The sequence below is a fragment of the Natrialba taiwanensis DSM 12281 genome (assembly GCF_000337595.1).
Lineage (GTDB): Archaea > Halobacteriota > Halobacteria > Halobacteriales > Natrialbaceae > Natrialba > Natrialba taiwanensis.
The window spans coordinates 1-57,671 of the sequence record NZ_AOIL01000028.1 but is presented as its reverse complement, the minus strand read 5'-3'; the positions used below and the strand labels follow the sequence as shown (position 1 = coordinate 57,671).

The window sequence follows — 57,671 nt, the reverse complement described above, 5'->3', positions numbered from 1 at the left end:
ATGCGGGCCGCGACCCCGACGGAGATCACCGAAACCGTGACTGCCGCGATCGACAGCGACGGCCCGACGCTGGTCGAGATCCCTACCGACCCGTACGAACCGCAGGCGAGCGTCTGGCTGAACGACTGACGAGTGCAGACGTTGTGTCGAGTGGTGTGGCCACGGGTGCGTGTGCGTGTCCGGACAGTATCGCTGGCTTAGCAACCATTATGCCACGTGCAGTGCGTGTGAAACCTAGTATGAGTACTGCCCACTCGGGTCGACTCACCGGGAACGACAGGTCGATCACCGGGTTCGTGATGATCGCCCACGCCGTCGTTCACACCTACGAGCTCTCGATCCCGATTCTGATGGTGATCTGGCTTGCCGAGTTCAGTGTCAATACCGCCGTTCTCGGGGTCGCCGTCTCCGTCGGCTACGCGCTGTTCGGTCTCGGTGCGCTGCCGGCCGGCATCCTGGTCGACCGATTCGGCTCGCGCGAACTCGTGATGGGCTGTCTGGCGGGGATGGGTGGCTCGTTCTTGCTGTTGAGCGCCGCCCAGGGAGTCGCGATGATCGCGGCCGCGCTCTGTCTCTGGGGCATCGCGGCGAGCATTTACCACCCCGCCGGACTCTCGCTGATCTCGACCGGCGTCGAACAACGCGGCACCGGATTCGCCTATCACGGCATCGCCGGCAACTTCGGCATCGCGTTCGGGCCGCTGCTGACGGCGGTGTTGCTGTTGTTCTTCGACTGGGAACTCGTCACGGCCTTGCTCGTCGCGCCGGCCGCGATCGGCGTGCTCTACGCGCTGACGGCGAGTTTCGACGAGACGGCTGCGGTGCAGACGGAGCCGGACGGCGGCACCCGAGGGGACGACCGGCAGATGTCGCTCTCGCGGTTCGTCGCGGATAGCCGGGCGCTGTTTACGGTCGGCTTTACGGTCGCGATGGTCGTCGTCATGATGAACGGACTCTTCTATCGCGGCACGTTGACCTTCCTGCCCGACGTGTTGGGCGACTTCATGCCGAACATCATCGAGCAACTCCAGTTGTTCGATCCCAACAGCCCGATGGCAGAAGAGTTCGATCCGGCCTCGTACCTCTACGCCGGGCTGTTGATGGTGGGCATGGCCGGCCAGTACGTCGGCGGCAAGCTCACCGATCGCATCCAAACTGAGACCGGGATGACGGTCATCTTCGCCTCGATCGCCGTCGTCGCCGTGGTGTTCGTCCCGGTCGCACGGATGGGGTTCGTCCCCCTATTGCTGATCGGCTCCCTGCTCGGCTTCCTGCTGTTCTCGCTCCAGCCGATGTACCAGGCGACGATCGCGGAGTACAGTCCGCCGGGGGATCGCGGCCTCTCGTACGGATACACCTACCTCTGCGTCTTCGGCATCGGTGCCGCCGGCGCTGCGATCGCGGGCGCTCTCCTCTCGCTGATCTCCGTCTGGCAGACCTTCGCTCTCCTTGCAGTGTTTCCCACGACCGGCGCTCTCCTCTCCGTCGTCCTCTCGAAGACGGGCGACCGGCGAAACTGATCCGCGCCGAGGGGCCGTCCTGGACGGCTACGATTCGTGTTGACCGTGGTTCGAACGCTGGGTGGTGATCTAACTCCAAGATCAAAGCGAGTCGAATTGCGGGACAACAGTTAACCCGAACCACGTGGATACCACTGTCATGTTAGAAGGACCCACTGAGGAATCGACGACGGTTCCGACGACGATACCCCACTGGTACGACCCCGACAGCGACGTGTTAGCGATTACGGACGGCGACGGCACGACGGTCGTCGACGAGACGGGCACGACGTACCTCGACTTCGTCTCGCAACTCTACTGCGTCAACGCCGGCCACGGCAACCGGACGATCATCGACGGCATGACCGAACAACTCGAGCAGATCCAGTACGTCTCCGCCGCGAAGCGCTCGCCCGTCCGCGCCGCGCTCGGCGAGCGACTCGTCGACCTCGCGCCGGGCTCTCTTTCGCACGCGCTGTTCTCGGTCACCGGCAGCGAAGCCAACGAACTCGCCGTCCAACTCGCGCGCAACCACACCGGCGCATCGAAAATTCTGACCCGCTGGCGCTCCTATCACGGCTCGACCTACGGCGCGGGCAGCCTGACCGGCGACCCCGAAACCCGCAACCTCGTCGAAACCCACGCCGCCACGACCGGCGCGGCGAAGTTCCTCCCGCCGATGGCCCACCGGTCGCCGTTCGACGCCGAGACGCCGGCCGAACTCGCGGACGCGGCGGCCGACCACCTCGAGTTCGTCATCCGAAACGAGGGGCCAGACAGCATCGCGGCGATCATGATGGAACCCGTCGCGGGCTCGAGCGGCGCGTACACGGCACCGCCGGGCTACTTCGAGCGCGTGCGCGAACTCTGCGACGAGTACGAGATCCTCCTGATCGCCGACGAGGTCATCACCGGATTCGGCCGCTGCGGCGAGTGGTTCGGCGTCGAGACCGAGGGGATCGAACCCGACCTGCTCACCTTCGCCAAGGGCGTCACGAGTTCGTACGCGCCGCTGGCCGGCGTCCTGGCGCGGCCCGAACTCGTCGCGGATATCGAGCAGGAGGGCTTCGACCTCGGTCAGACCTTCGGCGGTCATCCGGTCGGCTGCGCGGCGGGGCTCGCCGCCATCGAGGCCTACGACAACGGACTCATCGAGAACGCCCGAGAGAACGCTCCGGCCCTCGAGACCGGGCTGGACGAACTCGCGTCTCGAACCGACGTCGTCGCTGACGTTCGAGGCCGCGGCTACCTCCGGGCGGTCGAGTTCGCCGATCCCGCGACCGGCGAGCCGTTTTACGATCCGCGCGTCGACGATACAGGCGGTGACGAGCGCGAAGGTGAATCCGAGAATCCGGTGCCGGCCGTCGCCGCGGCGCTCGAGGACCGGGGCGTCATCGTCGGTACCGGTCGTCCGGCCACGCAGCTCCTGCTTGCACCGCCGCTGTGTGCGACGGCGACGGAGATCGAGACGGCGCTCACCGAACTCGAAGCGGCGATCGACGAGGTGTTCTGAGACGAGGCCGTTCGTTTCGCTTTCCCACCGCGTTCGCCGCTTGTGACGGCTTTTTCCTGCTCGAGCCGAAACGAGCACGCATGACGGACACGCTGTTTCTCACCAGCGAGGAGATCGACGACCTTGCATCGCCAGCGGACTACGTCGACGCCGTCCGGGACGGGTACCGGCAGGTCGGCAACGGCGCGCCCGCGTTTCCGCGACAGAAGTTCTTCCGCGAGGACCCCGCGGGAATGTTCACCAGCTATGCGGCCCTCCTGCCCGACACCGGCGCGATGGGCGGCTACATGTACGGCGCTGGCTTCGGCTCCGGCGACGGCTGGTTCATGACGCCGCTGTTCGACGCCGAGAGCGGCGAGCCCCTCGCCCTCCTCGACGGCGCGAGCATGAACCCGTTCAAGACGGGAGCCGCCGGGGCCGTCGCCGTCGACGAACTCGCTCGAGACGACGCCGCGACGCTCGCCGTCATCGGCAGCGGCCCGCAGGCCCGCGGCCAGGTCCACGCCACCGCGACCGTCCGCGAGTTCAACGACGTTCGCGTCTACTCGCCGACCCGGGAGAGCCGGACGGCGTTCGCCGACGAGTTCGACGAGGCGCTCGACGCCGACGTCGCGGCCGTCGACTCGAGTGCGGCGGCGATCGACGGTGCGGACGTGGTCATCACGGCGACCAGCGCCAGCGACCCGGTCTTTGACGGCACCGACCTCGATCCCGGGACCCACGTCACGGCGATGGGCCAGTACCAGGAGGGCAAGCGTGAACTCGATACGACGACGATCGAACGGGCCACCTACGTGCCGGACCTCCGCGAGCGCGCCACCTACGATGCAGGCTCGTTCCTCGCCGCGCTCGAGGCGGGTGCCGTCACCGAGGACCACATCCATGCTGAACTCGGCGAGGTCGTCGCCGGAACCGCATCCGGTCGGACGGGAGACGACGAGATCACGGTTTTCGACAGTGGCGGGACGGGAATCGAAACCGTCGCCGCAGCGCACATGCTGTACGAACGCGCAAAAGAGGCGGGTGCGGGCTCGACGATCTCGTTCGCACCGGCGAGCGAAGCGCTGACGGGCAAGCGGCCGTAGACCGGCAGTCGACGCCGATCCGCATCGCTACCGGTTCGGCTGGCTTTAGTAACTGGTCGCCAAACGAGTTCGTATGATCGAGGCGACGCTCTGTTTCGTGCTTCGCGATCGCGGGGATGGGCGGCCCGACGACGCGGCTGGTGCGCCGAATGCCACCGACGAGGTCCTCCTGATCGAAAAACGCCGCGGCCTCGGCGAGGGCTGGTACAACGGCCCCGGCGGGAAACTCGAAGGCGACGAAACGCCGCGCGAGTGCGCCGTCCGCGAGACGCGAGAGGAAGTCGGACTCGAACTCGATCCCGCGGCCCTCGAGAAGGCGGGCGAACTCACGTTCCTGCTCGACGGCGCGGTTCACACGCGCTGTCACGTCTACCGGACCGGGACGTTCGCCGGCGAGCCACGCCCCTCCGACGAAGCCCGTCCCGAGTGGGTTCCGATCGACGAGGTACCCTACGACCAGATGTGGGAGGACGACCGGCTCTGGCTTCCGGGCGTACTCGAGGGGCGGACCGTCGCCGGCGAGTTCAGGTTCGCGGGCGGGCGGCCGCTTGACGAAGCCGAGTTCGTCGATCACGAACTCGAGTGGGACGCGTCGTTTCGTGCGGTAGAGAGCGACTGAACCGGCTTGAACGCGTTTCCGTCAACTGATCCGTTGGAATCTGTTTCTTCAGCTGTGCCGTCGTGCGGAATGGACACTTGCTACATGCGCTTATTGAACGTCGTCAATCCCTGATTGAGCTTGTTTGTCGTCATCTATCTCGTCAGAAAAGAACCGTCGATAGATCGTTTCTACAAGATCGAAAATCAACTCGATGGTTTTGATGAATACCAAGACGATTTCGTCCATATCTGTTACACTGTGTTCGTTGGAATAAGGGTTGCCCGGACGTGTCGCTGAGAAGTCCACCGCACCGCGTCGACGTGAGTCCAATAGAGTCGCTCTCGGAGAGACCGAGACGACCCCAAAGCACTTTGTGAGGACCGTTGTAGCCGCGGAGCGCTCTGTCGCAGTCGATCCGCTGACGAACGCTCGGCCGCAGTGACTGGCGTCGTCGGTTCCACCGCGGACTGTCTTCGACAGCAATCCGACCGGACGAGAAATCGTCCCGAACTCGAACTGGATGACGGTCGCCGCGACGGAGTCGGTTTTTGGCCGTGTCACGCACCGCTTCTCGCACCACACGACGCACCCGAACCGCTCACCACAGTGAGCGACCGGTCACCGAACCTCAGGGCTTCAACACGACCTTTCCCGAACTCTTGCGGTCCTCGATGTACTGGTGGGCTTCGGCTGCATCCTCGAGTGCGAAGTCCTCGCCGAGGATAACCTCGAGGTCGCCGCTCGTCAGGCCCTCCGTCAGATCTGGGACGGCCTTCATGATCCGCTCGGGGTCGTGGTAGGAGGCCTGTCCGAGGTGGAAGCCAGAAACGGTCTTGTTCTCGAAGAGGAGTCGGCGGTTCTCCGCGCTGGCGGGAACGCCGCTCGCGACGCCGTAGGTGACCATGCGCCCGAAGTGGGCCATCGCGTCGAGGCTGCGCTCGAAGACGTCGTCGCCGACGGATTCGAGGACGAGGTCGACGCCTTCGCCGTCGGTCTCCTCGTCAACGACCTCGCGGAAGTCCGTCTCCGTGTAGTTGATCGGGTGATCGCAGCCGAGCTCAGCGGCGAGATCGAGTTTTTCCTGCGTGCTCGCGGTGCCGAAGACCTCCGCGCCCGCGTTCGAGGCGAGCTGGACGGCGGCGGTGCCGACGCCGCCCGCTGCGGCCTGGATCAGTACTGTCTCGCCGGCTTCGAGGCCGCCCCACTCGAACAGACAGCTGTGGGCGGTGAGGAACTGGACGGGGAAGCCGGCGGCTTCCTCGAAGCTCATACCCTCCGGGATCGGAAAGAGCATCTGCGCGTTGGCCGTGGCGTACTCGGCGTAGCCGCCGGTGTCGAGCAGTCCGACGACGCGGTCGCCCTCGTTCAGATCGACACCCTCGCCGGTCGCGTCGACCGTCCCTGCGGCTTCCATGCCGGGAACGTAGGGGGTTTCCGGACCGCCGGGATACGCGCCGCGGCGCTGCATGATGTCCGCGAAGTTGATGCCCGCGGCCTCTATCTCGATCCGGACCTCCCCGGCGTCCGGTTCGGGCAGGTCGGCGTCGATTTGCTCGAGTTGGTCGCTGTCGCCGTATGTTGTTACTTCAATCGCTCGCATACTCGTACATTTGTAACACGACTGCATAAAGGGGCGAGAACCGGAAGGAACCAACCAACCGTTGTCGGCGGCAGTTCGTCCGTTGCCGGGCGACAAGCGCTACTCGTCTTCCCAGCCCTGATGAGACGGGTGACGATCCGTCCGGTCGTGATTGGAGCCGCACTCCCACACGCCGCCGGTGTCGCCGGACAGGCCGCGGCGCGTCTTCCACTCAAACTCACCGGAATCGTCGACGGTCACTTCCCAGATGTCGCCGTCCGTCCAGGTGCCCTCGATGCCACCGCCCCAGTTGGTAAGTTCGTCGGTGCTGCCGGTGAAGTAGACGGACTCGCCGTGATCGACGCCGACCGTCACTCGGAGCGTGAGTTCGCCCGACCCGCCACCGCCGCCGCTCTCGGGCGCGTACATGACCCAGCCTTGCGAGGGAACAGTAATTTCGACCCGCCCCTCGTCGTCCGTCGTCACCTCGCCCTGCCCGCCGGCGTGGTCGACGAGCGTCTCGTTCGGCCAGGACGTGTCGACCCACTCGGTTCGGTCGTCCCACTCGTCGTTGTTGATGCCGGCCAGCAGATTGAACTCGCGCTCGAAGACGTAGAGAGCGTCACCGACGTACCGATCGATCAGCGCGCCGGCCGCCAGATTTCGTTTGACCCAGATCAAGTCTTCCAGGTACGGATCATCGATTTGGGCGTCCCCTTCCGAAGAGAGAAATTGCTCAGATCGGAAGAGCGGTTCNTCCCTACACGACGGCTCTTCCGATCTGAGCAATATGCCGACGTTCGGGCCGGCGGTATCGTGGTTCTGGACGAACGTCACCGCGACGCTCGGATCCTCGTGAACGATACCGCGCGCGTTCTCCCGTGCGAGAGCGGTCATGTCGCCGCCCTCGAAGGCGTCCATGATGGCGTAGTAAAGCGGATAGTCGAAGACGCTCATTCCGGTGTCGGCGAACTCCATGACGGTGTTCTTGTCGCCGTCCCAGATTTCGCCGACGCGCCAGAGGCCGAGGTCGTCGGCCAGCGGGTTGATCTCGGATGCGAAGTACCACGGCCAGATGTGGCCTGCTGCATCGAGTCGGAGGCCGTCAGCGCCGAGGGCGGCCAGCCGTTCGAGGTGAGCGGCGTGCTCGTCCTGAACGTATCCGTGTTCGTGGTCGAACGACGGGAGCCCGAGCAGGTCGCACTCGTACTGGGCGCGTTCCTCGTCGTTTCCTGCTCCCTGCCAGTAACAGTCCTCGCCGAGCGTGCCGTAGTCGTGGAAGTGCTCGTCGCGGTCGAACTGCGGGAGGTCGACGGAGCCGTCCGGCCCATCCGCCGTCGCCATGTGGTTGAGGACGACGTCGAGAACGACCTCGATACCGTGGTCGTGGGCGGTGTCGATCAGCGACTCGAGTTCAGCCTCGGTGCCGTGGGGTGAGTCGAAGGTCTCGAGGTCCACCGGCTGGTATCCGAGCGGCGGATTCGGCTCGAGGTAGCCGTAATACGGGTGTGGATCGCCGTAGTAGCCTTCTTGGTCCGCTGTCGTCTGATCCTCCCAGTCGAGTTTGCTGACGGCCGGCTGGGGCAGCCAGACGACATCGATACCCACATCGGCGAGTCGCGGGATGTCGGCCTCGATTGTGGTCCACTCGGTGTGAAAGTACTGGTAGGCGACGCTGTTCTCGTCGACGTCGACGGGGTCCGCGTCGGCGCTTGCAACGTCGAAGCCGCCCGCGAGCCCGGTGGCTGCGGCTGCGATGAGCGCTCCGTTCGTCTGCAGGAACCGCCGTCGTTTGATACTGCTCGATCGGCCTTCGTCATCGTGTCCGTGGTGGCTGTTACCATCCATACACCAACCCGTCCAACGAGAGTAGTAATAATACATCATGATTTTAACAAACTTCTAGAACTCAGTCACTGTCAGTTCGGCGGATCGATACAGGCCATCCGATGTGCCCGCTGATCACGTGCTGAGAGCGCTCCGACGATAGTCGACCGACGGCGCTCGCCAAACACTGCGGATTTATTTCCCCGGTCGCAAAGGAACTCGTATGAGCAACGAAAGTCAGGAACTCGGGATCACCGAGTCGAAATCGCACAAACCCGGTGAGTGGTACGCCGAGGTCGTCCAGAAGGCGAACCTCGCGGACTACGCACCCATGGGCGGGTTCATCGTCACGAAACCCCGCGGCTACGCCCTCTGGGAAGCCATCCAGGACGCGCTCGACGGCTGGTTCAAAGAGACCGGCGTCGACAACGTCTACTTCCCGCTGTTCATCCCCGAGAGCTTCCTGGAGCGCGAGAAAGACATCGTCGAAGGCTTCGACCCCGAGGTCGCCTGGGTCACCCACGGCGGCCACGACGAACTCGAGGAACGGCTCGCGGTGCGACCGACGAGCGAGTCGATCATCGCGCCCTTTATGGCCGACTGGACGCGCAGCCACCGCGACCTGCCGCTACGGCTGAACCAGTGGTGTTCCGTCGTCCGCTGGGAGGCCACCGAGACGAAGCCGTTCTTCCGGACGAAGGAGTTCATGTGGCAGGAGGGCCACACCGCCCACGCGTCCGACGACGGAGCCTGGGACGAGGTCTGGACCCGTCTGGGACAGTACGAACGCGTCTACGAGGACGTGCTCGCGATCCCGGTCCTCCGCGGGAAAAAACCCGAACACGACAAGTTCCCCGGTGCCGACACCACGACGACGGTCGAGGCGCTGATGCCAGACGGAAAATCCGTTCAGGGCGGGACGAGTCACAACCTCGGGCAAAGTTTCGCCGAGGCGTTCGACATCACCTTCGTCGACGAAGACGAGAACGAACAGACCGCCTACACGACCTCGTGGGGCCTCTCCTGGCGCGCACTCGGTGCGCTCATCATGACCCACTCCGACGACCAGGGGCTCGTGCTCCCGCCGACCATCGCACCCACGCAGGTCGCCATCGTCCCCATCTGGCAGGAAGAGACCAAAGACGACGTCCTCGAGTACTCCGAGAACATCGCCGACGAACTCGAGGACGCCGGCTTCCGCGTCGAACTCGACGACCGCGACGGGCGCAATCCCGGCTTCAAGTTCAACGAACACGAACTCAACGGCGTCCCCCTCCGGCTCGAGATCGGCCCCTACGAGGTCGAAGACGAGGAGATCACGCTGGTTCACCGCCCGGACAACGAAGAAAGCGTCGCGGACCGCGACGGCATCGTCGAAACCGTCGACGAACACCTCGACGAAATCTTCGACAAACTGTACGACACCGCCGAGGAGAACCTCGAAAACAACATCCGCGAAGCCCACAGCCCCGAAGACATCCTCGGCACGCTCGGCAAACACGGCGGCTACGTCAAGACGCCGTGGTGCGGCGACGAGGCCTGTGAGGAAGCTATCAAGGAGAAAATCGCCGCCGAAATCGTCATGCAACCGCTCGAAGATGAGGGCGGAACGACGGCCGGCGAAGTCCCCGAACCGGACCACGACGAGTGCGGCGTCTGTGGCGAACCCGCCGACGAAATCGCCTACTTCGCAAAGTCCTACTGACCGATCGCCGATCGCGATTCCCTCGTCGCTCGCGGCCCTCTCGCTTGCATCCGTCGCGACACGAGTTCAGAATCGCTCTCCGAAGCTGCAGTTCGAGCCCTCGAACCCATCCTTCCACTGGTCGTCGACGTGTCGAATTTCGGAACCTAATGGTTTAACCCAAGAGTGCTTACCGGTGGCGTGTGAAATCGTGAGTGTGGTGTTCACTCTGGTGGGTGAGCACTACGTGCCTCTGACACTTTTCCCGGACCGAACGGTACAATCACTCCCTTGACGCCCAGGTTTTGTCCCGAATTCCAGAACACACGCCCAGCCGTGGACGAGCAGCGTCTCGATTTTGTGAACAATACACCTTATACTACATTATATGTGTTTATAATACACTTAGTCATTATGGATTAGCCTCTTATAGGCCGTCTCGGTATGCAGTGGTATGCCACAGCCACACAGCGAAGCATCCGCCGAGCGTTCGCAGGGACTTTCAGACCCTGCTGACGCACGGTCGAACTGCGGTGTCGGCGTCGTCATGGACCTCGATGGGGGATCGAGCCACGACGTCGTCGCCGACGGACTCGACCTTCTCGTCAATCTCGAACACCGCGGAACGACCGGCGCGGAACCCAACACCGGCGACGGTGCGGGGATCATGCTCCAAACACCACATGCGTTCTTCGACGGTGAACTCGACGTCGATCTACCTGCCCCGGGAGCCTACGCCGTCGGCTCGCTCTTCTTGCCGACCGACGACGACGCCCGCGCTGGACTCGTCTCTCTGCTCGAAGATACATTCGGAACCTACGAACTCGACGTACTCGCGTGGCGCGACGTGCCGACGAACAACGCCGACCTCGGCGCGACGGCGCTCGAATCCGAGCCCGACGTCTGGCAGGTCGTCGTCGCTCCCGCGGACGACGTGACCGGCGACGAGTTCAACCGACGGCTCTACGTGGCCCGTCGCGCGCTCGAAAACGCAGTTTCCGACTCGGATATCGACGGGAAAGAGCGGTTTTATGTCTGTTCGCTCGACTCGCAAACGCTCGTCTACAAGGGCCTGCTCAAGGGCGAGCAGGTCGCCACCTACTACCCCGATCTCACCGACGAGCGCCTCGAATCGACGTTCGTGATGGTTCACGAGCGGTTCTCGACGAACACGCTCGGGGCCTGGCACCTCGCTCACCCCTACCGGAACGTCATCCACAACGGCGAGTTCAACACGATCAAGGGGAACATCAACTGGATGCGCGCGCGGGAGACGGACATCGAGAGCGATGTCCTCGACGATTTAGAGGCCGTCAAGCCGATCATCGACGATCCCGACCAATCCGACACGGCAAGCGTCGACAATGCGCTCGAACTCCTGTTGCAGGACGGGCGCGACCTGGCACACGCCCTCCGAATGCTCGTCCCCGAGGCCTGGCGCGGGGACGACGCCATGGACGAGGACCGCAGGGACTGGTATGACTTCCATGCCTCGCTAGTCGAGCCCTGGGACGGCCCCGCGCTTGTCGCCGCGACCGACGGCGATCGCGTCGGCGCGGTCCTCGACCGCAACGGCCTCCGTCCCTGCCGGTACGACGTGACGACGGACAACCGCCTCGTCATGGCGAGCGAGGCCGGCGCGCTCGACACCGATCCCGAAGAAATCGAAGAACGCGGCCGCCTCAAGCCGGGCCAACTCTTCCTCGCCGATCCGGACGAGGGACGGGTCATCCCCGACGAAGAGGTCTTCGACGACCTCACCGACGACCGCTACGGCGAGTGGATCGATCAGGAGCAGGTTCACCTGCCCGAGATTCAGTCGACTGGCGACAACACGCCCCAACAGCCCGTCTCGAACCTGCGAGCCCAGCAGGCCGCCTTCGGCTACACCCACGACGAACTCGAGAACCTGCTCGAGCCGATGACCGCGAAAGGGAAAGACCCCGTCGGCTCGATGGGCGACGACACGCCGCTGTCCGTTCTCACCGAGTTCAACCGCCCGCTCTTTTCGTACTTCAAGCAACTGTTCGCCCAGGTCACCAACCCGCCGCTCGATTACATCCGCGAGGAACTGGTGACGAGCCTCGAGAGCCGCCTGGGCTTCCAGCGCAACCTCCTCGACGAATCGCCCGCCCACGCCCGCCAACTCGTCCTCGACTCGCCCGTGCTGACCGACGCCGAACTCGGGGCGATTCGGGACTGCTCGACGAACGGCATGACGGCCGCGACGATCGACATCACCTACGAACCGACGAGCGACGAGTTCGGCTCGGACCTCGAAGCGGCGGTCGAACGCGTTCGCGAGGACGCCGTCGCGGCGATCGAGGCGGGCCACGACGTGCTCGTCCTCTCGGATCGTAACGTCGACGCCGAGCGCGTCGCGATTCCAAGCCTGCTCGCGACGGGCGGCGTCCACCACCACCTCGTTCGAAACGGGCTTCGCAACCATGTCGGCCTCGTCGTCGAGTCCGGTGAACCCCGCACCGTCCACCAGCTCTCGACGCTCGTCGGCTACGGTGCCGGCGCGGTCAACCCGTACTTGGCCACCCAGACGATCGCCGATCTCACGGCCGGCCCGGACGGTGCAGACACCGAGGCTGCCATCGACGCCTACGTCGGCGCGCTCGAGAACGGCCTGCTGAAGGTCATGGCGAAGATGGGCATCTCGACCGTCGAGAGCTACCAGGGTGCCCAGATCTTCGAAGCCGTCGGCCTCGATTCCGACCTCGTCGACGAGTTCTTCGCGGGCACCGAGAACCGGACCGAGGGAATCGGTCTCGAAGCAATCGAAGCGGACCTCCGGGAGCGCCACGCGACCGCCTTCGGAGCGGACGACGAGACTGAACTCGACCGCCACGGCGAGTACGAACACCGCTCGGACGGCCTGACTCACCAGTGGAATCCGGAAACGGTCGGCACGCTCCAGCAGGCAGTTCGCTCGAACGACTACGAGCGGTATCAGGAGTTCGCCGAGCTGATCAACGATCAGAACCAGAACCTCCAGACGCTTCGGGGCCTGCTCGAGTTCGATTCCGACCGCGAGCCGATTCCGATCGAGGAAGTCGAACCGGTGACGGACATCGTCGAGCGGTTCTCGACGGCCGCGATGAGCCTCGGCTCGCTCTCGCCGGAAGCTCACGAGAACAACTCGATCGCGATGAACCGGATCGGGGGCAAGAGCAACACGGGCGAGGGCGGCGAGCCGCCGGAGCGGTTCGACACCGAGCGCGAGTGCAACGTCAAGCAGGTCGCCTCGGGCCGTTTCGGCGTCACCTCGACGTACCTCTCCTCGGCTGATGAACTCCAGATCAAGATGGCCCAGGGGTCAAAGCCCGGCGAGGGCGGCCACCTCCCCGGCGAGAAGGTAAACGAGATGATCGCCCACGTCCGCAAGTCGACGCCGGGCGTCGGCCTCATCTCCCCGCCGCCGCTGCACGACATCTACTCCATCGAGGACCTGAAACAGCTGATATTCGATCTGAAGGCGGCCAACGAGGAGGCGGACATCAACGTCAAACTCGTCTCCGAGGCCGGCATCGGCACGGTTGCCGCCGGCGTCGCGAAGGCAAACGCCGACGTGGTCCACATCTCGGGCCACTCCGGCGGCACGGGTGCCTCGCCGCGCACGTCGATCAAGAGCGCCGGCCTCCCGTGGGAACTCGGCCTCGCCGAGGCGAACCAGATGCTCTGTGCAACCGGCCTGCGCGACCGCATCCGCGTCTCCGCCGACGGCGGGATGAAGACCGGCCGCGACGTGGCCGTCGCCGCCCTGCTCGGTGCCGAGGAGTACGTCTTCGGTACCGCCTCGCTCGTCACCTCGGGCTGCGTGATGGCCCGGCAGTGCCACAAGAATACCTGTCCGGTCGGGGTCGCCACCCAACGCGAGGACCTGCGCAAGCGGTTCCCCGGCGAACCCGAACACGTCATCAACTACATGACGTTCATCGCCCAGGAGCTGCGCGAGATCATGGCCGAGCTCGGATTCGAGACCGTCGACGAGATGATCGGCCGGGCGGACACGCTCGCCCAGCGCGACAGTGTCGACCACCCGAAAGCCCGATCCGTCGACCTCTCGGCCGTGCTGGCCGAACCCGACGGCGACGTCCGCCGGAAGGTCCGCGAGCAGGATCACGAACTCGAGGACCAGCTCGACTACGAGTTCATCGATGCCGCCGCGGACGCGCTCGATGGCGGTGAACCGGTCACGCTCTCGGCGGACGTGACGAACGTCGACCGCGCGGTCGGGGCGATGCTCTCGAACCGAGTCACGAGCCGCTACGGCGAGGCCGGCCTGCCGGAGGATACGATCACGGTCGATCTCGAGGGGACCGCCGGCCAGAGCTTCGGTGCGTTCCTGGCGAGCGGGGTCTCACTGCACTTGAACGGCAGTGCAAACGACTACGTCGGCAAGGGCCTCTCCGGCGGCAAACTCACCGTTCGGACGCCCGACAGGGCGAGTTACGATCCGACCGAGAACATCGCGATCGGCAACGTTGCACTCTACGGCGCGACCGACGGGCAGTGTTACATCAACGGCGTCGCAGGCGAGCGCTTCGCCGTCCGCAACTCCGGTGCCAAGGCGGTCGTCGAGGGGGTCGGCGACCACGGCTGCGAGTACATGACCGGCGGCGTCGTCGCCGTCCTCGGCGAAACCGGAACGAACTTCGCGGCCGGCATGTCTGGCGGCGTCGCCTACGTCTACGACCCCGACGGCGAGTTCGCTGACAGGGCGAACACGGGGATGGCGACGCTCCACGAAGACCTCGACGAGGAAGACGAGGAGATGCTGCGCCGCCTCGTCGAGAACCACGTCGCCTACACGGGCTCCGACCGCGGCGCGAACCTGCTCGACGACTGGGAACGCGCCCTCGATGCGTTCGTGAAGGTCATGCCCGAGGCCTACCGCGAGGCCATCACCGAGCAGGGCTCGGACGATGTCCGCGGCGAACTGCCGGGAATGGCCGAGACCGAGGCCGACGCCGATGCAGAGTCGGCCGGGTTCGCTGCGAGTGACGACTGACTAGATTGCGACCGAACCCAGGTTTCGGGTTTCGGTTCCCGCCACGTCACGAGTGACTACGCCCGCTGTACGGGTCACTCCGCCCGCTCTTCGATGGGAGCGACGAAAATACGATCTGCAATCTCGGTTGGCAACTGCTGTGTGGTCCCATCGATATCGACGGTGTACAGCCCGATTGGGAGCGCTGCTGTTACCGTAAGCGTTACTGACGGACGAACGCCCACCTCGTCGAGGTACTCGAGTTCGTCGTCGGTCGCTCGAACGCGTTCGACGCGGACTCGCGTGCCGTCGGCTATCGAGGTGAGCGGCGGCCACGTCGCGGATGTCGGCGGCAGTGAGCCGTCCGGAATCGGATCACCGTGTGGATCGACCGTCGGCTTCCCAATAAATTTCCAGAGCTGTGTCGCGAGCCGATCGCTCAGATGGTGTTCGAGTCGGTCGGCCTCCTCGTGAACCTCGTGCCACTCGTAGCCCAGGCGCTCGACGAGAAACGTCTCGAGAAGCCGGTGATTTCTGACGATTCGCAGGGCGATCGTCTCGCCACGTTCGGTCAGCGTGACCGGGCGGTGTTTCTCCCGAGTGATCAGACCGCGATCGGAAAGCGTCTCGAACATACTCGAGACCGTCGGGGCAGTCACTGCGAGGGCGTCGGCGACGTCGGTGGTCCAGACTGGCTCGTCGGTCTCGGTTTGAAGCTTGTAGATGGCCGTCAGGTAGTCTTCCATAACCGGAGTGATCGGTGCGTCGGCTGCGTTCTCAGTCATCGTCGATCAGTCCGCTATCTGTTCCCGTTCGTCCGGAATCGGTCGAGCTTCCGCAGTCTCCTGCCGTGATTGCACCTTGCCGAGCAGTATTGTTCCGATGTAGATGGCGACGGCGACGAGCACGATTGTGCCGCCGGCAGTCGCCTCGTACTGATACGACAGCGTGATTCCGACGAGGACCGCGAGCTGTGCCAGCACAACCGACGCCAGCAGCGCCTCTTTGAAGCTGCGTGCTACCTGAGCTGCGCTAGCGACGGGAACGACGAGCATCGCAGCGACGAGGATCACGCCCATAATCTGCATCGCGCCGACGACGACCATCGCGGTGAGCATCGCCATGAGGCGGTTGTACCAGGGGACACTAAGCCCTGCAACCCGGGCAGCAGTCTCGTCGAAGGTCACGTACAGCAGTTGTTTGTACGTCAGCGTGACGATCAGCGACACGGCGACGAAGAGCACGACCAGAATAATCGCGTTCTCGCGTGACACTGTCGCCAAGTTTCCGAACAGATACTGATTGATTCCGACCGCCAATCCACCCGTGTTGAGGCTGATCAACACGGCTCCGAGTGCGAACCCCGTCGAGAGAACGATCGCCATCGAGACATCGTTGTAGGCATCCGTGACCTCCGAGATCAACTCGATCGCGAGTGCGGCAACCATTGCGACGACAACTGCCGTGATGTACGGAGAGATACCGGTTCCGAACGTCGCGTTGACGAAGAGACCGACTGCAACGCCCGCAAAGGCAGTGTGTGCCAGTGCATCGCCGATCAGTGCGAGCTGTCGATGCACCAGAAAGGTCCCGATCAGCGGAGCCATGACCGCGATGAGCGCACCGACCAGAAACGCGTGGTGCATGAACGTGTACTCGAGCATTTCGATGCCGAGTTCCTCACCGATTTCTCTAAGCTCGTTGCTCCAGGACTCGATCAGCCAATCGAGTGCGTTGTAGGGAACGCTCGTGACACCAACTGCGGCGTCTGACGTGCTCACGAGACGACCACCTCGTCGTCACGTCGAACGTTCGTCCCGAAAGCACGATCCAGTGCGTCGCTTTCGGCAAACGTGACGGGATCACCGTCGAAGTACAGTTCTCGGTTGAGACAGACCACACGGGACGTATGCTCGATAACGGCCCCGATATCGTGTTCGACCAACAGCACTGTCATCCCGTCATCGTTGAGGTCTCCAAGTAAGTCGAAAAACGCGTCAACGGATTCAGCGTCGACGCCGACTGTCGGTTCGTCAAGGACGAGGAGTTCCGCCTCGCCGGCGAGTGCACGAGCGATATACGCCCGCTGTCGCTGCCCGCCGGAGAGTTGGGTGATCTTTCGGTCAGCGAGGTGATGGATACCCACTGTTTCGAGGGCCTCGTGGGCGCGTTCACGGTCGTCGCTGGTGACGCGTCCGAATCCCGCGTGGGGAAACCGTCCCATCAGGACGACCTCCGCGACGGTGATCGGCATCCGCTTCGTGTTCTCGGTGACGTCCTGTGCGACGTACCCAACCTTCTCACGCTCGGCGAACGCGCGCGCTGGTTGGCCGAGCAGGTCGACGCTCCCACTGTCGGGTTCGTGTAATCCGAGCAGCAGCCGCAACAGGGTGCTCTTCCCGGAGCCGTTGGGGCCGACGATGCCGACGTACTCGCCGCGGTCGACGGTAAGCGAGATGTCCGTGAGGACTGGACTTGCCGTGTACCCAAACGAGACGCCACGCACCGCAACGAGTTCCTCACGGTACTGTTTGGAGTCGTGAGCCATGGCTCGGAATCAGGGTTCGAAGTTGCGACCGTAGTCCTCGAAGCTCACATCCTCCGGTGACTGGACATCGAGGAGGAGACGGAACGTCGGCATATTGACGTTGCGTGCGATATCGAAGTATCCCCAGCCACGGTCGACCCACGACTCAGCCGTCCCAGCATATGGCGTCACCGGGTAGTACGCCTCGACGTCCGTCTGTTCGAGCAGCTGTCGTGCTGGCCGAATCGGTTCGAAGACAGCGGCACCGATGTACTGGATGTCGTTGTCCGCGATTGTCTCCTCCGCACGTTGCATATCCGCCGGACGGACATCGTCGTTGGCGGCGAGATTGACGACGAGCGGTTCGATCGTCGCACCGTATCGCCGCCCCACGTACTCGAACGCGTTGTGTGCGGCCAGGAAGACAATATCGCGTTCGGCCGCGTCGAAGAGCGCTTGCCACTCGTCATCGAGTTCCTCGAGTTCTGCATTGAGATCGGCCGCGTTCGCCGAGAACGCGTCCTCGTGGTCCGGCGCGATTTCGGTTAGTCCGTTGGCGATGTTGTCGACCGACACCATCGCACGTTCGGGATCGAGCCAGAAGTGGGGGTCCTTTGCGCCTTCGACGGCTTCGTCGTCTTCGACGGTATCGGTCAGGTCGAGTAGATCGATCCCCTCTCGAACGTTGATCAGGTGGGTTTCCCGTTCTTCGTCCTGAACGGTATCGATCGCCCGATCAGCCCACGGCTGAAAATCGGGGCCGACATGAATGAACGCGTCTGCATCGGTGATATCGCGCTGAATCGACGGATCCGGCTCCCAGCCGTGGCCGTGCATCCCCGTGGGAACAAGATTCTCGATCGAAACCGGCGTCCCGTCTGCGATCCGTCTGGCGAAGTCAAAGAACGTAAAGAACGACGCGACCGAGACGGTCTGGTCGTCATCGTCGTCCCTACCGCTGAGACAACCTGCAATTCCTGCAAGTGATGCGCTACCTGCTGCCGTAACGAGTCGTCGGCGCGACCAATAGCGGTCGCGGGAACGATGATCGGTCATTACACGTCTCCCTCACCCAACGAACAATATAATTGTTTCTATCTAAAGAAAAGATTAGACTCATCTAATCCCTGTCGACAATGTCAGTACTGATTGTTGTGCCCGTATGAGTCTGCTACTACTGGATACTGTTCGGCTCGTTCCAACACTCACTACTCGATATGCAACAATAGTGCACAGAAATATCGTCGAAACAGCGGAGAGTGACTAGAGTTCAGGAGCTCAATGACCGACTGTAGGTTATGATGACTGACCACGCGCAAAACGCGGTGTCGTAACCACGCGTCGGATTCCGCTGTCTACCGGGCGGGTGTCACCTGGCACGATCGTGCCCGGTAACGGAGATCGTCAACGCAATTCCGTCGCCGTTCGTGTCATGATCACCTCCATCAGCAACCCCAATTTTAGCACTAGCTAACTTAGTTCTTAGCACTAGCTAAAATTCTGTCAATCATGTTGATTTTGACGAGATGATAGACGGCGGGTGAAACAGGGGCATTACTCTCTGCCGAGCGTGTGAAACTCGTCGTTCGGCCGCATCTCGGCGAACATTGCCATCCGGTTGCTCAGGTTGTAGAACCCCGTCACCGCGGCGATGTCCCAGAGCGCCTCCTCGCTGAAGCCGGCGTCGCGGAGTCGCACGAGATCGACCCTCTCGACTTCCGTCGGCCGCTCGGTGAGTTTGACGGCGACGTCGAGCATCGCCCGGTGGGTCTCGTTGATGTCCGCCGTGCGGTAGTTGGCGACCAACTGATCGGCGAGTTGCGGATCCTCGGCGTAGATGCGAACGAGCGCCCCGTGTGCGACGTTACAGTAGTAACAGTGGTTGACGCCGGAGACGGCGACGACGATCATTTCGATCTCCTCGCGCTCGAGCGCGGTGTCCTCGACGAGCACGTCGTGGTACTGGAAGAACGCGCGGAAGTGCGAGGGTTTGTACGCGAACGCGGAGAACACGTTCGGCGTGAACCCGGCCTCCTCGGTTTCGGCTTCGATTCGCTCTTGAAGGTCCTCCGGGAGATCCGCGAAGTCGGGAACGGGGAAGTTGGCCATCGCATCGTCCGCGAGCGTCGGTGTTGCGTTCGTCGCCGAATCGGCGTCGTCGGTGTCGGTCATACCCACCAGTTCACACGTTAGGATAATAACTCACGGCCCTGCTCGCTCGGCCGCACGCCGTCGTCGTCGTTGGCTACTGTTACGGAGGATACCGCGACGGAAATCTGAACTCGCTCCTCGTGCGCTCGGTACGGCGTTTCGTGAAGAAAAACGGACCCTAGCAACGACCGATCCGGCTATCCGGATCGTCTCTCGTCGCGGTCTTCGTCCCGGTCGCCGACAGGGTCCCGTTCGTGGACGTGGCGTCGGTTGCTCATATCGCTGGTTGCGTCCCGATCACTGCTCGTGTTTCTTCCGCGCTCCTCGTCGTTCCCGCGTGACTCTCGGTCCGACGTGTCGGTCCAGTGCCCTCGCTCCGATCGGTGTCCCGCCTGCCGGTACTGGAGCCCGCCACCGGACTGATTCTGCGGCGCAGTTCCCGTCTCCGATCCCGAGCGATCGCCCTCGTCGAGCGAGCGCGCGTCTCGTCTCCTGGTTCGACGGTCACGTTGACTGCGCTGTGGATGTGGCCGCCGCTGCGGATCGGACGTTGCCGCCGGTTCGCGCCGAGATCGCTGTTCCTCTGGCGGTTCCCGGGACTGACGCTGTTCTCGGCGCTGTCCTTTCGCCTGTCTCTGTCCTCGGGTGCGTTCCTGACGCCCTTCCCGATTGCTCCCTCGCTCCGGCACTCGATCCGATTCCCACTCCGACTCTCGATTCGGCAGTCGACGAGTTCGGCCTGGCTCCTGACTGTGCCGTTCCGCTCCTCGGTGCTGGCGCTCGTCGCCACCGCGCCGGGGTTCCGGCGCGGACTGCCGGCGCTCGTCACCTTTTCGCCGAGGTTCCGGCTCGGGCTGCTGTTGCGATGTCGACTCCCGGACCCCCTGGCTACGCTGGTGCCGGCCCGCCGTCGCCTGTCCCTGCCGGGGTCCCTGTTCCCTCCGTCGAGTATTCTGCGTACGATTTCCCTGCAGTCTGTCGTCGGGGGCACCCGGCTGCTCTCGCCGTGTCATCGACCGATTGCGACCTCGGCGGTCCGGTTCCGAGTCCGGGGGCCGCTGTCGGTGCTCCGGTGCCTGTTCCTGTGGCTGTGCACGATGCGATCGGCTCGACTCACTCGTACTGAACTCGGGTTGGGCTCGGTGGCTGCGACGCTGAGGGGGGTCATCGTGTCCGCCGACGCGTCGCTGTTGTGGTTCGGGTTGGGGGTGGTGACTCCGCTGGTGCTGTGACTCGGGTTGTCGGCGCTGATCGCGCCGTTGGGAGTCCCGCCGATCGGCCCCTCGCTCGCGGCGAACTCGTTCTCGACCGCCTTCGCGAGATCGGTCCGGCTGTCGGGCCTCACCACCGTATTCGAGCGATCCTGTGTCTTGTACGTTCGTTTCGAACTGACTGTGCTGATCCGGCTGTCGAGACCGGCCGTGCTGGTCCGATCGGCCCGCCGGCTCCGGGCGACGACCCGGCTCGTTCTCGGGCATCCGCCGCTGTCGTTGTTGCTGCGACGGTTGTTGTCGGGTTTGGCGTCGTCCGCGTGAATTGTCTCGATCCAACTGTTCCGACTGCCTCGAGTGCTGTGACTGCTGAGGAGGCTGCCGGCGCGACTGCTGGGATCGCCGTTGCTGTGATTGCCGCTGAGGCTGTCGCTGCCGCGTGGTCTCTCGGGGGCGTTCCTGTCGTCGGCCTTCTCGCCGGCCGCGGTCAGTCTCGCCCCGCCGGTCGTGGCGGGCTTCACCGCCGTACTCGAGCGTGTCTGCGTCCCGAACATCCGTTTCGAACCCTCGTCGATGGTCGCTCCGGGAGCGAGAGCGGTTTCGGCCCGAATCCGACGACCGCGTTCGCCCCTGTTCGTACTGCCGAATATCACCACGAGGGCGTTGTTCTCCGAACCGTCCTCGTTCCCGTCGGTCACGTCGGTTCGATGACTGGCGGCGCTCGTCATCCTGGGGCCGCTGGCTCCGTTCTTGCCGCGATTGACGGTCCCGCACCCGGCGTTGGTACTCCTCACGAGTCTCCTCACGGGCTGGGCGCTCGTCTCGGTCCGTGGTCGGGCGCTCCTGTTCGCGTTCGTCCGTCCGTCGGTGTCGGCGTTCGTTGCGGTCGTTCATGGGTCTTGATCGTGTGAAACGGGACTGAATTTCGGTCGTCCGTCACTGTGCGACGCATGCGTCCGCCGACTGCAGTCCGTCCGTCGGCGGTGCTATGCAGATCGTGCAGATAAATCCTGAGCGTGCGTAAGCGTGCATCCCTCCCATCGGCTCGTAGCCCGCCAACGGCTCCCGCTCGCGGCCGAGACGGACCGTTCCGCTATCGTTTTCCGCCATCCTCGAGTGGCTCACGTATGGACAGCGCACTCGTCATCGGTGGGACGCGCTTTATCGGCCGACAGCTCGTGTCCGACCTGCTCGACCACGGCTACGACGTGACGCTCCTCAATCGTGGCACGCACGAAAATCCCTTCGTCGACGAGGACCGCGTCGATCACATCGACGGCGACCGGACGAACGACTCCGCGCTCGAGGCCGCGGCGATGACCGCCGATCCCGACGCCGTCTTCGACTGCGTCGCCTACCAGCCACGAGACGTTCAGGCAGCGACGCGAATCTTCGCGGACTGTGCGGCCTACGTCTACATCTCGAGCGGCGCAGCCTACGGCCGCGAGGACATCCCCAAGCGAGAAACCGAGACGCCGCTCGAGCCCTGTAGTCAGGAGGAAGCGACCGACGACACCATGGCGACCTACGGCAAGCGCAAAGCGGAGGGTGATCGCGCGATCGCAGCCGCTGCCGAGCGCGGCGTAAACGCCATGTCCGTCCGCCCGTGCATCGTCTACGGTCCGCACGACTACACCGCACGCCTGGACTTCTGGATCGACCGCGTGAACCGCTTCGACCGCATTCTCGTCCCGGGGGACGGCACCAACGTCTGGCACCGCGCCTACGTCGACGACGTTGCCAGCGCGCTCCGACTCGTCGCCGAACGCGGCGCTGCCGGCGAGGCGTACAACGTCGGCGACCGCCGCCTCGTCACGATAGAGGAGATGATCGATCTGATCGCCGACGCGCTGGAGACGACCGTCGACGTCGTCCACGCCGGCCCGCGCGAACTCGCCGCCGCCGAGATCGAACTCGCTGACTATCCGCTCTATCGCGAGTACCCGCACATCCTCTCGACGGCGAAGCTCGCCGAACTCGGCTGGGAGTCGACACCCCTCGAAACGGCGATGGACCAGTCCGTCGAGGACCACCTCGCAAGCGACCGAACGGGACGTGAGAACGGGCCGGACCGCGACGCCGAAGCGCGAGTTCTAGAAATTCTCGACACGGTCTGACACTGCCGAGTGCAGTACGGACAGCGAGACGGATCGGCGGGCGGTCGTGTCGGCTCGCAATTGTCGCGGCTGTCGCGGATACCGAGGACGCCACGGATGTCACGGATGTCAAGGAAAAACACGTATATCCCGTGGGTGAATCAGGGCAACTATGTTCGAGAAGTCGACGTGGATCCGCCTGCCGCGAAACGTCGTCGTCGGGCACGGCGTCCGGTCGTCGGTCGTCGAGGTCGTCGACGAACTCCACCTGCAGGGCCGACCGCTCCTCGTCACGAGTCCGACGCCGCGAGCGGTCGCGGCGGAACCGGTCGCCGCCGATTTCGAGGCCGCGGGGATCGATCCCGCAATCGTCACGATCGAGTCCGCGACGTTCGAATCCGTCGAAACCGTCATCGAGGCCGCCGAGGCTGAGGCCGCTTCCTATCTCATCGGCGTCGGCGGCGGCAAGGCGATCGATATCGCGAAGATGGCGAGTCACCACCTCGACATGGGGTTTCTCTCGGTGCCGACGGCGGCAAGCCACGACGGGATCGTGAGTAATCGCGGCTCGGTCCCGGATGGCGATACGCGCCACAGCGTCGCGGCCGAACCGCCGCTGGCGGTCGTCGCCGACACCGAGGTCCTGGCCGAAGCCCCCTGGGAGCTGACGACCGCCGGCTGCGCCGACATCATCTCGAACTACACGGCGGTGATGGACTGGCGGCTCGCAAAGCGGCTCAAGAACGTCGAGTTCTCCGAGTACGGGGCCGCGCTCTCTGAGATGACCGCGGAAATCCTCGTGGACAACGCCGATCACGTCCGGCCCGGGCTCGAAGAATCCGCCTGGGTCGTAACGAAGGCGCTCATGTCCTCCGGCGTCGCGATGAGTATCGCCGGCTCCTCGCGGCCGGCGAGCGGGGCCGAACACCTCTTCTCACACCAACTCGACCGACTGGCACCGGAGGCGGCGCTGCACGGCCACCAGGTCGGCGTCGGTTCGATCATGACCGCCTATCTGCACGGCGGCGAACACGGCATCTGGCGGGATATCCGCGACGCCCTCGACAGCATCGACGCCCCGACGACCGCAGCTGAACTCGGGCTCGACGACGAAACCGTACTCGAGGCGCTGACGACGTGCCACGAGATTCGCGACCGCTATACGATCCTCGGGAACGGCATGGACGAGCGAGCGGCTCGCGAGGTGGCGACGAAAACGGGCGTGATCGACTGAGAACGAAGCGGGCCGTCCGTTACCCGAGATCGGCGCGTCGGAACCGCCAGATCCCGAGCCCGAGCGGAACGACCACCCAGGCAACGAGGATCACGAGCATGAACCACTCCTGCAGGTAGAACACGTCGAATCCGGATCCAACCAGCCCGGGAAACTGTTCAGCCGGGAACGCAAGCCCCAATCCGTTGAGGTAGGCACCCGTCGGGCTCAGACTGAAGATGAACTCGAGATGAGAATCGGCGTAGCTCAGCCCCAATTCCTCGAAGACGAACCGGGCCATGTATTCGGGTCCGATCGGCAGGAAGTTCCAGATGATATTGAAGACGAAGAAGAAGCCGATCGCACCGCCCATCGCTCGCGACCGGCTCGCGGTGGCCGCCGAAATCGCGACGGCGATGGAGACGTACGCGAGCGCATACAGGAGCGTGAGAGCGACGAAAACGGCGTAATCGCCGTACTCAACGCTCATCTCCGGAACGAGCGTCCATGCGGCGACGAGGCCGATTGCGAACGAGGCGAGCAACGCGCCGCTCACGACGCTGACCCGGGAAAGCAGCTTGCCGAGGACCACGTCTGTCCGCGAAACCGGTAAACTCAGCTGGTACCTGACGCTCCCCGACTCCCGCTCGCCGGCGACCGAGAGGTACGCTGCGACGAGCGCGACGAGCGGGATGAGTAACACCCCGCCGATCGTCGCGAGACTGAGCATAATGCGGTAGAAACTCGGATTCATGCTGTTGCTCTGCCCCCAGTAAAACAGGAGCATAAACAGCACATATAGCGCGACCGGAACCCAGATGAGTTTGGCGCGCCGAACATCCAGGAGATCCCGTTTGGCGACCGAAATCGCGTTCATGCGGTCACCTCCTGCTTGCGTGTGTCGCTCTCCCCGGTCGAGCCAGTCGAGTCACGTGATCCGGCGTGTGCGGTACCACCGGTATACTGGTTGAACAACTCCTCGAGAGAGGTGTCCGTCGAGTGGATATCCGTCACGGTCGTTCGCTGGTCGAGGGCGCGAGCCACGTCGATTTTCACGCTTGGATCGGCGCAGACGGCCGTCACGACGCCATCTTCGACGGTCGTTTGTTGGACACCGTCGATGGCGTCGAGCGCGGGCATCTCAAGGTCCACGGAGGGTTCGGCTTCGAATTCGAGCTCAATTGTCGCTCCGCCGGTCGCCTCATCTCGCAGGCCGTCGATGCTGTCCAGGGCGACGAGTTCGCCCTCGTTCATGATTCCGACGCGGTCGCAGACGGCCTCGACTTCCGAGAGGATGTGACTCGAGAAGAAGACGGCCGTCCCCGAGTCAGCCTCCGCACGGAGCAGGTTCCGCATGTCCTGGATGCCGGTCGGATCGAGACCGGAGGACGGTTCGTCGAGAATCAGTAACTCGGGCTCGCCGACGAGCGCCATGCCGAGGCCGAGTCGCTGGCGCATCCCCTTCGAGAACCCACCGGTCGGTCGGTCGGCGTCCTCGAGGATGCCGACGCGCTCGAGAACCGCATCAACGTCCGTATCCGCGCGCTTCGTTTCGGCGACCCACTCGACGTGTTCGCGGGCCGTGAGCCGCTCGTAGAGGGTTGCGCCCTCCGGAAGCACGCCGATGCGTTCGCGGATCGCTTCCGTCTCCGTCTGGGCGTCGTATCCGAGCACCGTCGCGGTTCCCGAGGAGGGGCGGACGAAGTCGAGGAGCATGTTGATCGTCGTCGACTTTCCGGCTCCGTTCGGACCGAGGAAGCCGAATATCTCCCCTTCGCCGACCGTTAGATCGAGGCCATCGACGGCGAGGACGGTTTCTCCGTATCGTTTCGTCAGGGCGGTCGTTTCGATAGCGGGCACAGTCGACCATTCAGCGAATATCTTGTAACTCTTTCTAAAAGATTCGCTATGTATCACGTTGTGCTGCTGGCGACAGATTGGCGTCAGATGGCGGACGCGACGCTTGTAGTACTGTGGGCCGTGACGGTCCGAGAAGGACGAAGGCACGCCGACTACATCGGTCGTGAACACCAATCCGATGCGGGAGGGGGCCGCTGGGGCGTCTCCCATCCCCAACCGTCCGCCGTGGCTCTGCCACCGGTGTCTCGATCAGACGTGCTCGTCGAGGAACTCGGCGATGGCGGAGTAGGCTTCGATGCGGTTTTCGAGCTTCGAGAACCCGTGTCCCTCGTCGTCGAAGACGAGTTTTCGAACCGGGACGCCCTGTTCGCCGGCCCGATCCGCGATCTGTTCGGCCTCCCCGACCGGAACCCGCGGATCGTTCTCGCCGTGGAGGACGAACAGTGGGGCCGCGATATCCTCGATGTTGTTCGTCGGGGAAATCTCCGCCAAGAACTCGCGATCCTCGGCCAGGCTCCCGTACTCGGCCTCACGGAGTTCGCGCCGCCAGTCGCCGGTGTTCTCGAGGAACGTGACGAAGTTGGCGATGCCGACGATATCGATGCCGGCGGCCCAGAGTTCGGGATACGTGGTCAGCGAAGCGAGGACCATGAAGCCGCCGTAGGAACCGCCTTTCGCGATGATGCGGTCGGGATCGACGGCGGGATGGTCTTGCAGCCACTCGACGCAGGCCTTGATGTCGGCGACCGAATCCATGCGGTTCTCGACGTCGTCGAGGGCCGCGTAGTCGGCCCCGTAGCCGGCCGAACCGCGGACGTTCGGCTCGAAGTAGGCGTAGCCCCGATCGAGGAAGTACTGCTTGACGCTCGAGAAGGAGGGGCGGCGCTGGCTCTCGGGGCCGCCGTGGATGTCGACGATAACGGGCGTCTCGCCGGCACCGTCGCTACTCTCTGCACTGGCGCTTCGACCGTCCGGAAGCGTGACGAATCCCGGCACTTCGAGCCCGTCGAAACTCTCGACGTGAACCAGTTCGGACTCGTCGAACGTCTCGCGCGGGATGCCCGCTGTCGGCGCATCCGTCCACCGTTCGGCCTCGCCGGACTCGATGTCGACGACGAAGACGTTCGTGTTGACCGTATCCCCGGTCGTCGACAGCGCGAACCGCTCCGCGTCCGGACCGAAGCTTACGCCGCCCGACACGCCGCCCGGCAGGTCGGGCGCGGGGAACTCCTCGAACGCCGTCGGGTCGTCCGCACTGAACTCGCCGACGGTGAGTTCGGTGTACCCCTCGACGTTCTGGGAGTACACGAACCGCCCGGTTTCGTCGTCCAGCGCGATGCCGTCGACGTTCCACTCGTCCGCGACGACATTCTCGAGTTCACCCGAGGCGATGTCGAGGTAGGCAAGTGAGAGGGTGTCGGCGTCGCCGCGGTCCGTGACGAGGTAGATCCCCTCGCCGTCGGGTGCCCAACTCGCACTTTGATAGCGAACGTCGCCCTCGTGTGGCGTGAGGTGCTCGAGTTCGGTCGTCTCGAGGTCGAGAACGTACAGGTCCTGGTCGAAGTTCGAGTAGGCCTGGGAGACGAGCAGTCGGGAGTCATCCGGGCTCCAGCCGGCGAGCGAGAGCCAGCCGTCGCCCTCGTGGAGAAGGGTTGCATCGTTCCCATGTTCGTCTCGGTGCTGGACGTACACGTCGAAGACGGCCTCGTCGCGGCGATTCGACGTGAACGCGAACCGCTCGCCGTCGTGGCTCCAGCCGCCCCAGCGGTGCTTGGCGTCGGGCATCGCCGTCAGGTTCTCGATTTCACCCGTCTCGGCGTCGAGTCGGAAGAGTTGGGCGCGCTCGTTTCCGCCCTCGTCCATTCCGAAGATCAGTTCCGGGCGCTCCGGGGACCACGAGGCGAACGTAACGCGCTCGTCGGCGAACGTCCGTTGCTGGGGCCACTCGCGCGGGCCGTCGAGTGTCCAAACCTGCGGGGTCCCGGTCGTGTCCATCAGAAACGAGAGTTCGTCGCCGTCGGGGCCGAACGAGACGCCGTACGCGCTGCGAATGTTGAGATAGCGATCGATGTCGTAGGCTGCCATAGCAGACGGTGCGTGTGGCGGGCCGGTAGTCGTTTGGGTTCCGGAGACGGGCCCCGAGAGTAGCCAGTGACTACCATCATTTCAAAATCGAAACTGCCACGGCATCCGCCGTACCCACCGTAGTCTCCGCCGAAACGGGCGGCTATTTCCGTTTACGTTCAGTTTCAACTGCGCTCGAATCGAGTGCCTGGCAGGCGCTGATACTGTAGCCCTAGCATACGCATTGACATCCCCTGGTCCGTTGCCCACCGAATTGCTGTGCTTAACAAAGGCTACACAGGGGGAGCAACGACCAATGACTAGCGCGGACGAAACCGGCGAACCAACTACCGAGGGGAACGGTTCAGTTGGGATGCTCGTGGTCACGATTCTGGTCGTTCTCGTCGCGTTCGGGATGACTGTCGCTGTCGTCGGTCCGGAACTAGGCGGTGGAGACGGTGACCCCTCGACAGGAAGTGGATTCGGCGTCCTTGAGACGAACGGCGACGACAACGGAGCCAGCGATGCATCGACGAGCGATAGTGGATCGTCCACACCGAACTCGGACGAGCGGGAAGGAGACGAAAACGGGTTCTCGATGGGGTCTGGTGAGGATGGAGATGACGAAGATTCAGATGACGAAGATTCAGATGACGAAGGTTCGGATGATGAAGACGCGGATGACGAGGATACAGAGGACGAGGAGGAAGGTGACGAAGATTCGGATAGCGAGGACGGGGATGAAAACGGAGAGGGCGACGACCAAGAGACCAGTGATGAAGACGATGAGACGAGCGAAGAGGNGACGAAGATTCGGATAGCGAGGACGGGGATGAAAACGGAGAGGGCGACGACCAAGAGACCAGTGATGAAGACGATGAGACGAGCGAAGAGGGGGACGAGGATGAAAGCGAGGAAGACAGTGATGACAGTGATAGTGAAGGTGAAGATGAAGATGAAGATGCGGATGACGACGGTGAGGATGAAAACGAGAATGGTGACGGAGAGGATGAGGACGAAGATGACGGTGACGACGGGGACACCGGCAACGAGGGGACCGGCGACGAAACAGAAGGCGAGAGCGACAGCACCGACGCTGAAACGGACGGTGCAGACGAAACCGGCGAGGCGGAGACACCCAGCAACTCACGATCCAATGAGGACAGTTTTACGGACCGACTTGACTCGGCTATTGAGGGCACGATGAACGATCTTCGCAGAAACATCGCTGACGAGAACAGCGACGAATGAGACTGTTGATACTGCCGGACAAAAGTCAGTGAACACTCGATCGCGTCTCACGGATTGTCGCTCATGGCGACGACCGTTCGAGTGCGATCGACGTGTGAATAGTTTTGTCCGGCAGTATGAGCAACAGTCCATGAATACCCGATCGTGGCTTTCGGGCCGTCGCCGCGGGGGCAGCCATTCGCAGCCGATTAGTTACTGAACCTGTTATTCATCTATTCCTCTATTCATCAGCGCTGGCGAAAGCGGGAGTGCTCACTGGTCTCTGTCCCCCGACTCGTCGCGTATCTAACTCGAACTCAGGCGACTGCCAGGTTTCCCAGTGGTCCTCGTTTTCGGGCTCCCCGAGGGTGTGCAGGACTTCCACCCTGAGCGTGTACATCCCCTTCGGAACCGGCCGCGTATTATCGCTTTCTCCGGCCTGCGTCAGTCCCATCCACGGGAACTCGTAGTACGTATCTGGACTATCGCTTCGCGAGAGGTACCGATCTTCCATCACGAGATACTCGTGCCCGCGCTTCTGATCAACCGCGTATATCCGCATCTCACGCGGGAAGTGCCCGAAGAACGCCTCGACGATCGGATAGTCACCTTCCGCAACGGTGAACTCGTGGCCTTCCCCGACCGGTTCAGTGATCGGATTTCCGTCTTCATCTTCACCGACGATCGCCGATACCCGCGGTTCTTGCTCGACGAACTCGTCGACACTCTCGTAGTATCCGAACAGTGGGAGTTCGCGATAGTCTCCATCGTAACCGGCGTACGGAACCCGAAGCGTCGCCGCGGTCTCGTCCGCCGGGTCAAACTCGATGTAGCCGCCGTACTGGTGATTCGGAAGTCCAAGTGCGGGCGCAGTCAGGCGGACATCGACTTCCGCAGTTCCACCTGCTGGCACCGTGACAGTCTCCGGCGCTTCGAGCGTGCTTCCAGCTCCATAAAACGACGGCGCGAACGTGTTGCCCGCAGTACCGATCGTGCCGACGTGACCGATCGAATAGACGAGTTCCTCGTCACCATCGTTTCGAATCGTCACTGTGGCGTCGGTTCCGGACCCGTCACCAACAGCGATCTGTCCCGGAGACACTCGTTGAGTGGCTTCAATCGCCTCGTCGATCTGAATCATTCCAGCACCTTGCCGGAAGCTATGATCCAGACCGAGATCCGGCGCGAGCGACCACGGCGAGGGTTCGGCCGTATTCTGGAGCCGATCGCGTACCTCGACCGGATCGAGATCCGGCTCGGATTCACACAACAGTGCGACTGCGCCAGCGACGTGCGGGGCGCTCATCGACGTTCCCGATAACATCGCGTACCCGTCTAGCGCCAGTGGATACGTGGAGGTAATCAAGCCCCCCGGTGCTGTGACGCTCGGGCCGAACTCGAGTTCAACATCCTGCCCGTACGAACTGAAATCCGACAACAGGCCGCCGTTCGGATTCGGAACGGTCGCTGCGTCGCTTGTGAACTCGAGCGAGACGTCGGTCCCGTCTTCGAGGAGCGTCGCGAGCGATTGACCGTCGGTATCGCTGATCCCGGCACTCCAGACGCCGTCGACACCGGCGTCTTGGACCGTCCCCGAGAAGAGTCCCGAGACGTTATTGTAGATTACGACGCCCGTGGCACCGGCTTCGACGGCGTTCAGGTACTTCTGTGCGAACGAACAGTGGCCGCGCTCGATCAGGGCGACATGGCCCTCGGGGAACTCGTCGAAATCACTGCTATCACAGCCGAAGTAACCGCTTTCACCCTCGAGTTCACTCGCGCTGGGGAGCGCTAGTGGCGCAGATTCGCCCTCGGTCGGGGGCCGTTCTGCGCCGGTCATCTCGAGGTACGGGACCGGCTCTGCACGGTGGTCGACGCCGAAAAGTTGCGCTTCGAGGTGGGTGTTCTCGGCACTAGCGACGCTAATGATATCGTGACCGTTCGCCGGCGCACTCATGCTCCAGGTGCCAAGCCCGCCGTCGTTGCCGGCGGAGTTGACGACGACGACACCCTGTGCGGCGAGTTCGTTACTTGCTGCTGTCGTCGGGTATTCCTGCCCCCACGCCAGCGTTGCCCCGAGTGACATGTTTATGACATCCATGCCGTCTTCGTAGGCGTCCTCGAGAGCCGCGACGATGATGTCGGCTGAACTCGAGCCGACGTCGAATATCTTGTACGCGCCGAGTGCTGTCTCGGGGGCGACGCCGGAGACGCCGTCTTCGGCTGCTGCATCTGCACCGACGATTCCGGCGACGTGGGTCCCGTGTCCCTGTCTGTCCATCGGGTCGGGGTTCGGGTTCGGTTCCGAGGGAGCCGGGTCGCTAGCATCGAAGCCTTCGCCAACGTAGTTCCAGCCGTGGCTGATTCGGGGATGGTGTTCGCCGTCGGGGTCGGTGAGGGTCCGGTCGTGCTCGGCGACAGCAGTATACGTCTCGTTTTGGTTTCCACTGCCGCCGAGGTCCGGATGATTGTAATCGATGCCCGTGTCGACGACTGCAACGCGTTGACCGGCACCGGAGTATCCGAGTTCGGACTGGGCGGTCGCAGCACCGGTCATTGCGAGTGCGGTGTCGAGCGCTGGCGATGCGTCTTCGGGCTCGGGATGGTCGACGATCGCAACCGGATACACCGCGTTGACGCTCTCAAACGTGCTTACCGTGATGGCGGTCGCTAGATCGGCGTCGACTGATAAGCCGTTCCACAGCGTGGTGTAATCGAACTGCTCCGTAAACTGGGCCTCTTCCCGACGAGCCTGTGCGCGCAGATTCGCTCGTTCGGACGCGTGAGCGTGCACACTGCCGCCGCGAGCGGTCGGCGGTGCGTCTAACTCGACGAACCATCGATTTCGTGCCCACCGATCCGGGAGGTCATCGCGACTCTCCCACGGTGGGGAGCGTTCCGGATCGACCGACAGATCGTCTCTCGAGTTCGCGTCGGCGAGCGCTGTTCCCGAAAAAACCGCACCGAGGCCGACCATACTGGCGAGTTTCAGCGTCGTTCGTCTATCGATTCGATGCTCGTCTCCCACATGAGAGTTATCACCTACCATGGTTCTCCGAGCGGCGGTGGACCGTCGAACGTGTGTTCTCAGACCGCTGAGACGGCCGACCGATTCTCGATCCGGTATCGGTCAGTCAATCGCGTTCTCGGTTAATCTTCCCTGATAGTCGCCGCTCAGTGAAATTGTATGAAAGAATACACTCGTTACTCTAGTGGAATAGGAAATAGATTCCGGTAATTCCCATAACCGGCTGCTGGCTATCCAGTTGCGAAACCCGGCGATCCGCATACTGTCGGGCAGAAGTCAATAGGAAGTCAGTCGCGAATTCGCGGCCGTCTCCACCGGCGACGGCCGCAGCGGAGCGACCGATCTTCACGTAGTTCTGTCCAACAGTATCAATAGTACCGGTCCAGCGGTGTCCTGATTGTCACGTCGTGCTGTCCGACAGCACCTCTAGTACCACTGCAGCGGGTTACACACCGATCGATAGCCATCGTGGATTTGGGTGTGCAGCGACTTGTAGCGGCCACTATAGCGATCGTAACCGATCGGAAACAGTCTCGAACCGAACCAGTCCGGAACAGAACTCGCTCGAAACGCAAAACGTCTCTTCAGAGAACAGGTGCGCCTTCAAACACTTCGGTGGCGTTCGGCCGGCGCTTCCCACAGAGCGGATCAGTCGAATACGAAAGAAGTGATTTTTTATCCTCCCGCTTCGTGGCCGTGGCATATGCGCGTCGCGTTCGTCTCCTCCGAAACGGTTTTCCACCACGACACTGAGACGAACCAGCGACTCCAAACTGTTCTCGAACTCCTTCGAGACGCCGGCCACGAGATTCACGTCTACTGTACCCAGTTCTGGGACGGCGAACACTCGACGTTCGAACGCGAGGATATCACCTACCACGGCGTCTCCGTCGGCCCCGACGCCCGGGCGTCGTTTCTCGTTCGACTGCCGTTCGTCCTCGCCGCTTCAAACCCCGACATTATCCACGCCAGTGCCGACCGACCAAAACAGGTTCTCGCCGCCAGTTTGGGCGCAACGCTCGCTCGAGCCCCGGCTGTGGCCGACTGGTACGGCCACGGCGGTCTCCCGACGGACCGCTGGCGACAACTCGCCGCGCGTTCGGTCGACCGGAACTTTGTCCCGTCGGAACTGGTCGCAACCTGGGTCCGCGAACTCGGCGTCACCGAACGCGCCGTCGACACGTTTCCGAACCCGATCGATATCGATCGCATCCGCTCGGTCACGCCGGGCGAGCGCGCCGACGTCCTCTACGCCCGTCGCCTCGACGATGGCGCGAACCTCGAGAGCCTCCTCCTCGCGCTCGCCGAACACCGGACCCGCGACTGGCGCGCCACCGTCATCGGTGACGGCCCCGAACGAGCGGCCTACGAACAACTTACGCGAGACCTCCGCATCGAAGACCGCGTCACCTTCGCCGGCGACCTCTCGCTCGACGACCGGATCGCCGCCTACCGCGGCGCTCACGTCTTCGCCCAGACCGCAGAACGCTGTGTCTTCCCCACCGAAATGCTCCGGGCACTGGCCGCAGGCTGTGTCGGCGTCGTCGAATACCACGCCAACTCGAGCGCCCACGAACTCGTCGAAGGCTGGGACCGCGGCTTTCGAACCACCAGCGAAGACGAACTCAGCGACACGATTCTCGACGCCGGTGAACTCGAGTTCCGGGATATCGACGACCACTTCGCGACGTACGACCGAGACGACGTTCGCGACCGGTATCTAACGGCCTATCGAGGGTTACAGGAGTCGGCGGGTATTTTCTGAGTAAGAAGACGGGCAGACGGGTATATAATCGTCTGCTGAGAGAGCGTTCGTATGAGCGACGACGGGAGAATTGCAATCGACGGCATTGCGAAGCGAGAGTACGACGAGCAGCGAAGCGAACCCCCCTGCGAGTTCTGTCACATCGTCGCCGGAGACGAACCGGCTGCCCGCCTCTATGCCGACGAGCAAACGGTCGCGTTTCTCGATCAACAGCCGGCCGTCACGGGCCACACCCTGATCGTGCCGCGCGCACACGAGGCGGAACTGTTCCACCTCGACGCGGCGGCAACGGCTGCGGTGTTCGAGACAGTACAGACGATGACCGACGCACTCGAAGCCGCGCTCGAACCAGACGGATTCAGCGTCTTCTACACGAGCGGACCGCTGGTCGGAACCGTCGAGCACGCGCACGTCCATCTGGTTCCGCGGTTCGAAGACGATTCCGTGTCCCTGGCGCTGTCGCGCCATCGCCTCGACAATTCGGATGCGAGTGAACTCGTCTCGGCGATTCGAGAATACTGCTAGTCGTCAGAGTTCAAATTTTGCCGCGGCGGTCTCCATGTCCTTATCGCCGCGACCCGAGAGATTGACCAAGATCGTCTCGTGCTCGCCGCGTTCGGCGAGTTCAATCGCACGGGCGACGGCGTGGCTGGACTCGAGCGCCGGGATGATCCCCTCCGTTTCGCTCAGTTCGCGAAACGCAGCAAGCGCCTCCTCGTCCGTAATGCCGGTGTACTCACAGCGGCCGACGGCGCGGAACATGGCGTGTTCGGGGCCGACGCCGGGATAATCCAGGCCGGCCGAGACCGAGTGTACCTCGACATTGTCGTCGAGGACGCGCGTCTTCATGCCGTGGATAGTGTCGTCCGTCCCCTTCGCGAGCGGGGCCGCGTGCCGGCTCGAGTTCGTTCCTTCGCCGCCGCCTTCGGCACCGTAGAAGTCGACCGGATCGTCGCGGAAGGCGTGGAAGAGCCCGATGGCGTTCGAGCCGCCGCCGACGCAGGCGACTGCGGCGTCGGGGAGGTCGCCGGTTCGCTCCTGAAACTGCTCGCGGGCTTCCGTGCCGATGACGCTCTGGAAGTCCCGGACCATCCGCGGGAACGGGTCCGGACCGACGACGCTGCCCACGAGGTAGTGGGTGGTGTCGACGTTCTCGGCGAAGTCCTCCAGCGCGGCGTCGACGGCGTCTGCGAGCCCCTGCCCGCCGCGGGTCACTTCATTGACCTCGGCTCCCAGCAGCCGCATCCGGAAGACGTTCATCGTCTGGCGCTCGACGTCCTTTTTTCCCATGTAGATTTCCGTCTCGAGGCCAAGTAGCGCGCCGACCATCGCGGTCGCGGTGCCGTGCTGTCCGGCTCCGGTTTCGGCGATGAGTCGGTCCCGCCCGGCGCGCTTCGCGAGTAAAGCCTGCCCGAGACAGTTGTTGATCTTGTGTGCGCCGCCGTGGAGCAGGTCCTCGCGCTTGAAGTAGAGTTCCGCGCCGTAGCGCTCGCTCAGGTTCTCCGCGTAGTAAAGCGGTGTCGGTCGCCCCGCGAACTCCTCGAGATAGTCGTGAAACACCGTCTCGAACTCGTCGGTCGCCGCCACCTCGTCGTAGGCGCTTGCAAGTTGCTCGAGTGGCTCCTGTAGCGGCTCCGGGACGTATCGCCCGCCGTACCCCTCGAACTCGCCACCGCTCTCGTCTCCATCGAACTCTCGTTCAGGCATATATCCGGCTTGTCGGGCCTCACCGGCAAGTAAGTTCTGCGCTTGGAGGGCCGCCGGCGCAGAATCGGTGCATCGCCTGCTGGCCGGGTATTATCCGGTCAGCCGTGGTATTTCCCGCGCACCCTCGATGACGGAAGATACCGCTGCTGCGGCCCGGGAACCCGGGCGAATCGACTCCGTTCGACGCGACGTCCGACCCGAGATGGCGATGTGGCTCTCAGGATTTCGCGGCTGGTCGCTGGCGAGCGGTCGACGCCGCCGGGATTGCCGAACTTCAACTCGACGACGGTGTCCATCCGGACGACCTGGGCGACGTCGACATCGAGGCGTTCCGCCGGTGGGTCGTCGACCAGTATCCCGAATGCGGGTATCCGGCCGTGATCGTCGGCTCGAGCAACGGCGCCGGCGTGTTTCTCTCGGCGCTGCTCGGCGTGCCGTGGCTCCCGCAGACCTTCCTCGTCCCGGTCCGCCGATCGCTGCCGCCTGCGATCACCGTCGACGATCGCCACTTCAAACCGAGATTTCTGCTGTACCGGCCGCAACGCACCGGCCGTGTACAAGAAACCAGAGCGCCGACGGATCGCCCTTACAGCGGTTCGCGAAAGAATAGGTGAATATTCCCGGTACCTTCGACGGACGTTCGATTTCGACGCAGCGGTACAGCGACTCAAAGGCTGTGGACCGCTCACGACGACGAGAACGCCAGTAGAAGCACCGCGAGCGACAGCGTGCTGGCGACGAGCAGCGCCAGCAGCACGACGAACGCGGGCGTCACGCCGGTCTGTCGCAACTCGTCCAGCCGGATTTCGGTCCCGAGGCCGACGAACGCGACCAGGAACAGCCAGTTGTAGGCGTTTTCGAGCGAGGTCCGCTGTGCCGCCGAAAACGCGCCGAGGCTCGAGAGCACGGCGAGCGCGAGGAAGCCGAGGACGAACTTCGGGAACTCGCTCCAGAGCGTTCGAATCGTCGAGCTCGCGGCGCCGGCGGACGGAGCGCTACGACCGCCGTCCGTGCGATTCGCTTCTCGGGCGTAGTAACTGGCGTACGCGAGGACGACGACGCCGATCAGCGCGTTGCGCGCGAGCTTCGTTATCGTCGCCCACTGGCCGGCGATGTCTGAGTGGGCGAAGCCGACGGCGACGACGGGCCCCGTCGAGAACATGCTGATTCCGGCCCAGATGCCGAACACTCGCCCCGACAGACCGAGCAGTTCGCCGATCACCGGGTAGATCGCGATCGTCACGGCGTCGAACAGGAGCACCGTCGCCGCGGCGTAGGCAACCTGTTCCTCCCGGGCGCGGATCGCACCCGCGACGGCGACGACGGCCGAGACGCCGCAGATGCTGCTTCCCGCCGCGAGCAGCGAGCCGAGCCGATCGGTCAGCCCGAAGACGAACCGCGAGAGGAGCTCGACGACGAGCAGCGTGGTTCCGACCACGGCGAGGATCGCGAGGAGGACGAGCCAGCCGGCGTCACGGACCGCACCGAGGGAAACGGACGCGCCCATGAGGACGATACCGGCACCGAGCCAGAGTTTGTGCGTCGCGATGCCCGGTTCGAGACGGGCCGGAACGCCGACCGCGTTGGTCAGGACGAATCCGAGTGCAATGGCGAGGAGCAGGTGATTGAACCCGATAACTGGAGCGAACGCTCGGACGAAAAACGCACCGATACCGAGGACGGCGAGCCCCGGAAGGAGCCGGTGAACCGCCATCTGTCACCAGGGGATCTGCACTTCAAGTAGGTCGGTCGTGACGATGATCGTCGCGGCGACGACGACGCTCTGCCAGTCGCGTTCGAGTCCCGTCCAGCGGGACCGAACGACTGTGACACCAGATTCCCATCCATCGAGCGACATTCGTTCGGTTGCACCGGACCCGCGAACTTAACGCTTGTCGGTTCGTCAGGGATGCAGGTATATATTGCATCTTTCTGTGACGCGTGAACGTGCCAACGAGACGGCTCTCCGGTCGCTGGCACGTGCTCACTCGGTCTAGATCCGGTTCCCGCTCGTACGACGAAGTCTTCCCGCCGAGGACGCCGAGAACAGTAAGGGCGGCACGGACCTCCTCGATCGAGCCCGCGAGCTCCTGCGTCGAGCGAGCGACGCGGCCGACCGAACGGTTCAGAAATCGGGTCGACTCGCTCAACGAGGGGCCGTCCGAGGAACAGGACGGGCACAGGACGCAGACGGAACCGGGACCGAAACCCGACCGGATCGACGAGGTGGCGAAAAAACTCGACGGGCTCGAGTCGGAGGCGGCGGGGATGGCCAGCGAGCACATCGCAGCAGATCGGGACTGCTGTCTGGAGTACCTGGACGGGGTCGAAGAGGAGGACGGAGATGAAGGCGGGAACGGGAACAGAGATCGAGACAGGTGAGCAGAGAGCGGAGACGTGGGTAAAGACCGGGACGGGGTGAGCGGAGGGCGGAACGAGGACAGGAACAGAAACGGAGAACAGGACGGGCGGCCGAATGCCGATCATCCATCACCCGACGCGTCAGATTGCTACCGGTCGACGCTTCCGAGTACGATATCCAAACTGCCGAGCGAGGCGATCAGGTCCGGGACGTACTCCCCCTCGGCCATCTCGGGAAGCGCGGAGAGATTGTGAAAGCACGGGCTCCGAATCTTGAACCGGGCCGGCTTGTTCGACCCGTCCGTTCGGAGGTAGATGCCGAGTTCACCCTTCGCGGACTCGACCGCGCGGTACGTTTCGATGTCCGGGTCCGGTTTCAGCGTTCGCGGGACGTTGCTCTGGACGGTCCGCTCGTTTTCCGGCCAGTCCTCGATCAGGTCGAGACACTGCTGGACGATCTTCGCCGACTCCTCGACCTCGCGCATCCGGACGAGCACCCGCGCGTGGTTGTCGCACCCGTCCGCCGTGACCACGTCCCAGTCAAGGTGTTCGTAGTAGCCGTACGGATCGTCCCGCCGCAAATCGTAGTCGATACCGGACGCGCGGGCGACCGGCCCCGTACAGCCATAGGACTTCGCGACATCGGGCTCGAGAACTCCCGTGTTGACCGTCCGAATCTGGAAGATTTCGTTGCCGCTGATGAGCGCGTGATACTCGTCCATTTTCGCCGGCAACTCGTCGAGAAACGCCCGACACTTGTCGATGAACTCGTCGCGAGGCTCCGGCAAGTCCCAGGCGACGCCACCCAATCGGAAAAAGTAGAACATCATCCGCTGGCCGGTCAGATCCTCCAGGATGTCTTGGACGACCTCGCGGTCGCGGAACGCGTACTGGAAAATCGCCGTGAACTCGCCGTACACGTCGAGTGCAAAGGTGCCGAGCGCGAGGAAGTGTCCGAGCATCCGGCCGAACTCGGTCGCCATCGTGCGAAGGATCTGCGCGTACGTCGGGACCTCGATATCGGCCACGTCCTCGATAACGCGGGCGACCGCCCACTCGTTCGGCAGGTTCGCCGTGTAATCCCACCGGTTCGAGTAGGGGATGATCTGGTAGCGATAGGTCCCCTGTTCGCACATCTGCTCCTCACAGCGGTGGAGGTAGCCGACATCCGGATCGACATCGACGACCGTTTCGCCGTCGAGGGTCGCCTTGAGGTGCAACACGCCGTGGGTCGCCGGATGGTGCGGTCCGATGTTCAGGACCATCGTATCCGTCTCGGTTCTGTGGTCGGACTGGAGCGGATTCGCGTGTTCGGCGTATTTGACGACTTGCGGTTTGGTCTGGTCGTACTCCCGCGACAGCGGATGGCCCTGCCAGGAGTCGGGGAGGAGGATTCGTCGCGGGTCGGGATGGCCCTCGTACTCGATGCCGACGAGATCGAAGCTTTCCCGTTCGTGCCAGTCAGCGGTCCGAAAAACCGGTTCGGCCGTCTGAGAGACGGGCGCGTCCGTCGGGAGCTGAACGACGAGCGTCACCTCGTGGGTCCGCCGGTCGTACTTCGTCACGTGCAGGAGCGACTCGTAGCGATCCTCGTACTCCTGGCCCGTGATACACGAGAGGTGATCGAACCCCGCCTCGTCCCGAAGGAGGGTCAATACCGCTTGCACGTCGTCGGGTCGGATGACGAACGCGGGCGCGTTCTCGTGATCGTCCCGCCCGATGGTGTACCCAGCCAGCAGCGACTCGAGTTCAGACTCGTCGACGCCATCCTCGCGGTGGTGGTCGTACTCGGGATCGATCTCCGCGCGGGTGCGCTGTGATTGGTCGCTCATACTGGATCGGTCGCCGACGTGGCGACGGTTCCTCGGAGCTACAACCGACCGTGAAATGAGAATTTTCCCGCCTTTGGGTGACTGTCAGGAGCGTGAACTGGCGAGTTCAGCGCGGCTCGTTGGTTCGATTCACCGCGACCGTGGTGGCTCGATCCCGAGCGTAGCCGTAGTCGCGTTTAGAGGCGCTTCGTGGACTGTTGCGGACTGTCGCATACGTACTGACGAGGACGGGGACGGAGCTTGCGTTCTGCGCCAAAAGAGCGGGTGGAAGAGCAGGCGGGCGAAATGCGCCCGCTCTCAGGTATCGGCGTCGGCTTCGTCAGTGTCTGACTCCGTCCCGTTGTCGTCAGTCACGTCGGATGAGCTTTCACCGTCGTCTTCGTCCGCCCTATCGTCATCGGGTTCCGTTGCTGCGTCCGACGCTTCTTCGTCGCCAAACCCCGAATCGCCGTCCGGCGTCCGCTCCGGTTCGGTGGCCTCGGTCTGGACGGGCTCGGCCTGTTCGGGGTCGGGACCAGTCGCCTCCGAGACCTCGTCTCTCGTCGCCGACTCGGAGACGTCGATCTCGAGGTGATCGTCGTCGTCGGTGTTCCGTCGCGGATCGTGCTCGTCGGAGTCGAGTTCAGGCTTCGAACCCGTCGGCGATGCCGCCTTCTCCTCGTCGTCGACGAACTCGATTCCGGACGACGCGTCCTCGTCCGCGGTCTCGTCGCCGGGGACCGACTCCTCGGTCGTCTCGCCGAACGACGCGAGTGCAGTCTGAGCGCTGCCCTCTTCGCGGCGCTTTCGCAGTCCGTAGCCCAGCAGACCAAGGCCGGCAGCACCGATCGGAAGCGAGCGGAGCCGCCCGCGAAGCAGCGATCGAATCCCGGAGAGGGCCAGAATCGCACCGCCGACGACTGGCAGCGTTCCGGGGGCGGAAACGGAACTGGAAACGGAATCGGGAACGGAAACCGAATCCGCGTTCGGCCCCGTCGGGAGCATCGTACCGGGGCCGTACTCGTCGCGTTGCTCTTCACCGTCGCCGTGATCTGACGGATGCTCTCCTGTCATCGAAAGACACCGAGCACCGAGCGTAAGCGATCGGGCTCGTCGGTGCTATGCGCTCCTGACGGTTGAAAGTTAGACCGGCAACTGACTACCGAAACCGATCCGGTCCATCGAAATCCGATCCCGACCGGCGACTCACCACTCGAACCGCTCCGGATCGCGCGTCGCAAGCGCCGTCCGCACCGCGGCGACGTTCTCCGGCACGTCGTGCACCCGGACGATGTCGGCCCCCCGATCCGCCGCCAGCGCACTCGCCGCGACCGTCGCCTCGCCCCGCCCGCCCGCGTCCCGTCCGACGTGCGCGAACATCGATTTGTGAGAGTGGCCGACCAACACCGGACACCCGAGCGCGCCGAACTCGTCGATCCGGTCTAACAGTTCGAAGCTCTCGGCCGCGGACTTGCCGAAGCCGATCCCCGGATCGACGATGATCCGGTCTCGGTCGACGCCCGCCTTCTCCGCGAGCAACACGCGCTCTGCGAGCTGGTCGATCACGTCTTCGACGACGTCGTCGTAGGTCACCTCGTGGCCCGGCACGACCGGCGCATCGATGCTGTGCATCACGATCAGCCCCGCGTCGTGGTCGGCCGCGACGAATCGCATCTCCGGATCTTCGAGCCCCGACACGTCGTTGATGATGTCCGCGCCGGCCTCGAGCGCGGCGTCTGCCACCGCAGCCTTTCTGGTGTCGACCGAGAGTTCGACGTCGAGTTCAGCGAGCCGTTCGACGACGGGCACCACGCGATCGATCTCCTCGTCGGTCGGGACGGGATCGGCACCGGGTCGAGTCGACTCACCGCCGATGTCGATCACGTCCACGTCGGCCTCGACCATCGCCTCGGCGCGCTCGACGGCGTCCGCCAGCGCGCTGAACTCGCCGCCGTCGTGGAAGCTATCGGGCGTGACGTTCAGGATGCCCATGACTGCGGTGCGGTCGCCGGTCCAGGGTCGGGTTGCGGGGGCCGACTTCGTCGCCGCGTTTGCGTCCGCGGCCGCCTCCGTCTCTCCATCTACAGCGACATCTGCATCCGCGTCATCGCCGGGGACCGAGGCGAGTTCAAGCGTGTCTGCGAGTTCGCGAGCGACGGTGTCGAGTCCGTTTCCGTCCGCATCCGCTGGCGTTGACGTGAGCGTCTCGACGAGCCGTTCGAACTGCTCGAGCGTGCCCATCAGTACGGCATCGACACGCTCGTCGTGCTGGCGGTCGGTTCCCGACAGGACGCATTCGCCGTCGAGGCGCACCAACTCCTCCCGGAGGCGATTCGCCTGTCGAGCCTGGAGATTCGTCCTGATGACGCGATGGACGGCCTGCTCGTCGAACCGGTCGACATCGCCCGGTGCGACCTGTGCCGATTCGAGCGCGTCTCGGGCGTCCGTCCGGTCGCGGATACGCTTCGTCACGCCGGTCGTCGTCCAGCGCGAACGCGCCTCCGCGACCGCGAACAGCGACCCAGCGACGAGCACGCAGTCGTCCGCACCCGCCCGCTCGAGCGCCATCGAGAGGCCGTCCTGAACGCTCCGGGTCGTCTCGACGGTCGGCGCGCCGGCGTGCTCGAACACTGTCGCGAGCACGTCGCCGTCCTCCGCCCGATCGAGACCCGGCTCCGTCGTGACCACCGACGCCGGCGTCGGCAACGCTGCGGCCATCTCGCGGTGATCCTTGTCGTGCATCGCCCCGAAGACGAGGTGCAACTCGCTGAACTCGTAGGTGTCGAGCGTCGCCGCGAGTTGCTCGCAGGCACCGGGGTTGTGCGCGCCGTCGAGGACGACGAGCGGGTCGGTATCCATAACCTCGAACCGGCCGGGCCAGTGGGCGTTCCGGAGCCCGCGGGCGAGTTCAGCGTCGGAGATATCGGTAACTTGCCGAGCGAGGGTAGCGGCGATACCGGCGTTTTCGGCCTGGTGGGGGCCCAGAAGCGGAATTCGGGTTGAGACAGCCCAGTCGTCGGCATCGATCGAGATGGCGGCTTCGGTGTGGTTCGCACGGCCGTCGGAGGAGACGCGGATATCGGGAGCCGCCGAACTCGAGTCAGCGTCTCCGTCCTCGGACGCTTTCGGTTCGGTCTCCGCTGGCGCGCCGTCGTCTGCGTCCGGCCCGTTGCTCTCGTCGGTTCCGTCTCTCTCATCGCTCGCGTCGCTTTCGTCGCTCGAATCCTGATCGTCGCTGGTTCCCGTGGCCACACCCCTCGATCCGACTGTAACGACCTCGCCTGCAACGTCGCGAATCGCATCGAGCGTCGGTCCCGAAACGCCGGTGACGAGTGGCGTGTGCTCGTCCTCGGGGGCGACGTGGGCCTTGTCGCGCGCGATCTCGGCCTCGGTCTCGCCCAGGATACCGGTGTGTTCGAGCGTCACGCTCGTCACCGCGCTCGCGACGGGATCGACGACGCTCGTGGCATCGTAGCGCCCGCCGATACCGACTTCGAGCACGGCCACGTCGACGTCCTCGCGGCCGAACTGCCACAGCGCCATGGCCGTCATCGCCTCGAAGAACGTCGGCGATTCGCCGGCCGCAGCCCGCTCCGTCAGATAGTCGTGAATCGTCTCGACGTACGCCCGAACCGCGGATCGGGGCATCTTCCGTCCGTCGACTCGCACGCGCTCGCGAAGATCCTCAAGGTGTGGGGAGGTGTAGAGTCCGACCGAGAGCCCGGCCTCGCGAAGCGTCCGCTCGACCATTCGCGCCGTACTTCCCTTTCCGTTCGAGCCGGCGACCTGCACGAACGCGACCCCGTCGTGTGGGTCCTCGAGGTGGGCGAGCAGCTGTGCCGTCGACGCCGTCCCCGGCTTGGGTCGAAAGCGCCGCAAGCCAAAGAGAACGTCCGCCGCCTCGTGATACTCCATATCCGAACCACAGAGCCAGCCCGCTTTAGGGTGTCGGACTCGGGTTTCAGGTCGCCCCTTCGCCCCTCCTCACCCTCCTCACGCAGACTGATGATCGGCGAATCGGCCACCGTTCCAGCCGCGCAGCCGCGATCGGAGCCAGTTCTCGAACGCTGCAACGATGAGGAGGCCGATCGCGTAGGGGCCGAACAAAAGAATGTGAACGGGGCTGTCGGTCGCGGTGAACACCTCGATCGTCAGAAAGTACGGCACCAACAGCGCGAACAGGACGGTCGGCACCAACAGTCCCCGCGCCAACAACGCTGCGAGCGGAACGGCGGCCACGGCGGTCGCACCGACGAAGACGACCGCTGCTGCTACCCGCGGGTTGATCCCCGCTCGGAGCACGAGTCGCGTCGTCCCAATGCCGAAGAATCCGGCACCCACTGTAACCGTCCCCAGCACTGCGGTGTGCGAGAGCGGCATCGACGGCAGATTTCGGAGCCGCCGATCGCCGAGTCCGTAGCCGCGACGAACACTGAACTCGACCAGTCCGGCGATCAGTAGCAAGGAGAGCCAGATGTACCACGAGTTCGCGTAGCTCCAGACGTGAGTCGGTCCCTCGACGATGACGTAGCCGCCCAGTTCGCCCCACTCGGGCATCGGCGTGGTGAGTTCAGTATAGACGGTGCCGAGGAGGACAGCGACGAAGCCAACCGCGGGCGTCAGCAGGCGGGTGTGTGCCGAGACGAACAGCGAGACGAAGCCGAGCGCGAACCCGGTCGCTGCGAGGACGGCGAGTTCGGGCGGCGATTCGAGCGCCGGATAGTCCGCGCGGGCGAACAGCGCGAGAACGGCGGCGACGTTGGCGGCCCCGCCCAGCGCGGCGAGTGCGAGCGTAGACGGCGACGGGCGGAGGGGTGAACGCGTCATTGTACTGGTGAGTGGTGGCGTCGACTGTCGGCTTACTCGAACGACGGTTCGGCGCTCGCGCCAGCCTCACGTCGCTCGTCGGACGACTCCTTCGTGACTTCGAGGAACGCATCCTCGAGACTGCGCGTCTCGCCAGTTTCGGCGCGGGATTTCAGCGTCTCGGGGTCGTCTTCGGCGACGAGTTCACCGCCGTGGAGGACGCCGACGCGGTCGGCGAGGTCGTCGACGACGGAGAGGATGTGCGTCGAGAGAAAGATCGTCATCTGCTGGTCGGCCAGTTCGGCGATCGTCTCGCGCATCGTCCGGGCGGCGCGGGGGTCGAGACCGCTGGTCGGTTCGTCGAGGAAGGCGACGGCGGGTTCGTGGAGGACGGCCTGGATGACGCCGACCTTCTGGCGCATCCCCTTCGAGTAGTCCGAAATCCGTTTGTCGGCGTCGGCCGTGAGATCGAAGCGATCGAGCAGGGATTCGATACGCTCCGTCGATTCCGCTTCGGGGAGGTCGCGCAAGCCGGCGGCGTACTCGAGTTGCTCGCGGCCGGTGAGTTCGTCGTAGATCGGCGGTTCTTCGGGCAGGTAGCCGATGTGGGGCGTGACGGCCTCGCGGTCGGTGATCGGGTGGCCGGCGACGCGTGCAGAGCCCGACGTCGGTTTCGTGAGCGTCGTCAGCATCCGCATCGTCGTCGTCTTGCCCGCGCCGTTCGGCCCGAGGAAGCCGTAGACCGTTCCGCGCGGAACCTCGAACGTCAGATCGGAGACGGCACTCGTCTCTCCATAGTGTTTCGTAAGCCCGTCGGTAGCGATAGCGGGGGCCGTTTTTGGGGTCGGCGACGCAGTGTCGAACTCGGGGGCCATACGTCTCGTTTTCTCTCCAGAGAGTTAAATTCATGACATTCCGCGTTGACGGCCGGGAATGACAACGATTCAAATTGTTTATCACCGCCATCGTTGAAGTGACCGTATGGTCCGTGATCCGCCCGTTCTCGCGCCCTTCCACGTCCCGGTTCAGCTTCCGATAGGTGGTCCTCGATGAACTCGCGTGCAACCGTCATCGCTCGGACGGAAGTCCGTCGAACCGTTCGGACGGTCGTCGGCAACCGGACGAAACTGCTCATGATGGCGATCATGGTCGCCCTCATGCTGGGACCGATAACAGCCGCTGGGGCATTTTTACTTCCATCTCTCGGAGAGGAGGCAGCCACCGGTGTTATCGATCCAGAGACAGCATCCATGCTCGTAGAGGTACTCGCAGGAGGTACTGCACTCGTCTGGCTGTTCGCAGTGCTGATGGCATCAATAAGAACGGTAACGGCGGCCGCCGATGTCGATCAACCTGCTCTGTTGTTACTTTCGGCACCGCTTCGATCCACCGTTATCGGTCTCGTAAGTGCGGAAATCATCCTCTTTGCGATTTGGCCGCTTCCGTCAGTGATTGTCCTCTCAATTGCGTTCGCAAATGGCACGGGATCAGTACTTCCTATCCTCGTTGGGCCGCTTCTCGTCATTTTGTTGCTCGTCACTGCGGTCCCCCTCGGTTTTGTCATCGGAATCTGGGTGCGGCACCTACTCACAGTCTACGAACCCGTCGCTCGCTATCGAACGCCGGTGATCGCCGTCCTCGCACTCGCGTACTTCGGCTCAATCGCGACCGGCTGGTTCGATACGATCACCGCCGGGCTGTTCGACCTTCTCGGCGGTGGCCCACTCGGCTGGTTCGGCCACATTCTCGTTCTCGGTATCCCGAATGTCGACCCCTCGATGGGTGCGATCGTCGGCGCACTCGTCGGCTCGGCCGTCCTGATTCCGCTCGCAATCGGTGCCGGCGTCGTCTCCGCACGAGTTCACTGGTACGCCGATCCGGCGCGGGTTGAAGACGACACGGAGGCGACATCGGAGTCCGAGAGTCGCCTCGACGGAGTTTTAGAGTACGGTCTCTCGAAACAGCTTCGAACGCTGACGCTGACGACGATCCGGCGGACGAAGCGCGCTCCGATTCGGCTCATGTACGCCGCCTATCCGCTGTTCGGGTCGCTCTTTTTCGCGCAGGAGATCATTCAGACGGGCACGGTGCCATCGTACATCGCCGTCATGCTCTGTCTGTACGTCATCTGGGGAACCGGTGTGTTGTTCTCGCTGAACCCGCTCGGGGACCTCGGCCAGACGCTGCCGGCGGTGTTGTCCTCGCCGGTCAGTGGGACGACGATGATTCGCAGCCGGATGATCGCGAGTTCGCTCGTCGGCGTGCCACTCGGCGTGCTCGTGGCGCTGGCGGCGGGACTCGCGAGTCCGATCTCGCTCGAGTCGACCGCGGTTTTGCTCGCGGGGACGGTTCTCGGCGCGCTCGCCTCGCCGGCGCTGGCCGTCGGTGTCGGGTCGGCGTTCCCGCGCTTCGGAAGCGTTGCGATCACCGGCAACCGCGAGGCCGTCATGCCGAGCAAGATGTCGTTCGTCGTCTATACGGCAGGGATCGTCTTCCCGATCGGGGCCGCCGTCGTGCTCTATACCGACGGCGCGACGCTGGTGGCTCAGATCGCAACGGCGATGGCCACGATGCTCCCGCAGGTCGATGTCACGCTCACGGCGAGCCAGGTCACGATGATGGCGTGGATAGTGGTCGCGATCGGCGTCGTCGCACCGCCGGTCGCGTATCGGTACGCGGTCGAGCGGTTCGACTGGTACGCGCTCGAGTGAGCCGGACGAAAGGGTCCGCTACGCCGGCGTGATCCACTCCCCTTCGACGTAGTGCTCGACCGACAGCGGGTCCGCGTCGGGCACGTCCAGTGCGAGGGCCGTAGTTTCGACCGCCGTCGAATTCGTCTCATTCCCGTCACCGTCGGACCCGTCGGAGCCGGCGGCGGCCCGCTCGAGGATCGTCCCGCCGTCACCGACCGCGACGTCGTACGACGATCCCGTTGCGACGCCGTCCAATTTGGACTCGATTCCGGTTTCGTACTGTCGCCACTGACCGGCGGATTGGCGTTCGTACAGCGCGCCGCCGTCGCCGGCCGCGAGGCCGTCGGCTCCGTCGCGGTCGATCGCGCGGACGGCCCGTCGGGCGTCGTCGACGACGTGGGGCGTCCAGCGGAAACCGTCGTAGCGGTAGACGATCCCGGAGCCGGCGGCGACGTTCACGTCTCGCTCGCTCTGACTCGCGAGATCGAAGAACGCACCGCCCGCGAAGTCGATACCGATCTGCTCCCATGTCTCCCCGCCGTCGACCGTCTCTGCGACGAACTGGCTCGTGCTGCAGACGTGCCCCACGTCCCGGGAATGACAGTCGATAGCAGGGATCGTCGAGCCGCCGCCGGGTTTGCTCACCTCCGCGTACTCGATCGCGCCGCTGTCTTGGCGGATGCCGACGAGCAACTCGCCGGATCCGTTGACGAAGTAGAGGCGCTCATTCTCTCCGGCCGTTCCCCGTACGGTGCAGTCCTCCCACGTGCTCGTCTTCCCGTTCGGCGCGGAGTAATTCGTCAGAGTCTGTGTCTCGACGTCGTACTCGCCGATGACGCCGCTTCCGCCGACGAACCAGACCGCCCCTCCGTCGTCGGTGGCGTCGACGCCGGTCAGGCGACGGCTCCGGGCCTGCGGGCCGTAGGCGACGACCGTCTGCCAACCGTCTTCCTGCCGGGCGAGAACGTTTCCGTCGGCACCGACCGCGAACGGCCCCGCGGCGGTGTCGACGGCGTCGTTGAGCGCCTTTCCGGTCGGTGAATCAGCCTGTTGCCACTCGGTCTCGTTCGTTTGAGCGGCTGCCGATCCGAGCGCGAGAACGCCGGTTGCTGCCGATGCGGTCGCGAACTGAAGGACGTCGCGTCTGGTCTGTTCGGACATGGGTCGCGACCCGGGGTAGCGGCTGAACAGGGAAAAGAATGTGAGATAGTATACATTTCCACACCGAATGCCGCAAGCCGTTCGCGCCGAGGAACAAGATCAGTTCGCCACCGGACGCTACAGCTACGTCGGTGTCGACGACGCTGACGCCGTAATTGGATTCGCTCTGACGGATCGGATCATCGCTGGCGATGGCGTCGCACGGACCGACGGTGAGACCACAACGAGGGGCGACGGCTTACTCCGACACGCCCCACCGGGCCGTTCTCTTCGGACGGTCGGTCACGGACGCAACCTCGAGTTCACCCGCGAAGTTCTCGAGTCCTTCGACGTAGGCCTCGGCGCTCGCTTCCGTCGAGAGGTACGGCACTTCCTCCTCGACGGCCATCTCGAGGGTGTCGCGGTCGCGGCTGACGACGAAGTCGACCTCGCCCTCACGGATCGCCTGGGGCACGTCGTCGAAGTCGGCCACGTCGAAGTGGTTTTCGAAGCCCGCAACGTCGAGGTCGACGACGGCGGTACCTTCGTTGACGTCGTTGTGGGCCGCCTGTTGGGCCTTCCAGTAGGCCGTGCCGAACTCGCTTGCGGTGCCCATGACTTCGCCGGTCGATTTCATCTCCGGGCCGAGACGCGGGTCCGAACCCGGCAGGCGGTCGAACGGCAGGACGACCTCCTTGATCGAGGTGTGTTCGGGCACCTGTTCCGTCGCGTCGAGGCTCGAGAGCGTCTCGCCGGCCATGACCTTCGCCGCGAGTTTGGCGATCGGGACGCCGGTCGCCTTGGAGACGAACGGGACAGTCCGCGAGGAGCGCGGGTTCGCTTCGAGCACGTACACCTCGCCGTCGCGGACGGCGAGCTGGACGTTCAATAGGCCGCGCGTCTGCAGCGCCTCGGCGATGTCCTCCGTGACCTCGCGGACGCGGGCGAGGGTGTCGTCGTCGAGCGAGCGCGGCGGGATCATACAGGCCGAGTCGCCGGAGTGGACGCCGGCGCTCTCGACGTGTTCCATGATGCCGCCGATCAGCACCGAGCGGCCGTCCGAGACCGCGTCCACGTCGAGTTCAATCGCGTCTTCGAGGAAGTCGTCGACCAGGATCGGCTTCTCGGGGCTGACGCGGACGGCCTCCTCGATGTAGGTTTCGAGTTCGGCATCGTCGTAGACGACGTCCATCGCGCGGCCGCCGAGCACGTAGGACGGACGCACGAGGACGGGGTAGCCGATGTCGTGGGCCAGATCGAGCGCTTCGTCCTTCGAGAAGGCGGTGCCGCCCTCCGGCTGGGCGATTTCGAGTTCGTCCATCAGGGCGTTAAAGCGGTCGCGGTCCTCCGCTAAGTCCATGGCCTCGACGGAGGTGCCCATGACCTCGCAGTCCAGTCCGCGGCGGGCGAGTTCGTCCTCGAGCGGTTCGCCGATGTTGACGGAGGTCTGGCCGCCGAACTGGACCATCACGCCGTCGGCACCGGTCGCCTCGGCGACATCCGCGACCTCCTCGGCCGTGATCGGTTCGAAGAACAGCCCGTCGGAGGTGTCGTAGTCGGTTGAGACGGTTTCGGGGTTGTTGTTCACCACGTGCGCGTCGATTCCCAGCTCTCTGAGCGCGCGGACCGCGTGGACCGAGCAGTAGTCGAACTCGACGCCCTGCCCGATGCGGATCGGGCCGCCGCCGACGACGATCACGCTCTCGACGTCGGGATCGACCTCGAGTTCACCTGCGGCGGCCATCCCTTCGTAGGGGCCGGTTTCGAACTCGTTCTTGCGCGCGGAGTAGTAATAGGGGGTTTCGGCTTCGAACTCGCCGGCGCAGGTGTCGACCTGTTTGTACGTGCGGCCGGGGACTTCCTGCTCGACGGTTCCAACGTCGGATCCGGCGGTGGCGGCGATCGATGCGTTGGTGTGGCCGGCGATGGCGGCCTCGGTGAAGTCTCCCTCCTGCGCGGCGAGCGTCGAGTCGGCGATGTTCTTGTAGCGCTCGGTGTACCACTCGAAGATGCCGGTCAGATCGACGACCTCGTCGAGGGTGTAACCGCGTTCGAAGGCCTCGAACATGGCGTACGGACGGTCGGGGGACGGCCGTTCGAGGTAGTGCTCCTCGAGTTCGCCGTCGCTGACCTCGGCCCAGTCGACGTCGGGCTCGTATTCCGTGGAGCGAAGCGCCTTCAACAGACTCTCCTCGAAGGAGCGGCCGATGGCCATCGCCTCGCCGGTCGATTTCATCGCCGTCGTCAGCTCGAAGTCGACGTCGTCGAACTTGTCCTTGGGCCACCTCGGAACTTTTGTAACCACGTAGTCGATCGCGGGCTCGAAGGCGGCGGTCGTCTCGCCCGTGATCTCGTTTTCGATCTCGTGGAGGCGTTTGCCGAGGGCGACTTTCGCGGTCACGCGGGCGATCGGGTAGCCCGTCGCCTTCGAGGCCAGCGCGGAGGAGCGGGAGACGCGCGGGTTCACTTCGACGACGCGGTACTCGCCGCCAGGCGTGCCGTCGTCGTGCCAGGCGAACTGGATGTTACAGCCGCCCTGAATGCCGAGTTCGCGGATCACGTCGAGCGCCGCGGTGCGCATCTCCTGGTGGCCCTCGTCGGGGACGATCTGGGAGGGGGTGACGACCGTCGACTCCCCGGTGTGGATGCCCATCGGGTCGATGTTCTCCATGTTGCAGATGATGATACAGGAGTCGTCGGCGTCGCGCATGACCTCGTACTCGTACTCGACCCATCCGGCGATGGACTCGGTGATCAGGACCTCGCTGTTCCGGGAGAGGCGCAGTCCCTTGCGCACACGGTGCAGGAGTTCGTCCATCTCGTGGACGACGCCCGATCCGGAGCCGCCCAGCGTGTAGGTCGTCCGGGCGATGACCGGGAGCCCGCCGACCTCGTCGACGGCGGCCTGCACGCGCTCTTTCAGATCCTCCTCAGTCATCTCCGAGACCTCCTCGCCCTCGTCGAGCGAGATGGTCGTCGAGGCGGGGACCGGCTGGCCGATCTTCTCCATGCGCTGGCGGAAGAGGTCGCGGTCTTCCGTCGCGTAGATCGTCTCCAGGGGCGTGCCCATGATGTCCACGTCGAACTCTTCGAGGACGCCCTCCTCGGCGAGTTCGGCGGTGACGTTCAGTCCGGTCTGGCCACCCAGGCCGGCGATGACGCCGTCAGGGTTTTCCTTCCGGATAATCTCAGCGATGGCGTCGGTCGTAATCGGCTCGATGTACACCTCGTCCGCCATCTCCGGGTCCGTCATGATCGTCGCCGGATTCGAGTTCACGAGGACGACCCGGGCACCTTCCTCCTGAAGCGCCCGGCAGGCCTGGGCACCCGAATAGTCGAACTCGGCGGCCTGCCCGATCTGGATTGGGCCACTCCCGATGAGGAGGATCGTGCGTCCGTCCCCTGCTGTATCGTTGTCCGTACTCATTGGTCTTGTCCGTTCGAAGTTCGCACATCGTAATAAGCCCCACGGTACAGTACGATTCTCGAAATCAGTTTTCGAATTTCGTACCGGTGCGAACGCGAACGAATTCCCCACCGCTCGGGCCGTTCGTCCGACCACCCGCTCGGATCGCGAGGTAACACGCCCGTTAGTCGGTGATACTGATGTCCAAGAATCGATATATAGGTTCGAGTTCGTACCAGGTAACGTAATGCAATCAGCAATCGGTATTGACGCGACTCGTACGAATCCGATCCGAACCGACGAGCCCGAACGCGAGGTGCGCGCCTGATGTTCGACGCGACCGGAGCCGATCTGCTCTTTCTGGTCTCGCGACTGCTCTTCGGCGGCGTCCTCGCGTTTACGGGGCTGAATCACTTCCTGGACGTCGAGGAGATGGCCGGCTACGCGGAGTTCAAGGGCATTCCCGCGCCCACGGCCTCGGTGCTACTCAGCGGTGTGTTGCTCCTCCTCGGCGGGCTCTCGCTCATCGTGGGCGTCTTCCCGGCGCTCGGAGCCGTCGGACTCGCGCTCTTCTTGCTCGTCTCGGCCGCGACGATGCACGACTTCTGGAACGCCGACGGCGCGGACGCCCAGGACGAGTTCACGAGTTTCCTCAAGAACGTCTACGGCACGGGGGCCGCCCTGCTCTTTCTCGCCGTCAGCACCGTTCACTGGCCCTACGCGCTGAACGTCGGACTATAGGATTCGACTCGTAGCCCTCGGAGAACGAAGCTCTTCTCTCGCCGTGCGAGCCGTCGGATCGATCACTATCTGTCTCTCGTGTCACATATCAGAAGATGTATTGAACGTGACCCGGGATATCAGGTGAATGAACGAAACGGCGATTCGACGCCGACTCGATCTCATTATCGGACTACTACTGGTGAGTATCGCGCTTCGCCTCTTTCCGATCGCACCGGACGCCGCCCGCGCCGCCGTTCTTCTCTTGCTCCTCGTCGGCACCGGCGTCCTGCTCTGGCGGCTGAACGACGCCTTTCGATTGTAGCCCCCAAACCGCCGGGTTAGCGCTTCCGTCCCGCGTCGCCCCACCGACTCTGCTCAGACCGGCCGGTCGTGCTCGCTCTCGAAATCCCGCTGCCGGCGGTACTGCTCGACGAATTCCGAGACGTCGAACTCGAGCATCTGCGACTCGAACTCGCTCACCGCCGTATCGTCCTCCGCGTGACTGATCGCGTGCTCCATCAACTCCACGACGAGTTCAACGACGATCTCGTGCAGCCGTCGGGAATCGAAGTCAGTGACCCAGACCATCGAATAGCCGACCGCCCCGTCGTCGCTCGCGTCGTGCGTGACGACCCGTTCCGGAAACTCCTCCAGCACGACGCCCATGAGGTGGGGTGTGCCGAAGTCGCCGAAGTCGTCCTCGGTATCGATCGTCTCCTGCAGGATCGTCACGAGCGATTCCGGGAAAAACCGGGACGGTGGATGCACGTCGGTGACGACCGCGTGGGGCTCCCCGCAGGACGGACAGGTGAACTCGCGCATCCCGAGATCGATATCGTGCGGATCGATCGTCGCACCACAGGGTAACTCGAGTTGCCGTTCGTCCTCGGGACCCGGCACGCGGGGTGTTGCCATCAGCTATCGTTGGGCCGGGCCGGCCATAAGCGCGACGACTTCGCTGCTCGTGAACTCGGGACGGAACTCGGTGAAACGGCTTCATTGAATCCGCAGAGGGCAGCGGGTTTCACTGTTTGACGGCTTGTTCGACGTTGTAAACGGCAGCAGTGAGAGCGATTTCACGAAACTGACGGTACAGATCATCGCGGATCTGAAACGCCGGCCACAGCGCACTATACCTATCGATGCCAAGGTCGGTGTCAGTCAGGGTTTGGGGCAACTCTAGACACAGATCGAACAGCGCGCCCGTCTTGTGCTCAACCATGTCGAGGTACTCGCCTTCGGTAACGTCCCGGCGATCGAGAAATCCAACTGCTGGCCAACGATCATCTCTCGGACAGCTTCGGCGGAGAGGGGGCATTCCCTCATCAGGGATAACCGCCACGCGTGGGCCAGCAGCATATCGCCGATGTTCACCGCGTCATCAGCTCCGTATTCGACCCAAAAGGTGGGGCTCATCTCGGCGCAGTCGATCGCCATCGTCGAGATCGTCATGAATAAGCGAGAACGTATGCAACAGTTCGACGCCGACGGCACAGTCACGCAGACGCTGCTGATCGAGCCCACACAGCTCGCCGACGAGTAGTACAAGGCTGGGCCGCAGTCGTTTCCCCCCGTCTCCACTTGATACCACAGCCGGTCGGAGTAGCGACGATCCCAGATCGAACGCTCAATGCGATCATTGACCATTGGCTGGACCTCCTCAGCGAGCCACGTGGCGAGATCGTCGGATGTGTGAGGAGTCATGGGGTATCATGTGAGGTTTCAAATCGGGGGGACTCCTTGCACCACTCCAAATAGCCGCTGATCCAGTGCTTAAGCGCATTCCGATAGGCCAGCAGATCGGCATCCGTGTCGGAGGCGACAGCAATACGGTGGGAAAGTGCCTCAAATCGGCGAATTTCAGCCTCGATCAGTTCACAAACCTCCGTAACAGCTTCCTGTAACGAACAGCCTTGTTCCTCTCGGATGGTAACAATGAGATTGCTGACTCGGTCATTCACCAGTTCCCTCTGAAGGGAGAAGACATCGTTGGACCACGCAATAATATTGGCTGCCGACTCACGGAGGGCTGTAACGTCTTCCCGGTGATAGACATCAGTAGAAAGGGAAATATCCCGCTCCAGCTCAGACATGGCGAATGAGGGGTAGAGAGCGGCTCCGTGGCGCCGATTGGGAATGTAGGCGTGACGGCCCGGAACGTGGTTGGAGACTAGGTTGTCTACCTCCCATTTGGTTCCCTCAAAGTAGTCGCGTTGACACTGGACGAAGCGATCACACCACTCTTGTGACATTATGGCCGTTGCCCGCTGGCAGATGTCAGCCAACGCTTCTACGAGAGGCACTTGGTTGGAGTCAGGCGGCTCTCCATCAAGAACCGCGAGAAACGGCTCTTGGAAACGTTCGACAGCAGCAGAGTCTGTCCCCTGGCCAGTCGTGTCGAGATGATCGTCATGCAGGTACAAAAAGCAGTACCAATCATTGCAGAGATTGATTGTCTCAGGAGGGCCTACAGGGTTGACCCAACATGAAAAGCGTGCATAGCTATCAAGCTTCGTTGGCGAGACACCGGTCAGTCCCATCTCCTGTACCCAGTCATAGGTGTGGTCTATGATTTCCTCCAAATGCGGATTGATCTCGGCGGAAAACGGACAGGAGATCTCCGTTATCTCAACTCGCTCAACTATACAGGCAGGCGGTGACGGCTGTTCACAAAGCGTCTGGAGCGTCTCCAGCATATCATTGAGAGTCGCCGTGCGAGCCGTGTCGCTAGCAGAAGATGCGCTGTCAGTCACTTGGGCTGTTTCTCCGCCGGTGGGCCCATCACGATCGGGGGCGGGAGGACTGTCGGTGACGGCTGCAGTCACTAGGGTGGCATCCTCTTCCGGCTGGAGGGTCCACTTAACTATGCACTCGGTCGCCCCATCGAAGGACATTGTGAGGCTGGTTGGTTCCTCGCTGTCGGTCACGCGCACCTGGCCGCCGAACACGCTCGGGGATGCACCCTCTGCGCCAGCATCGGTGACCGTAACGTCCTCTCCACCAGTACTCACGGTGAGACCAGAGCACTCGGTGAGTACTGGCTCGCCCGCTGTGAGCACCGCAAAAATATCGGCCGGGGCTGCGTCAATGGAGACGCTCTCTTCGAGGCCTTCCGTGTGATCATCTATCGTCATAGCAGACCCCTCACGAATCGATTATTTAATTTCATACCACTAACTTTGCGCCGATGCCGTCCGCCAAATAGTACTCTCATTGTGCACACTTTATTTGGGAAGTTTTGTATTGATGTGTCACAGACCGGAGGACGAGCATACGCTGTCGGCGAGTGTCCCCGCAGTGCTCGGTTGGAGCCACAGTTCGTCGTAGGAAGGACATTGGGTCCTGTTCTTGACCCATTGTGATACGTTGCCATGACTCCCTATCCAACACCCACAGTATTAAACATTTCATATGTAAATAAATTAATATATTTCTATTCAAGAAATACCGCCATATGTGCAAATAGTGCCATTGCACCCGGAACTCGCTGGCTGTCCGTTCGGCGGTGGTGGCACCCGGATCAGTGTCTCGCTCGCGGGTGGCATCAGCACTACTTGTCAATCAACTCAACGGCAAGTGGCTCGGGGGATCAGTTGTGACTATCCTCGGGGGTATCGGCGACCTACTCCTTTAACGCGAGAATGAGATGACCAACCGCCCGGACGAACGTCTTGGCGGTCACGACTGGTGGTGATTTTCAGCTGAATCAAGGAGCTAAACACCCTCGTTGCGGAACCGAGTCATATCAATGTCGATTGGCAGTTCATCGAAATCGTCGTCGGCGCCGGCAACGAGAGTAGCATCCGCCTCAGAGGCGAGCGCGACAGCATGAGCGTCTGCTAGCGATATTTGTCCGTCTGCTTTCACCTCAGCAGCTACGCGACAGTTAGCAGACTCAAGCTGTAGCCCCCACCGCTCGAGCGCACGGACGTCACGATCGGCGGTCCGAAGGGAGTCGGAAGTCGGCTTGTCGTCTACACCTTCAAAGCGGGCAACGAGATAGAACACCTCGGCGGCGTTCGCCTCGGTCAACAACCCGTCGGCGGCACCGTTTCGGACGTCCATGAGGTACTCCGCAATGACATCTTTCCCCGGTTCGTTGTAGAGATACGCGATAACCGCCTCAGTGTCGAACACATACCTCTCGGTCATTCGTTGTCAGCATCCTCCGGTCGGAGACGGTCGGCGCGCTCTTTCTCGCGTTGGCGTTCCTCACGCTTTACCTCCCGGACTTTCTCGATCACATCGCCGGGGTCGCGGTCGCCAGTCGCGTGGATCCCCTCCAGTTCCTCGAGCGAAGGGACAGGCTCGACGACAATGCGCTCACCTTCCTCATAGATGAATACCTCACCAGGTGTGTCGATCCCGTATTTCTCGCGCAACGACTTTGGAATCGTCGTCTGTCCTTTCTGAGAGACGCGAACAATTTCTGGCTCTCGTGTACTACTCGACATTCTAAGTTGTACTACTTGACCAGGATACTACTATCTGTCGGTTAGTATTACTCGCTCCTGTCTACGTAGCCTTGTGCCACATTAATAAAAGAGTTAGTCGTCGCTCGGTGAGACTTCGCCCGGGGGCGTCATTCTGACGGTCTCGAGTGCATTGTGGACAGCGTCAGCGCTAGCTTCGGCCTCAAGATACCACCGACGCCATTGGTCGTCTTGATCGATATTCGAGAGGGACTGATATGTGATCGGGAGGCCTTCAGCGACCGAACGATACGACTCGCCGTCGTCGATCCGCTTGAGTGCGTTCCTTCGCGTTCACACTTGTACTCGAGCATCCGGAGGAACGTTCCCCACGCCGCTCCGGCACGGTTGCGGATGGTTGACAGAAGCTCCATCAGACCCTTCGCATCGAGGTCTTTGACCGCCACGAGGTCGTACTCCCGAGCGGAGTGGTTCGAGAGCTTGTGTAAGAAGTCCCGGCGCTTCCGTTGCTGATCGTCCCTTCGTTTGGTTTCGAGAAAGACGGCTCGAGGCTTTCGTACGGTTCAGAGGGCTTCATTGAATCCGCAGAGGGCAGCGGGTTTCACTGTTTGACGGCTTGTTCGACGTTGTAAACGGCAGCAGTGAGAGCGATTTCACGA

45 protein-coding genes and 2 pseudogenes (1 of these 47 running past the window's edge) are annotated in these 57,671 nt (G+C 63.5%); 15 read left to right on the top strand and 32 right to left on the bottom strand.

The features are described from left to right. The 5 genes from C484_RS08155 to C484_RS08135 all read left to right on the top strand — a co-directional run. A protein-coding gene (locus C484_RS08155; protein WP_006825466.1) for a thiamine pyrophosphate-binding protein crosses the window boundary here: on the top strand, nt 1–129 show its 3' end. The gene continues 1,515 nt to the left of window position 1, outside the view; the window shows 129 of its 1,644 coding nt (coding positions 1,516–1,644); the start codon falls outside the window, past its left edge; its stop codon occupies nt 127–129. A gap of 110 nt (nt 130–239) precedes the next feature. Beyond that, complete coding sequence (locus C484_RS08150) at nt 240–1,520, top strand: MFS transporter (protein ID WP_006825465.1); 1,281 nt, start codon at nt 240–242, stop codon at nt 1,518–1,520. Nucleotides 1,521–1,659: 139 nt separating this feature from the next. Beyond that, complete coding sequence (locus C484_RS08145; RefSeq protein WP_006825464.1) at nt 1,660–3,012, top strand: aminotransferase family protein; 1,353 nt, start codon at nt 1,660–1,662, stop codon at nt 3,010–3,012. Between the two features lie 80 nt (nt 3,013–3,092). Beyond that, nucleotides 3,093–4,097 (top strand): ornithine cyclodeaminase family protein, encoded by a 1,005-nt coding sequence (locus tag C484_RS08140; RefSeq protein WP_006825463.1) that lies wholly within the window; start codon nt 3,093–3,095, stop codon nt 4,095–4,097. A gap of 73 nt (nt 4,098–4,170) precedes the next feature. Further along, complete coding sequence (locus C484_RS08135; RefSeq protein ID WP_006825462.1) at nt 4,171–4,716, top strand: 8-oxo-dGTP diphosphatase; 546 nt, start codon at nt 4,171–4,173, stop codon at nt 4,714–4,716. Nucleotides 4,717–4,806: 90 nt separating this feature from the next. On the opposite strand, the gene C484_RS23390 is transcribed toward C484_RS08135, so the two are convergent. The 3 genes from C484_RS23390 to C484_RS08125 form a co-directional block, all read right to left on the bottom strand. Next, entirely contained in the window at nt 4,807–4,944 is a 138-nt protein-coding gene (locus C484_RS23390) for a hypothetical protein (RefSeq protein WP_160164230.1), read from the bottom strand. A 382-nt stretch (nt 4,945–5,326) separates the two neighbouring features. Further along, nucleotides 5,327–6,298, bottom strand: a complete 972-nt coding sequence (locus C484_RS08130) for a quinone oxidoreductase family protein (RefSeq protein ID WP_006825461.1) — start codon at nt 6,296–6,298, stop codon at nt 5,327–5,329. 99 nt (nt 6,299–6,397) lie between these two features. Beyond that, nucleotides 6,398–8,125, bottom strand: coding sequence for an alpha-amylase domain-containing protein (locus tag C484_RS08125; protein ID WP_006825460.1), 1,728 nt, complete (start codon nt 8,123–8,125; stop codon nt 6,398–6,400). 202 nt (nt 8,126–8,327) lie between these two features. Here C484_RS08125 and proS point away from each other — a divergent pair, with 202 nt between their 5' ends. Together proS and gltB are read left to right on the top strand one after the other, a co-directional pair. After that, on the top strand, nt 8,328–9,809 hold the full coding sequence (proS, locus tag C484_RS08120) for a proline--tRNA ligase (RefSeq protein ID WP_006825459.1): 1,482 nt from the start codon (nt 8,328–8,330) through the stop codon (nt 9,807–9,809). 433 nt (nt 9,810–10,242) lie between these two features. Beyond that, a complete protein-coding gene (gene gltB, locus C484_RS08115) occupies nt 10,243–14,808 on the top strand; it encodes a glutamate synthase large subunit (protein ID WP_049915159.1) in 4,566 nt (1,521 codons plus the stop codon). Between the two features lie 74 nt (nt 14,809–14,882). Here the strand turns inward: gltB and C484_RS08110 are convergent, their stop codons facing one another. From C484_RS08110 to C484_RS08080, 7 genes and pseudogenes are all read right to left on the bottom strand, one after another. Continuing rightward, a complete protein-coding gene (locus C484_RS08110; protein WP_006825457.1) occupies nt 14,883–15,572 on the bottom strand; it encodes a metal-dependent transcriptional regulator in 690 nt (229 codons plus the stop codon). A gap of 6 nt (nt 15,573–15,578) precedes the next feature. After that, the gene (locus tag C484_RS08105; RefSeq protein ID WP_006825456.1) at nt 15,579–16,568 is read right to left on the bottom strand and encodes a metal ABC transporter permease; all 990 of its coding nucleotides are present in this window, start codon (nt 16,566–16,568) and stop codon (nt 15,579–15,581) included. Beyond that, a pseudogene (locus tag C484_RS08100) lies at nt 16,565–17,242 on the bottom strand (metal ABC transporter ATP-binding protein); the annotation flags it as partial. The pseudogene C484_RS08100 and the gene C484_RS08105, both read right to left, overlap by 4 nt. A 102-nt stretch (nt 17,243–17,344) precedes the next feature. Beyond that, a complete protein-coding gene (locus C484_RS08095) occupies nt 17,345–18,370 on the bottom strand; it encodes a metal ABC transporter substrate-binding protein (RefSeq protein WP_006825454.1) in 1,026 nt (341 codons plus the stop codon). A gap of 498 nt (nt 18,371–18,868) precedes the next feature. Further along, a complete protein-coding gene (locus tag C484_RS08090) occupies nt 18,869–19,486 on the bottom strand; it encodes a peroxidase-related enzyme (protein WP_006825453.1) in 618 nt (205 codons plus the stop codon). 253 nt (nt 19,487–19,739) lie between these two features. Beyond that, nucleotides 19,740–20,294: a hypothetical protein gene (locus C484_RS08085; protein WP_006825452.1), complete on the bottom strand. Its 555-nt coding sequence runs from the start codon at nt 20,292–20,294 to the stop codon at nt 19,740–19,742. 180 nt (nt 20,295–20,474) lie between these two features. Continuing rightward, nucleotides 20,475–21,470 (bottom strand): hypothetical protein, encoded by a 996-nt coding sequence (locus C484_RS08080; protein ID WP_169332874.1) that lies wholly within the window; start codon nt 21,468–21,470, stop codon nt 20,475–20,477. A gap of 333 nt (nt 21,471–21,803) precedes the next feature. Between C484_RS08080 and C484_RS08075 the strand changes: the two genes are divergently transcribed. Further along, nucleotides 21,804–22,793 (top strand): NAD-dependent epimerase/dehydratase family protein, encoded by a 990-nt coding sequence (locus tag C484_RS08075; protein WP_006825450.1) that lies wholly within the window; start codon nt 21,804–21,806, stop codon nt 22,791–22,793. A 151-nt stretch (nt 22,794–22,944) separates the two neighbouring features. Further along, entirely contained in the window at nt 22,945–24,006 is a 1,062-nt protein-coding gene (locus tag C484_RS08070) for an NAD(P)-dependent glycerol-1-phosphate dehydrogenase (protein ID WP_006825449.1), read from the top strand. A 19-nt stretch (nt 24,007–24,025) separates the two neighbouring features. Here the strand turns inward: C484_RS08070 and C484_RS08065 are convergent, their stop codons facing one another. The 4 genes from C484_RS08065 to C484_RS24600 form a co-directional block, all read right to left on the bottom strand. After that, nucleotides 24,026–24,862, bottom strand: a complete 837-nt coding sequence (locus C484_RS08065; protein ID WP_006825448.1) for an ABC transporter permease subunit — start codon at nt 24,860–24,862, stop codon at nt 24,026–24,028. Next, complete coding sequence (locus C484_RS08060; protein WP_006825447.1) at nt 24,859–25,845, bottom strand: ABC transporter ATP-binding protein; 987 nt, start codon at nt 25,843–25,845, stop codon at nt 24,859–24,861. The genes C484_RS08065 and C484_RS08060 overlap by 4 nt, the downstream gene beginning before the upstream one ends. 249 nt (nt 25,846–26,094) lie before the next feature. Then, a complete protein-coding gene (locus C484_RS08055; protein ID WP_006825446.1) occupies nt 26,095–27,930 on the bottom strand; it encodes a S9 family peptidase in 1,836 nt (611 codons plus the stop codon). Nucleotides 27,931–29,380: 1,450 nt separating this feature from the next. Next, a complete protein-coding gene (locus tag C484_RS24600) occupies nt 29,381–32,167 on the bottom strand; it encodes a S8 family serine peptidase (RefSeq protein WP_275040114.1) in 2,787 nt (928 codons plus the stop codon). Between the two features lie 703 nt (nt 32,168–32,870). On the opposite strand from C484_RS24600, the gene C484_RS08040 reads away from it, so the two are divergent. Both C484_RS08040 and C484_RS08035 read left to right on the top strand, forming a co-directional pair. Then, complete coding sequence (locus tag C484_RS08040; RefSeq protein ID WP_006825443.1) at nt 32,871–33,932, top strand: glycosyltransferase family 4 protein; 1,062 nt, start codon at nt 32,871–32,873, stop codon at nt 33,930–33,932. Between the two features lie 51 nt (nt 33,933–33,983). Further along, nucleotides 33,984–34,457 carry an HIT family protein gene (locus C484_RS08035; RefSeq protein ID WP_006825442.1) on the top strand — a complete coding sequence of 158 codons (474 nt, stop codon included), beginning with the start codon at nt 33,984–33,986 and terminating at the stop codon, nt 34,455–34,457. A gap of 3 nt (nt 34,458–34,460) precedes the next feature. Here C484_RS08035 and trpB read toward each other — a convergent pair whose 3' ends face one another. From trpB to C484_RS23620, 4 genes are all read right to left on the bottom strand, one after another. Further along, nucleotides 34,461–35,639, bottom strand: coding sequence for a tryptophan synthase subunit beta (trpB, locus tag C484_RS08030; protein WP_006825441.1), 1,179 nt, complete (start codon nt 35,637–35,639; stop codon nt 34,461–34,463). Nucleotides 35,640–35,737: 98 nt separating this feature from the next. Continuing rightward, nucleotides 35,738–36,148: a hypothetical protein gene (locus tag C484_RS24975; protein ID WP_006825440.1), complete on the bottom strand. Its 411-nt coding sequence runs from the start codon at nt 36,146–36,148 to the stop codon at nt 35,738–35,740. Nucleotides 36,149–36,324: 176 nt separating this feature from the next. Continuing rightward, complete coding sequence (locus C484_RS08020) at nt 36,325–37,353, bottom strand: YeiH family protein (RefSeq protein ID WP_006825439.1); 1,029 nt, start codon at nt 37,351–37,353, stop codon at nt 36,325–36,327. Nucleotides 37,354–37,356: 3 nt separating this feature from the next. Next, entirely contained in the window at nt 37,357–37,497 is a 141-nt protein-coding gene (locus C484_RS23620; RefSeq protein WP_006825438.1) for a hypothetical protein, read from the bottom strand. Nucleotides 37,498–37,586: 89 nt separating this feature from the next. On the opposite strand from C484_RS23620, the gene C484_RS08015 reads away from it, so the two are divergent. Further along, a complete protein-coding gene (locus C484_RS08015) occupies nt 37,587–38,021 on the top strand; it encodes a hypothetical protein (RefSeq protein WP_239640944.1) in 435 nt (144 codons plus the stop codon). Between the two features lie 128 nt (nt 38,022–38,149). On the opposite strand, the gene C484_RS08010 is transcribed toward C484_RS08015, so the two are convergent. The 5 genes from C484_RS08010 to C484_RS07990 all read right to left on the bottom strand — a co-directional run bounded on the left by C484_RS08010 (nt 38,150) and on the right by C484_RS07990 (nt 45,492). Next, nucleotides 38,150–39,832 carry an NADH-quinone oxidoreductase subunit D gene (locus C484_RS08010; RefSeq protein ID WP_006825436.1) on the bottom strand — a complete coding sequence of 561 codons (1,683 nt, stop codon included), beginning with the start codon at nt 39,830–39,832 and terminating at the stop codon, nt 38,150–38,152. Between the two features lie 297 nt (nt 39,833–40,129). Continuing rightward, the gene (locus tag C484_RS08005; RefSeq protein WP_006825435.1) at nt 40,130–40,885 is read right to left on the bottom strand and encodes a hypothetical protein; all 756 of its coding nucleotides are present in this window, start codon (nt 40,883–40,885) and stop codon (nt 40,130–40,132) included. 132 nt (nt 40,886–41,017) lie between these two features. Further along, a complete protein-coding gene (folP, locus tag C484_RS08000; RefSeq protein WP_006825434.1) occupies nt 41,018–43,726 on the bottom strand; it encodes a dihydropteroate synthase in 2,709 nt (902 codons plus the stop codon). A gap of 78 nt (nt 43,727–43,804) precedes the next feature. Next, entirely contained in the window at nt 43,805–44,638 is an 834-nt protein-coding gene (locus C484_RS07995) for a hypothetical protein (protein WP_006825433.1), read from the bottom strand. Between the two features lie 32 nt (nt 44,639–44,670). Continuing rightward, a complete protein-coding gene (locus C484_RS07990; RefSeq protein WP_006825432.1) occupies nt 44,671–45,492 on the bottom strand; it encodes an ABC transporter ATP-binding protein in 822 nt (273 codons plus the stop codon). Nucleotides 45,493–45,666: 174 nt separating this feature from the next. Between C484_RS07990 and C484_RS07985 the strand changes: the two genes are divergently transcribed. After that, a complete protein-coding gene (locus tag C484_RS07985) occupies nt 45,667–47,328 on the top strand; it encodes a hypothetical protein (protein WP_006825431.1) in 1,662 nt (553 codons plus the stop codon). An 18-nt stretch (nt 47,329–47,346) separates the two neighbouring features. On the opposite strand, the gene C484_RS07980 is transcribed toward C484_RS07985, so the two are convergent. Both C484_RS07980 and carB read right to left on the bottom strand, forming a co-directional pair. Beyond that, on the bottom strand, nt 47,347–48,471 hold the full coding sequence (locus tag C484_RS07980) for a WD40/YVTN/BNR-like repeat-containing protein (RefSeq protein ID WP_006825430.1): 1,125 nt from the start codon (nt 48,469–48,471) through the stop codon (nt 47,347–47,349). A gap of 238 nt (nt 48,472–48,709) precedes the next feature. Next, nucleotides 48,710–51,877 carry a carbamoyl-phosphate synthase large subunit gene (gene carB, locus C484_RS07975; RefSeq protein ID WP_006825429.1) on the bottom strand — a complete coding sequence of 1,056 codons (3,168 nt, stop codon included), beginning with the start codon at nt 51,875–51,877 and terminating at the stop codon, nt 48,710–48,712. A 306-nt stretch (nt 51,878–52,183) separates the two neighbouring features. On the opposite strand from carB, the gene C484_RS07970 reads away from it, so the two are divergent. Together C484_RS07970 and C484_RS23380 are read left to right on the top strand one after the other, a co-directional pair. Next, the gene (locus C484_RS07970; protein WP_006825428.1) at nt 52,184–52,597 is read left to right on the top strand and encodes a DoxX family membrane protein; all 414 of its coding nucleotides are present in this window, start codon (nt 52,184–52,186) and stop codon (nt 52,595–52,597) included. 127 nt (nt 52,598–52,724) lie between these two features. Beyond that, nucleotides 52,725–52,901: a hypothetical protein gene (locus C484_RS23380; protein ID WP_160164229.1), complete on the top strand. Its 177-nt coding sequence runs from the start codon at nt 52,725–52,727 to the stop codon at nt 52,899–52,901. Nucleotides 52,902–52,954: 53 nt separating this feature from the next. Here C484_RS23380 and C484_RS07965 read toward each other — a convergent pair whose 3' ends face one another. The 7 genes and pseudogenes from C484_RS07965 to C484_RS24260 form a co-directional block, all read right to left on the bottom strand. Next, nucleotides 52,955–53,494: a DUF5815 family protein gene (locus C484_RS07965; protein ID WP_006825427.1), complete on the bottom strand. Its 540-nt coding sequence runs from the start codon at nt 53,492–53,494 to the stop codon at nt 52,955–52,957. A 109-nt stretch (nt 53,495–53,603) separates the two neighbouring features. Then, nucleotides 53,604–53,801 (bottom strand): hypothetical protein, encoded by a 198-nt coding sequence (locus C484_RS07960; protein ID WP_006825426.1) that lies wholly within the window; start codon nt 53,799–53,801, stop codon nt 53,604–53,606. Nucleotides 53,802–53,960: 159 nt separating this feature from the next. Then, nucleotides 53,961–54,170 (bottom strand): polyprenyl synthetase family protein, encoded by a 210-nt coding sequence (locus tag C484_RS24970; RefSeq protein WP_160164228.1) that lies wholly within the window; start codon nt 54,168–54,170, stop codon nt 53,961–53,963. Nucleotides 54,171–54,279: 109 nt separating this feature from the next. Then, nucleotides 54,280–55,713 (bottom strand): terpene synthase family protein, encoded by a 1,434-nt coding sequence (locus C484_RS07955; protein ID WP_006825425.1) that lies wholly within the window; start codon nt 55,711–55,713, stop codon nt 54,280–54,282. A gap of 580 nt (nt 55,714–56,293) precedes the next feature. After that, nucleotides 56,294–56,731 carry a PIN domain-containing protein gene (locus C484_RS07950; RefSeq protein WP_006825424.1) on the bottom strand — a complete coding sequence of 146 codons (438 nt, stop codon included), beginning with the start codon at nt 56,729–56,731 and terminating at the stop codon, nt 56,294–56,296. Beyond that, nucleotides 56,728–57,033, bottom strand: a complete 306-nt coding sequence (locus C484_RS07945) for an AbrB/MazE/SpoVT family DNA-binding domain-containing protein (protein ID WP_006825423.1) — start codon at nt 57,031–57,033, stop codon at nt 56,728–56,730. The genes C484_RS07950 and C484_RS07945 overlap by 4 nt, the downstream gene beginning before the upstream one ends. Before the next feature lie 296 nt (nt 57,034–57,329). Further along, nucleotides 57,330–57,527 (bottom strand): annotated as a pseudogene (locus C484_RS24260) (RNA-guided endonuclease InsQ/TnpB family protein); the annotation flags it as partial. Nucleotides 57,528–57,671 lie beyond the last annotated feature (144 nt).

What these genes read in the sequence shown, in the direction of transcription:
- C484_RS08040 (WP_006825443.1), top strand. Translation starts at nt 32,871, where the DNA reads ATGCGCGTCGCGTTCGTCTCCTCCGAAACGGTTTTCCACCACGACACT.
- folP (WP_006825434.1), bottom strand. Translation starts at nt 43,726, where the DNA reads ATGGAGTATCACGAGGCGGCGGACGTTCTCTTTGGCTTGCGGCGCTTT.
- C484_RS08145 (WP_006825464.1), top strand. Translation starts at nt 1,660, where the DNA reads ATGTTAGAAGGACCCACTGAGGAATCGACGACGGTTCCGACGACGATA.
- C484_RS07965 (WP_006825427.1), bottom strand. Translation starts at nt 53,494, where the DNA reads ATGGCAACACCCCGCGTGCCGGGTCCCGAGGACGAACGGCAACTCGAG.
- C484_RS07970 (WP_006825428.1), top strand. Translation starts at nt 52,184, where the DNA reads ATGTTCGACGCGACCGGAGCCGATCTGCTCTTTCTGGTCTCGCGACTG.
- gltB (WP_049915159.1), top strand. Translation starts at nt 10,243, where the DNA reads ATGCCACAGCCACACAGCGAAGCATCCGCCGAGCGTTCGCAGGGACTT.
- C484_RS07950 (WP_006825424.1), bottom strand. Translation starts at nt 56,731, where the DNA reads ATGACCGAGAGGTATGTGTTCGACACTGAGGCGGTTATCGCGTATCTC.
- C484_RS08110 (WP_006825457.1), bottom strand. Translation starts at nt 15,572, where the DNA reads ATGACTGAGAACGCAGCCGACGCACCGATCACTCCGGTTATGGAAGAC.
- C484_RS08055 (WP_006825446.1), bottom strand. Translation starts at nt 27,930, where the DNA reads ATGGCAGCCTACGACATCGATCGCTATCTCAACATTCGCAGCGCGTAC.
- C484_RS23380 (WP_160164229.1), top strand. Translation starts at nt 52,725, where the DNA reads ATGAACGAAACGGCGATTCGACGCCGACTCGATCTCATTATCGGACTA.
- C484_RS08150 (WP_006825465.1), top strand. Translation starts at nt 240, where the DNA reads ATGAGTACTGCCCACTCGGGTCGACTCACCGGGAACGACAGGTCGATC.
- trpB (WP_006825441.1), bottom strand. Translation starts at nt 35,639, where the DNA reads ATGCCTGAACGAGAGTTCGATGGAGACGAGAGCGGTGGCGAGTTCGAG.
- C484_RS23620 (WP_006825438.1), bottom strand. Translation starts at nt 37,497, where the DNA reads ATGTCGCTCGATGGATGGGAATCTGGTGTCACAGTCGTTCGGTCCCGC.
- carB (WP_006825429.1), bottom strand. Translation starts at nt 51,877, where the DNA reads ATGAGTACGGACAACGATACAGCAGGGGACGGACGCACGATCCTCCTC.
- C484_RS07955 (WP_006825425.1), bottom strand. Translation starts at nt 55,713, where the DNA reads ATGACGATAGATGATCACACGGAAGGCCTCGAAGAGAGCGTCTCCATT.
- C484_RS08140 (WP_006825463.1), top strand. Translation starts at nt 3,093, where the DNA reads ATGACGGACACGCTGTTTCTCACCAGCGAGGAGATCGACGACCTTGCA.
- C484_RS23390 (WP_160164230.1), bottom strand. Translation starts at nt 4,944, where the DNA reads ATGGACGAAATCGTCTTGGTATTCATCAAAACCATCGAGTTGATTTTC.
- C484_RS08075 (WP_006825450.1), top strand. Translation starts at nt 21,804, where the DNA reads ATGGACAGCGCACTCGTCATCGGTGGGACGCGCTTTATCGGCCGACAG.
- C484_RS07985 (WP_006825431.1), top strand. Translation starts at nt 45,667, where the DNA reads ATGAACTCGCGTGCAACCGTCATCGCTCGGACGGAAGTCCGTCGAACC.
- C484_RS08130 (WP_006825461.1), bottom strand. Translation starts at nt 6,298, where the DNA reads ATGCGAGCGATTGAAGTAACAACATACGGCGACAGCGACCAACTCGAG.
- C484_RS08095 (WP_006825454.1), bottom strand. Translation starts at nt 18,370, where the DNA reads ATGACCGATCATCGTTCCCGCGACCGCTATTGGTCGCGCCGACGACTC.
- C484_RS08135 (WP_006825462.1), top strand. Translation starts at nt 4,171, where the DNA reads ATGATCGAGGCGACGCTCTGTTTCGTGCTTCGCGATCGCGGGGATGGG.
- C484_RS07960 (WP_006825426.1), bottom strand. Translation starts at nt 53,801, where the DNA reads ATGGTTGAGCACAAGACGGGCGCGCTGTTCGATCTGTGTCTAGAGTTG.
- C484_RS08005 (WP_006825435.1), bottom strand. Translation starts at nt 40,885, where the DNA reads ATGACAGGAGAGCATCCGTCAGATCACGGCGACGGTGAAGAGCAACGC.
- C484_RS07990 (WP_006825432.1), bottom strand. Translation starts at nt 45,492, where the DNA reads ATGGCCCCCGAGTTCGACACTGCGTCGCCGACCCCAAAAACGGCCCCC.
- C484_RS08065 (WP_006825448.1), bottom strand. Translation starts at nt 24,862, where the DNA reads ATGAACGCGATTTCGGTCGCCAAACGGGATCTCCTGGATGTTCGGCGC.
- C484_RS08010 (WP_006825436.1), bottom strand. Translation starts at nt 39,832, where the DNA reads ATGAGCGACCAATCACAGCGCACCCGCGCGGAGATCGATCCCGAGTAC.
- C484_RS08020 (WP_006825439.1), bottom strand. Translation starts at nt 37,353, where the DNA reads ATGGCGGTTCACCGGCTCCTTCCGGGGCTCGCCGTCCTCGGTATCGGT.
- C484_RS08090 (WP_006825453.1), bottom strand. Translation starts at nt 19,486, where the DNA reads ATGACCGACACCGACGACGCCGATTCGGCGACGAACGCAACACCGACG.
- proS (WP_006825459.1), top strand. Translation starts at nt 8,328, where the DNA reads ATGAGCAACGAAAGTCAGGAACTCGGGATCACCGAGTCGAAATCGCAC.
- C484_RS07945 (WP_006825423.1), bottom strand. Translation starts at nt 57,033, where the DNA reads ATGTCGAGTAGTACACGAGAGCCAGAAATTGTTCGCGTCTCTCAGAAA.
- C484_RS07980 (WP_006825430.1), bottom strand. Translation starts at nt 48,471, where the DNA reads ATGTCCGAACAGACCAGACGCGACGTCCTTCAGTTCGCGACCGCATCG.
- C484_RS08035 (WP_006825442.1), top strand. Translation starts at nt 33,984, where the DNA reads ATGAGCGACGACGGGAGAATTGCAATCGACGGCATTGCGAAGCGAGAG.
- C484_RS07995 (WP_006825433.1), bottom strand. Translation starts at nt 44,638, where the DNA reads ATGACGCGTTCACCCCTCCGCCCGTCGCCGTCTACGCTCGCACTCGCC.
- C484_RS08070 (WP_006825449.1), top strand. Translation starts at nt 22,945, where the DNA reads ATGTTCGAGAAGTCGACGTGGATCCGCCTGCCGCGAAACGTCGTCGTC.